Annotated in this window: 54 protein-coding genes and 1 tRNA gene (2 of these 55 only partly in view); 31 read left to right on the plus strand and 24 right to left on the minus strand. The window is 72.8% G+C overall.

Features of this window, described 5'->3' with window-relative positions:
- From LQ940_RS01590 to LQ940_RS01610, 5 genes are all read right to left on the minus strand, one after another.
- On the minus strand, positions 1-195 hold the beginning of the coding sequence (locus LQ940_RS01590; protein ID WP_231240923.1) for an SGNH/GDSL hydrolase family protein. Its footprint begins 414 nt before the window's first position; only the first 195 of its 609 coding nucleotides appear in the window; its start codon is at positions 193-195; the stop codon falls past the left edge of the window.
- 50 nt (positions 196-245) lie between these two features.
- Positions 246-2,633 carry an ABC transporter permease gene (locus tag LQ940_RS01595; protein WP_231240922.1) on the minus strand — a complete coding sequence of 796 codons (2,388 nt, stop codon included), beginning with the start codon at positions 2,631-2,633 and terminating at the stop codon, positions 246-248.
- A gap of 5 nt (positions 2,634-2,638) precedes the next feature.
- The gene (locus LQ940_RS01600; protein WP_231240921.1) at positions 2,639-3,394 is read right to left on the minus strand and encodes an ABC transporter ATP-binding protein; all 756 of its coding nucleotides are present in this window, start codon (positions 3,392-3,394) and stop codon (positions 2,639-2,641) included.
- 89 nt (positions 3,395-3,483) lie between these two features.
- Positions 3,484-4,164: a response regulator gene (locus LQ940_RS01605; RefSeq protein ID WP_231240920.1), complete on the minus strand. Its 681-nt coding sequence runs from the start codon at positions 4,162-4,164 to the stop codon at positions 3,484-3,486.
- A complete protein-coding gene (locus LQ940_RS01610; RefSeq protein ID WP_231240919.1) occupies positions 4,161-5,324 on the minus strand; it encodes a sensor histidine kinase in 1,164 nt (387 codons plus the stop codon). Before LQ940_RS01610 ends, LQ940_RS01605 begins: the two co-directional genes overlap by 4 nt.
- A gap of 91 nt (positions 5,325-5,415) precedes the next feature.
- Here LQ940_RS01610 and LQ940_RS01615 point away from each other — a divergent pair, with 91 nt between their 5' ends.
- The 4 genes from LQ940_RS01615 to LQ940_RS01630 are packed head-to-tail and all read left to right on the plus strand — an operon-like array spanning position 5,416 to position 7,723.
- Positions 5,416-5,574 carry a DUF4177 domain-containing protein gene (locus LQ940_RS01615; protein ID WP_167736105.1) on the plus strand — a complete coding sequence of 53 codons (159 nt, stop codon included), beginning with the start codon at positions 5,416-5,418 and terminating at the stop codon, positions 5,572-5,574.
- Between the two features lie 3 nt (positions 5,575-5,577).
- Complete coding sequence (locus LQ940_RS01620; protein ID WP_231240918.1) at positions 5,578-6,036, plus strand: RidA family protein; 459 nt, start codon at positions 5,578-5,580, stop codon at positions 6,034-6,036.
- Between the two features lie 5 nt (positions 6,037-6,041).
- Positions 6,042-6,911 carry an NUDIX hydrolase gene (locus tag LQ940_RS01625; RefSeq protein WP_231240917.1) on the plus strand — a complete coding sequence of 290 codons (870 nt, stop codon included), beginning with the start codon at positions 6,042-6,044 and terminating at the stop codon, positions 6,909-6,911.
- Positions 6,908-7,723 carry an MBL fold metallo-hydrolase gene (locus tag LQ940_RS01630; RefSeq protein ID WP_231240916.1) on the plus strand — a complete coding sequence of 272 codons (816 nt, stop codon included), beginning with the start codon at positions 6,908-6,910 and terminating at the stop codon, positions 7,721-7,723. Before LQ940_RS01625 ends, LQ940_RS01630 begins: the two co-directional genes overlap by 4 nt.
- Here LQ940_RS01630 and LQ940_RS01635 read toward each other — a convergent pair.
- The 3 genes from LQ940_RS01635 to LQ940_RS01645 all read right to left on the minus strand — a co-directional run bounded on the left by LQ940_RS01635 (position 7,702) and on the right by LQ940_RS01645 (position 10,438).
- Complete coding sequence (locus LQ940_RS01635; protein ID WP_231240915.1) at positions 7,702-9,081, minus strand: hypothetical protein; 1,380 nt, start codon at positions 9,079-9,081, stop codon at positions 7,702-7,704. The two genes, LQ940_RS01630 and LQ940_RS01635, sit on opposite strands and share 22 nt — an antisense overlap.
- On the minus strand, positions 9,078-9,569 hold the full coding sequence (locus LQ940_RS01640; protein WP_231240914.1) for a SigE family RNA polymerase sigma factor: 492 nt from the start codon (positions 9,567-9,569) through the stop codon (positions 9,078-9,080). The genes LQ940_RS01635 and LQ940_RS01640 overlap by 4 nt, the downstream gene beginning before the upstream one ends.
- A 191-nt stretch (positions 9,570-9,760) precedes the next feature.
- A complete protein-coding gene (locus tag LQ940_RS01645; RefSeq protein ID WP_231240913.1) occupies positions 9,761-10,438 on the minus strand; it encodes a Crp/Fnr family transcriptional regulator in 678 nt (225 codons plus the stop codon).
- A 129-nt stretch (positions 10,439-10,567) separates the two neighbouring features.
- Between LQ940_RS01645 and nth the strand changes: the two genes are divergently transcribed.
- From nth to LQ940_RS01665, 4 genes are read left to right on the plus strand one after another with little or no spacing between them, the layout of a single operon-like run.
- On the plus strand, positions 10,568-11,272 hold the full coding sequence (gene nth / locus LQ940_RS01650) for an endonuclease III (RefSeq protein ID WP_231240912.1): 705 nt from the start codon (positions 10,568-10,570) through the stop codon (positions 11,270-11,272).
- Positions 11,269-11,778: a TlpA family protein disulfide reductase gene (locus tag LQ940_RS01655; protein ID WP_231240911.1), complete on the plus strand. Its 510-nt coding sequence runs from the start codon at positions 11,269-11,271 to the stop codon at positions 11,776-11,778. Before nth ends, LQ940_RS01655 begins: the two co-directional genes overlap by 4 nt.
- On the plus strand, positions 11,775-12,485 hold the full coding sequence (locus LQ940_RS01660; protein ID WP_231240910.1) for an NUDIX hydrolase: 711 nt from the start codon (positions 11,775-11,777) through the stop codon (positions 12,483-12,485). The genes LQ940_RS01655 and LQ940_RS01660 overlap by 4 nt, the downstream gene beginning before the upstream one ends.
- Complete coding sequence (locus LQ940_RS01665) at positions 12,482-13,654, plus strand: MarP family serine protease (protein ID WP_231240909.1); 1,173 nt, start codon at positions 12,482-12,484, stop codon at positions 13,652-13,654. The genes LQ940_RS01660 and LQ940_RS01665 overlap by 4 nt, the downstream gene beginning before the upstream one ends.
- Positions 13,655-13,744: 90 nt before the next feature.
- On the opposite strand, the gene LQ940_RS01670 is transcribed toward LQ940_RS01665, so the two are convergent.
- The 5 genes from LQ940_RS01670 to LQ940_RS01690 form a co-directional block, all read right to left on the minus strand.
- The gene (locus LQ940_RS01670; protein WP_231240908.1) at positions 13,745-14,158 is read right to left on the minus strand and encodes a phage holin family protein; all 414 of its coding nucleotides are present in this window, start codon (positions 14,156-14,158) and stop codon (positions 13,745-13,747) included.
- Between the two features lie 65 nt (positions 14,159-14,223).
- Positions 14,224-15,537, minus strand: a complete 1,314-nt coding sequence (gene nhaA / locus LQ940_RS01675) for a Na+/H+ antiporter NhaA (RefSeq protein WP_231240907.1) — start codon at positions 15,535-15,537, stop codon at positions 14,224-14,226.
- Positions 15,538-15,613: 76 nt separating this feature from the next.
- On the minus strand, positions 15,614-17,596 hold the full coding sequence (gene acs / locus LQ940_RS01680; protein ID WP_231240906.1) for an acetate--CoA ligase: 1,983 nt from the start codon (positions 17,594-17,596) through the stop codon (positions 15,614-15,616).
- A 148-nt stretch (positions 17,597-17,744) separates the two neighbouring features.
- Positions 17,745-19,379: a solute symporter family protein gene (locus LQ940_RS01685; RefSeq protein WP_231240905.1), complete on the minus strand. Its 1,635-nt coding sequence runs from the start codon at positions 19,377-19,379 to the stop codon at positions 17,745-17,747.
- A 1-nt stretch (position 19,380) separates the two neighbouring features.
- Positions 19,381-19,728 (minus strand): DUF485 domain-containing protein, encoded by a 348-nt coding sequence (locus tag LQ940_RS01690; RefSeq protein WP_231240904.1) that lies wholly within the window; start codon positions 19,726-19,728, stop codon positions 19,381-19,383.
- 370 nt (positions 19,729-20,098) lie between these two features.
- Between LQ940_RS01690 and LQ940_RS01695 the strand changes: the two genes are divergently transcribed.
- Positions 20,099-20,764, plus strand: coding sequence for a sirohydrochlorin chelatase (locus LQ940_RS01695; protein ID WP_231240903.1), 666 nt, complete (start codon positions 20,099-20,101; stop codon positions 20,762-20,764).
- Positions 20,765-20,872: 108 nt separating this feature from the next.
- Here the strand turns inward: LQ940_RS01695 and LQ940_RS01700 are convergent, their stop codons facing one another.
- From LQ940_RS01700 to LQ940_RS01720, 5 genes are read right to left on the minus strand one after another with little or no spacing between them, the layout of a single operon-like run.
- Complete coding sequence (locus LQ940_RS01700) at positions 20,873-22,390, minus strand: sodium/solute symporter (protein WP_231240902.1); 1,518 nt, start codon at positions 22,388-22,390, stop codon at positions 20,873-20,875.
- Positions 22,391-22,397: 7 nt separating this feature from the next.
- Positions 22,398-22,769 (minus strand): hypothetical protein, encoded by a 372-nt coding sequence (locus tag LQ940_RS01705; RefSeq protein WP_231240901.1) that lies wholly within the window; start codon positions 22,767-22,769, stop codon positions 22,398-22,400.
- 24 nt (positions 22,770-22,793) lie between these two features.
- Positions 22,794-23,540 carry a LytR/AlgR family response regulator transcription factor gene (locus LQ940_RS01710; RefSeq protein WP_231240900.1) on the minus strand — a complete coding sequence of 249 codons (747 nt, stop codon included), beginning with the start codon at positions 23,538-23,540 and terminating at the stop codon, positions 22,794-22,796.
- Positions 23,537-24,649: a sensor histidine kinase gene (locus LQ940_RS01715; RefSeq protein WP_231240899.1), complete on the minus strand. Its 1,113-nt coding sequence runs from the start codon at positions 24,647-24,649 to the stop codon at positions 23,537-23,539. Before LQ940_RS01715 ends, LQ940_RS01710 begins: the two co-directional genes overlap by 4 nt.
- Positions 24,650-24,679: 30 nt before the next feature.
- The gene (locus tag LQ940_RS01720; protein ID WP_231240898.1) at positions 24,680-25,543 is read right to left on the minus strand and encodes a class I SAM-dependent methyltransferase; all 864 of its coding nucleotides are present in this window, start codon (positions 25,541-25,543) and stop codon (positions 24,680-24,682) included.
- 34 nt (positions 25,544-25,577) lie between these two features.
- Here LQ940_RS01720 and LQ940_RS01725 point away from each other — a divergent pair, with 34 nt between their 5' ends.
- Positions 25,578-26,306: an oxidoreductase gene (locus LQ940_RS01725; protein ID WP_231240897.1), complete on the plus strand. Its 729-nt coding sequence runs from the start codon at positions 25,578-25,580 to the stop codon at positions 26,304-26,306.
- 282 nt (positions 26,307-26,588) lie between these two features.
- Here the strand turns inward: LQ940_RS01725 and LQ940_RS01730 are convergent, their stop codons facing one another.
- On the minus strand, positions 26,589-27,383 hold the full coding sequence (locus LQ940_RS01730; RefSeq protein WP_231240896.1) for an HAD family hydrolase: 795 nt from the start codon (positions 27,381-27,383) through the stop codon (positions 26,589-26,591).
- A gap of 123 nt (positions 27,384-27,506) precedes the next feature.
- Between LQ940_RS01730 and ssd the strand changes: the two genes are divergently transcribed.
- The 7 genes from ssd (at position 27,507) to LQ940_RS01765 (ending at position 32,246) form a co-directional block, all read left to right on the plus strand.
- On the plus strand, positions 27,507-28,550 hold the full coding sequence (gene ssd, locus LQ940_RS01735; RefSeq protein WP_231240895.1) for a septum site-determining protein Ssd: 1,044 nt from the start codon (positions 27,507-27,509) through the stop codon (positions 28,548-28,550).
- The gene (locus tag LQ940_RS01740; RefSeq protein ID WP_231240894.1) at positions 28,547-29,707 is read left to right on the plus strand and encodes a TadA family conjugal transfer-associated ATPase; all 1,161 of its coding nucleotides are present in this window, start codon (positions 28,547-28,549) and stop codon (positions 29,705-29,707) included. Before ssd ends, LQ940_RS01740 begins: the two co-directional genes overlap by 4 nt.
- Positions 29,704-30,495 carry a type II secretion system F family protein gene (locus LQ940_RS01745; protein WP_231240893.1) on the plus strand — a complete coding sequence of 264 codons (792 nt, stop codon included), beginning with the start codon at positions 29,704-29,706 and terminating at the stop codon, positions 30,493-30,495. Before LQ940_RS01740 ends, LQ940_RS01745 begins: the two co-directional genes overlap by 4 nt.
- Complete coding sequence (locus LQ940_RS01750) at positions 30,492-31,208, plus strand: type II secretion system F family protein (RefSeq protein ID WP_231240892.1); 717 nt, start codon at positions 30,492-30,494, stop codon at positions 31,206-31,208. The genes LQ940_RS01745 and LQ940_RS01750 overlap by 4 nt, the downstream gene beginning before the upstream one ends.
- Before the next feature lie 140 nt (positions 31,209-31,348).
- On the plus strand, positions 31,349-31,534 hold the full coding sequence (locus LQ940_RS01755) for a DUF4244 domain-containing protein (RefSeq protein WP_231240891.1): 186 nt from the start codon (positions 31,349-31,351) through the stop codon (positions 31,532-31,534).
- The gene (locus LQ940_RS01760; protein WP_231240890.1) at positions 31,531-31,896 is read left to right on the plus strand and encodes a TadE family protein; all 366 of its coding nucleotides are present in this window, start codon (positions 31,531-31,533) and stop codon (positions 31,894-31,896) included. Before LQ940_RS01755 ends, LQ940_RS01760 begins: the two co-directional genes overlap by 4 nt.
- Positions 31,893-32,246, plus strand: a complete 354-nt coding sequence (locus LQ940_RS01765) for an Rv3654c family TadE-like protein (RefSeq protein ID WP_231240889.1) — start codon at positions 31,893-31,895, stop codon at positions 32,244-32,246. Before LQ940_RS01760 ends, LQ940_RS01765 begins: the two co-directional genes overlap by 4 nt.
- Here the strand turns inward: LQ940_RS01765 and LQ940_RS01770 are convergent.
- Complete coding sequence (locus LQ940_RS01770) at positions 32,195-32,704, minus strand: MarR family winged helix-turn-helix transcriptional regulator (protein WP_231240888.1); 510 nt, start codon at positions 32,702-32,704, stop codon at positions 32,195-32,197. The two genes, LQ940_RS01765 and LQ940_RS01770, sit on opposite strands and share 52 nt — an antisense overlap.
- An 81-nt stretch (positions 32,705-32,785) precedes the next feature.
- On the opposite strand from LQ940_RS01770, the gene LQ940_RS01775 reads away from it, so the two are divergent.
- Positions 32,786-33,721: an NADP-dependent oxidoreductase gene (locus tag LQ940_RS01775; protein WP_231240887.1), complete on the plus strand. Its 936-nt coding sequence runs from the start codon at positions 32,786-32,788 to the stop codon at positions 33,719-33,721.
- Positions 33,722-33,748: 27 nt separating this feature from the next.
- Here LQ940_RS01775 and LQ940_RS01780 read toward each other — a convergent pair whose 3' ends face one another.
- On the minus strand, positions 33,749-34,069 hold the full coding sequence (locus LQ940_RS01780; RefSeq protein WP_231240886.1) for a hypothetical protein: 321 nt from the start codon (positions 34,067-34,069) through the stop codon (positions 33,749-33,751).
- Positions 34,070-34,078: 9 nt separating this feature from the next.
- Positions 34,079-36,415 carry a DEAD/DEAH box helicase gene (locus LQ940_RS01785; protein ID WP_231240885.1) on the minus strand — a complete coding sequence of 779 codons (2,337 nt, stop codon included), beginning with the start codon at positions 36,413-36,415 and terminating at the stop codon, positions 34,079-34,081.
- 204 nt (positions 36,416-36,619) lie between these two features.
- Here LQ940_RS01785 and LQ940_RS01790 point away from each other — a divergent pair, with 204 nt between their 5' ends.
- From LQ940_RS01790 to LQ940_RS01800, 3 genes are all read left to right on the plus strand, one after another.
- The gene (locus tag LQ940_RS01790) at positions 36,620-36,952 is read left to right on the plus strand and encodes an anti-sigma factor antagonist (protein WP_231240884.1); all 333 of its coding nucleotides are present in this window, start codon (positions 36,620-36,622) and stop codon (positions 36,950-36,952) included.
- Positions 36,953-37,081: 129 nt separating this feature from the next.
- Positions 37,082-39,454, plus strand: coding sequence for a sodium-translocating pyrophosphatase (locus tag LQ940_RS01795; RefSeq protein WP_231240883.1), 2,373 nt, complete (start codon positions 37,082-37,084; stop codon positions 39,452-39,454).
- Positions 39,455-39,553: 99 nt separating this feature from the next.
- Complete coding sequence (locus LQ940_RS01800) at positions 39,554-41,029, plus strand: N5-glutamine methyltransferase family protein (protein ID WP_231240882.1); 1,476 nt, start codon at positions 39,554-39,556, stop codon at positions 41,027-41,029.
- Positions 41,030-41,121: 92 nt separating this feature from the next.
- On the opposite strand, the gene LQ940_RS01805 is transcribed toward LQ940_RS01800, so the two are convergent.
- Entirely contained in the window at positions 41,122-44,049 is a 2,928-nt protein-coding gene (locus LQ940_RS01805) for a carboxypeptidase regulatory-like domain-containing protein (protein ID WP_231240881.1), read from the minus strand.
- A gap of 232 nt (positions 44,050-44,281) precedes the next feature.
- Between LQ940_RS01805 and topA the strand changes: the two genes are divergently transcribed.
- From topA to LQ940_RS01830, 5 genes are all read left to right on the plus strand, one after another.
- A complete protein-coding gene (topA, locus tag LQ940_RS01810) occupies positions 44,282-47,005 on the plus strand; it encodes a type I DNA topoisomerase (protein WP_231240880.1) in 2,724 nt (907 codons plus the stop codon).
- A gap of 58 nt (positions 47,006-47,063) precedes the next feature.
- Entirely contained in the window at positions 47,064-47,723 is a 660-nt protein-coding gene (gene tmk, locus LQ940_RS01815; RefSeq protein ID WP_231240879.1) for a dTMP kinase, read from the plus strand.
- A complete protein-coding gene (locus LQ940_RS01820; RefSeq protein ID WP_231240878.1) occupies positions 47,720-48,877 on the plus strand; it encodes a DNA polymerase III subunit delta' in 1,158 nt (385 codons plus the stop codon). The genes tmk and LQ940_RS01820 overlap by 4 nt, the downstream gene beginning before the upstream one ends.
- Positions 48,874-50,439 carry an alpha/beta hydrolase gene (locus LQ940_RS01825; protein ID WP_231240877.1) on the plus strand — a complete coding sequence of 522 codons (1,566 nt, stop codon included), beginning with the start codon at positions 48,874-48,876 and terminating at the stop codon, positions 50,437-50,439. Before LQ940_RS01820 ends, LQ940_RS01825 begins: the two co-directional genes overlap by 4 nt.
- A gap of 80 nt (positions 50,440-50,519) precedes the next feature.
- A tRNA-Thr gene (locus LQ940_RS01830) sits at positions 50,520-50,592 on the plus strand.
- Between the two features lie 134 nt (positions 50,593-50,726).
- On the opposite strand, the gene LQ940_RS01835 is transcribed toward LQ940_RS01830, so the two are convergent.
- The gene (locus LQ940_RS01835; protein WP_231240876.1) at positions 50,727-51,614 is read right to left on the minus strand and encodes a helix-turn-helix transcriptional regulator; all 888 of its coding nucleotides are present in this window, start codon (positions 51,612-51,614) and stop codon (positions 50,727-50,729) included.
- Positions 51,615-51,785: 171 nt separating this feature from the next.
- On the opposite strand from LQ940_RS01835, the gene LQ940_RS01840 reads away from it, so the two are divergent.
- The 5 genes from LQ940_RS01840 to LQ940_RS01860 all read left to right on the plus strand — a co-directional run.
- On the plus strand, positions 51,786-52,805 hold the full coding sequence (locus LQ940_RS01840; protein WP_231240875.1) for a zinc-dependent alcohol dehydrogenase family protein: 1,020 nt from the start codon (positions 51,786-51,788) through the stop codon (positions 52,803-52,805).
- A 5-nt stretch (positions 52,806-52,810) separates the two neighbouring features.
- On the plus strand, positions 52,811-53,344 hold the full coding sequence (locus LQ940_RS01845; RefSeq protein WP_231240874.1) for a cyclophilin-like fold protein: 534 nt from the start codon (positions 52,811-52,813) through the stop codon (positions 53,342-53,344).
- A complete protein-coding gene (locus LQ940_RS01850; RefSeq protein ID WP_231240873.1) occupies positions 53,341-53,934 on the plus strand; it encodes a sugar O-acetyltransferase in 594 nt (197 codons plus the stop codon). The genes LQ940_RS01845 and LQ940_RS01850 overlap by 4 nt, the downstream gene beginning before the upstream one ends.
- Positions 53,935-54,223: 289 nt before the next feature.
- A complete protein-coding gene (locus LQ940_RS01855) occupies positions 54,224-55,792 on the plus strand; it encodes a sugar ABC transporter ATP-binding protein (protein WP_231240872.1) in 1,569 nt (522 codons plus the stop codon).
- On the plus strand, positions 55,789-56,326 hold the start of the coding sequence (locus tag LQ940_RS01860; protein ID WP_231240871.1) for an ABC transporter permease. Its footprint extends 644 nt past the window's final position; the window shows 538 of its 1,182 coding nt (coding positions 1-538); it begins with the start codon at positions 55,789-55,791; the stop codon falls past the right edge of the window. Before LQ940_RS01855 ends, LQ940_RS01860 begins: the two co-directional genes overlap by 4 nt.

Raw genomic sequence — 56,326 nt, forward strand, 5'->3', positions numbered from 1 at the left:
CCAACGCAGGCAGGACTCCACCTGGGGGCCGAGCCCGGTGCTGCGCGCGCCGGGCACGGCGAAGACCCGGAAGGGCGCGTCGAACCCGTGTCGCGCGAGTCCCTCGACCAGCCGAGGCGCCAGGCGGTCCTGCTCGCGGGAGGCGCCCTGGCCCCAGGCGATCGAGTCCCCGAGGACGGCGAGCTTGAGGGTCATGGGTCCCATTGTCGAGCGCAGGGACAAGTCGGCCCGGGGCATGGACCACGTCAGTCCATGCCGAGCCCCGCGGCCGGGGCGACGCGCGCCGCGCGCCGTGCGGGCAGCACGCAGGCGAGCAGCCCGGCCGCGCCGGCGACCAGGACGACCAGCGCGAGCTGGCCCCAAGGGAGCACGAACGGCGCCTCGTCGACCGCCGAGCTGACCAGCGCCTCGACGGCGACCCACGCGAAGACCACCCCGATCGCCGTGCCGAGCACCGTGGCGACGACCGAGAGCAGGACGGCTTCGGCGGCCAGCATCCGGCGCAGCTGAACCCGGGTCAGGCCCAGGGCCCGCAGCAGGGCGTTCTCGCGGCCGCGCTCGAGCACCGAGAGGCCGAGCGTGTTGCCGATCCCGATCAGCGCGATGAGCACCGCGATGCCAAGCAGGGCGACGACGGCGGCAGTGAGGATGTCGAGCTGCAGGTCCATGTAGGCGCGGCTGGCCAGGCCGTTGCCCACCTCGGCGTCGAGGGGGGCAGCCAGAGCCGTCAGGTCGCCGGCGAGGTCCTCGGCGTCCGCCTTGTCGGCGGCACGCACCCAGATCGCACGGGTGGCGGCGGAGTCGGTGAGCGCCTCGAGGGTGGAGGCGGCCACCACCGCCGAGCCGCCCCAGCCCTCGCCGGCGATGACGCGGAGCGTCCGGGTCCGGTCCCCGACGCTCACCGCCACCCGCGCCTGCTCGGGCGCGACGTCGTCGGGCAGCAGGATCTCGTCCGGGCCGGGGGAGAGCAGATCCGCGTGCGCCACGCGCTCCACGCCGGCGGGGGGCGCGAGCACCGTCAGCTCGCCGACTCCGCGCGAGACCCGCGCCGTCGTGCCGTCAACGGCGAGGGCCGTGGCCACCCCATCGGTGCCCATGACCTGCCCGACCAGGCCGGCAGGCAGCGCCTCAGCGGTGGCCGTGAGGGTCAGGTCGAGCGGGTGCTGGGCGGCCATCTCCTCGTCGACCGCGCTGCGCGAGGTCGCGAGGCCGGTCAGCACGGCGGTCGTGAGCGTCACGCCGATGAGGAGCGACGCCGTGGTGGCCGCCGTCCGGCGGGGGTTGCGTACGGCGTTGCCCGTGGCGAGGCGCCCGGCCGCGCCCAGGGTGCGGCCCACCGGCCGGCCGGCCAGCCGGATCAGCGCCGGCACCAGCACCGGGGCGAGCAGCAGCACGCCGGTGAAGGAGGTCGCCCCGCCGGCGACCATGGCGCCCGCGGACGAGCCGGTCACCGCCAGGCTCAGCAGCCCGGCGCCCGCCAGCACGAGGCCGCCGCCGGCCGCGAGCCGGACCCGGCCCGCGGCGCTGCGGGCATCGACCGCCTGCTCGGGGCGTAGCGCGGCCAGCGGGCTGAGCGCGACCACGCGCCGGGTCGGCAGCCACGACGCCACGAGCGTCACGGCCACCCCCACGACGAAGGCACCCACCAGCCACCTCCAGGACAGGGACACCTCGCCGAGGGCGGCGTTCGGCTCCAGCGAGCGCGCCAGCGCGACCAGGCCGTGCCCGATCGTCGCGCCGGCGGCGATCCCGGCGAGCGAGGCGGTGACGCCGAGCAGCAGCGCCTCCACCCGCACCGAGCCGACCACCTGGCGCCGGGTGGCGCCGACGCAGCGCAGCAGCGCGAAGTCCCGGCTGCGCTGCGCGAAGAGGATGGTGAACGTGTTGGCGATGACGAGGACCGAGACGAACAGTGCGATCGCGGCGAAGATCAGCAGGAGGTAGGCGAGGACGTCGACGCCCGAGTTGAGCTCGGTGGAGCGCTCGTCCACGAAGTCCCCCACCGGCTGCACGGTCGCGTCTCCCAGCCCGCTCGGGTCCGGGGTGCCGGCGTAGGCGACGCTGTCGACGTTAAGGCTGCGTGCCCACGGCTCGAGGTCGGCCCAGGTGAGGTAGAGCGACGCCCGGACACTCGCCGACGGGCTGTCGACGAGGCCCACCACGGTGACCTCCGTCGCCAGCGGGCCCGAGCCGACCCGCAGGCGGTCGCCCACGGCGACTTCGTGTGACTTGGCGGCGTTGGCGTCGGCGACGGCCTGCCCCCGCCCGGTCGGCAACCGGCCGGTCACGACCTCCTGCCAGCGCAGCGAGTCGTCGTCGGCGACGGCGCCGACGTCCACCTGGCCGCCGAGCAGACGGCTGCCCTCGGCGACGGGCAGGATCGTCCAGCCCAGCACGGCGGCCCGGTCGCCGCCGGCGCGCGCCCGCGTGAGCAGCGACGCCGCCTCCTCGCCGCTGAGGTCGGAGACGACGGCGTCGGCGCCCTCGTAGGGCAGCTCGATCCCGGCGACGAGCCCGCTGCGGGTTGCTGAGGCGAGGGCGTCGGTGACGACGACGAACGCCACCCCGGTCAGCACGGCCAGCACCGCGGCGACGTAGCGGCGGGTGTGGGTGCGCAGGGATGCGATCAGCACGCTCCTCATCGGGCGACCGCCCCGGGACGCAGCACGGACACGAGCTCGTCGGCGCTCGGGTCCACCAGATGCGCGCGGATGGCGCCGTCGGCGATCACGACGACGTCATCGGCGTACGCCGCGGCGTCCAGCTCGTGGGTCACCATCACGACGGTCTGACCCAGCTCGCGCACCGAGCGGCGCAGGAAGCCCAGGACCTCGGCGGAGGCCTCGCTGTCGAGGTTGCCGGTCGGCTCGTCGGCGAAGACCAGGTCGGGCCGGGCCACCAGCGCCCGTGCGATCGCCACGCGCTGCTGCTGGCCGCCCGACAGCGCGTCAGGACGGTGATGGAGCCGGTCGGAGAGGCCCAGCGTGCGCGCGAGCAGGTCGTAGCGGGCGCGCGCATCGGCGTCGACGTGGCGCCCGGAGAGCTCCAGGGGGAGCAGGATGTTCTGTCCGGCGGTGAGCATGGGCAGCAGGTTGAACGACTGGAACACGAAGCCGAGGTGCTCGCGCCGGAAGAGGGTGAGTGCGGTGTCGTCGAGCGACTCCAGCGCGGTGCCGGCCACGGTGACGGTGCCGGAGGTGGGCACGTCGAGGCCCGCCAGGCAGTGCATGAGGGTCGACTTCCCCGAGCCGGAGGGCCCCATGATCGCGGTGAAGCGCCCAGCGGGCAGGTCCAGGTCGACGCCGCGCAGCGCGTGCACGGCGGCGGCGTCGCGGCCGTAGGTGCGGGTGAGGCCGCGGGCGGTGGCCGCGACCGGTGCAGAGGTGTGGGTCATGGCGAGGAGTCTTCGCCGATCGGGGCAGGGTCTCGTCCGGCGACGGGATGGAGCCGCGCTACGACGGTGGGTGGAGACCGGTCGCCGGCCTACGTCCCCGGGATGACCAGCGCGGCGTCGTAGGCGAGCACGACCAGCTGGACCCGGTCGCGGCGGCCGGTCTTGGCCAGCAGCCGGCTCACGTGGGTCTTGACGGTGGCCTCGGCGACGACGAGCTCGCCGGCGATCTCGGTGTTGGACAGGCCGCGTCCGACCAGCACCAGCACCTCCCGCTCACGCTCGGTCAGAGCGTCCAGTGCGGCCGGGCCCGGCGCCGCCGCGGCACCCGGGTCGGGCAGCGATCCGGCGAAGTGCTCGAGCAGCCGACGGGTCGTGCTCGGGGCGACCACCGCATCGCCGGCGTGGACCGAGCGGATGGCGTTGAGCAGGTCCGGCGGAGTGGCGTCCTTGAGCAGGAAGGCGGACGCACCGGCCTTGATCGCGGCGAAGGCGTACTCGTCCAGGTCGAACGTCGTCAGCACGATCACCCGCGGGGCGCCCGGCGCACCCGCGATCCGGCGGGTGGCCTCGACGCCGTCCATCCGCGGCATCCGCACGTCCATGAGCACCACGTCGGCCGCCGTGACCGCGAGCCGCTCAACGGCCTCGCCCCCGTCGCCGGCTTCGCCGACGACCTGCAGGTCGGGCTGGCTCTCGACGAGCATCCGGAAGCCCGCGCGCACCATCTGCTGGTCGTCGACGAGGAACACCCGGATCGGCGAGTCGGTCACAGGGGGAGCCTCGCAGCCACCCGGAAGCCGCCGCCCGGCCGGGGGCCGGCCGTGAACGTGCCGCCGTGCACGGTCACGCGCTCCCGCATGCCGACCAGCCCGTTGCCGCGGTGGTCGTCGGCGGTCCCCGCGCCGCGGCCGTCGTCCTCGACCTCGACGACCAGCTCGGGTCCGGCGGTGACGCTCACCCGGACGTGCGGTGAGGGGCCGGCGTGCCTGCGGACGTTGCTGAGCGACTCCTGCACGACCCGGTAGGCCGTGAGGGCGACGCCCTCGGGGACTCGGGTCGTCTCCTCGGGCAGGGCCGCCTCGACCTCGGCGCCGCCGGCTCGCGCGTCCTCGACGAGGCAGGCCAGCTCGGCCAGCCCGGGCTGCGGACGCCAGCCCGTCTCCTCGCCGGCGCGCAGCAGGCCGAGCAGCCGCCGCATCTCGGTCAGCGACTCCCGGCCGGTGGTGGCGATGGTCTCCAGCGCCCGGGTCGCGACCCCGGGGTCGCGGGCCGCGGCGTACCGGGCGCCGTCGGCCTGCACGACGATCACCGACAGCCCGTGGGCGACGACGTCGTGCATCTCGCGAGCGATCCGGGACCGCTCGGCGGAGGCGGCGAGCTCCGCGCGTTGGTCGGCCTCGCGCGCGATCCGCTCACCGCGCTCGACCAGCGCCTCGACGTACGCGTGCCGGATGCGCCCGAGCGTGCCGAGCGCCCAGGCCGTCGCCACGACGGCGGACAGCGCCACCGTGTAGGTGACGACGCTGGGGGCGGTCAGCGGCGCGTCGATGCCCCTCAGCCAGTCGATCGTGGCCACGACGGAGGCGCACACCCCGACGCCCAGCGCGGCAGCGGCCGGCAGCGGGGAGGAGAAGCGCGCGACCGAGTACGTCGCGATGGGGAACGCGACCTGGCTCCAGAGCGGGAGGTCGATGAGCAGGGCCTGGGCGGCGCTGGCCAGCGCCACGACGGAGAACACGGCGACCGCGTGATGGCGGCGCCAGTAGAGCGGCACCAGCTGCCCCAGGGCGAGGACCGCGGAGAGGCTCCCGTCGTCGCCGTAGAACGGGTAGACCGTCACCGGCAGGAGCAGCCCGGTGGCCAGCAGCACGTCGAAGAGGCGCTGCCCGCGTGCGTCGAGGCGCCACGGGCGCGGTTGGTGCGGTTCCACGTCCGCCACCGTAGACGGACGTCGAGGGCGGCGCGTCAGCCCGCGGGATGACCCCGCGGCGCCCGCCTCGTCCCCGAGTAGGGTGCGAGCCATGACCAAGTGGGAGTACCTGACCGCGCCGATCCTCACGCATGCGGCCAAGCAGATCCTGGACAACTTCGGGGCCGACGGATGGGAGCTGGTGCAGGTCGCGCCGGGCATGAACCCGGAGAACCTCGTCGGCTACTTCAAGCGCCCCCTGGAGGGCTGAGCCGTGGCCACCCCCGAGGAGCGGCTCTCGGAGCTCGGGCTCGTCGTGCCCGAAGTCGCGAAGCCCGTGGCGGCCTACGTGCCCGCCGTACGCAGCGGCCAGCACGTCTACACCTCCGGCCAGCTGCCGATGCGCTACGGGGAGCTGATGCTCACAGGCAAGGTCGGCGGGGAGGTGTCGGCCGAGGAGGCCTACGGCTGCGCGCGGCAGTGCGCGCTCAACGCGCTCGCGGCGATCAAGGCCGAGATCGGCGAGCTCGCCGCGGTGAAGCGGATCGTCAAGGTCGTCGTGTTCGTCGCGTCGACGCGCGACTTCACCGGTCAGCCGGGCGTCGCCAACGGGGTCTCGGAGCTGCTCGGCGAGGTCTTCGGGGACGCCGGTGTCCACGCCCGCTCGGCCGTGGGCGTCTCCGTCCTGCCCCTCGACTCCCCGGTCGAGGTCGAGCTGCTCGTCGAGGTCTGACACCCGTGCGGATCCCGCTGCCGCCGGTGCCCCTGCCGGGCCACCTGGTCGACGCCGCCCGTGAGTTCGACAGCGGCGCCCGTCAGCCCGTCGAGCCGCGCAACGCCGCGACGGTGGTGCTGATGCGCCCGTCGGCGGACGGGCCGGCGGTCTACCTGCTGCGCCGCCAGGTCTCCATGGAGTTCGCCGGCGGCATGTGCGTCTTCCCGGGGGGCGGTGTGGACCCGAGGGACTTCGACGCGACCGTCGCCTGGGCGGGGCCGTCGGCGGCCGAGTGGGCCGCCCGGCTGGGCACCGACGAGGAGACGGCGCGAGCCCTGGTGTGCGCCGCCGTACGGGAGACGTTCGAGGAGTCCGGCGTCCTGCTGGCCGGTACGTCGGAGAGCAACGTCGTCGCCGACACCACCGGCGATGAGTGGGAGGCCGACCGCCACGCCTTGGAGTCGCGCGAGCTGGCGATGACCGACTTCCTGACCCGCCGCGGGCTGGTGCTGCGCACCGACCTGCTCGGGGCGTGGGACGCCTGGCTCACGCCCGTCTTCGAGCCGAAGCGCTATCGCACCTGGTTCTTCGTGGCGTCGCTGCCGGAGGGACAGCTGACCCGCGACGTGTCGACGGAGTCGTCGTCGGTGCACTGGGTGCCGGCACGCACCGCGGCCGACGAGGCCGACCGCGGAGAGCTGGCGATGCTGCCGCCGACGTACCTCACCTGTCTCGAGATCGGCGGTCTCGACGGACCGGACGCGGTGCTCGCCGAGGCGCGGGGGCGCAGCACCCTCGAGGTGTTCATGCCGACGGTCGAGCCGCTCGGGGACGGGTTCACGCTGTCCATGCCGGACCGGATGCGACCGCTGGTGGCGGAGCGCCGGCGATGAGCGCCGCCTGGTCCGGTGGTGCCTTCGGCGAGCGCGGCCGGTGCCTGCTGGCGCCCAACCCCGGGATGATGACCCTCGACGGCACCAACACGTGGGTGCTGCGCGAGCCCGGCGGCCGGCGCTCGGTCGTGGTCGACCCGGGCCCGTCGGTCCCCGAGCACCTCGACGCGATCGCCGAGGCCGCCGGCGAGGTGGGCGTCGTGCTGCTGACCCATCACCACCACGACCACTCCGAAGCCGCGAAGGAGTTCGCGGAGCGGATGGGCTGCGGCGTACGCGCGCTGGACCCGGAGTACCGCCTGGGCTCCGAGGGCCTCGGCGACGGCGACGTGGTCGTGGTCGACGGTCTTGAGATCCGCGTGGTCGAGACGCCGGGGCACACGGCCGACTCGCTGTCGTTCCTGGTGCCGGCGGAGGGCGCCGTGCTCACCGGCGACACCGTGCTCGGGCGAGGCACGACGGTCGTCGCCCACCCCGACGGTCAGCTCGGGGCCTACCTCGACTCGCTCGACCGGCTGCACGCGCTCGCCGCCGCCCACGAGGTCGCCTCGATCTGGCCCGGCCACGGGCCGGTGATCGCCGACGCACTCGGGGCCTTGGACTTCTACGTCGCGCACCGCAAGGAGCGTCTCGCGCAGGTGGAGTCGGCGTTCGAGCAGCTGCGCGAGGCCCCGCACCCGGAGGGCATCGCCGAGGACGAGGTGCCGCGGCGCGTCGTCGAGATCGTCTACCAGGACGTCGACCCGGTGCTCTGGGGCGCTGCCGAGCTGTCCGTGCGGGCCCAGCTGGCCTACCTGGCCGAGCGGCGCTGACGCAGCAGCACGACGGTAGCGAGCACGACCAGGCCCAGGATCGCCCCGCCGCCGACGAGGACCCACCGGGTGGTGGTCCAGGGCCAGTCGGGCGCGGGGCGCTCGAGCGTCGGGCGCTCGAGCGTGACCAGGTCCGTGGCCAGGCTGAGGGCTGGAACGCCGGCCTCCACCGTGCCGACCACGTCGTACGACGCGTCGTCGCCGACTCCGAGCAGGACCAGGTCGGTGCCGCTCGTCGGGTCGTCGGCCAGGTCGCCGCCGTCCCCGGCCCGGGCGAGGAGGTGCGTCTCGTCGACCCATCGCAGCGGCGCGAGGTCGCCCCCGGCTACCTCCGAGGGCACCGACCCCCGGGCCGGGCTCCTTCCGTGGCGGAACCAGACATAGCCCTCGGCGTCGACCCGGACCCGTAGGTCCAGCACGTCGTCGCCGCGCAGCTCGGCGTGCTGGGTGAAGGTCGCCCCCACCCGCAGCGGCACCCGGGACGGCTCGACGGCACCCGGCGCCAGGTCGAGCAGGTGGCTGTCGCCGACCACGACCACGCGGCCGTCGTCGCCGATCGCCCAGGAGAGGAGCGCGTTGCCACGCGGCACCTGGACCGCTTGCGACCGCGTGGACCCGGGCGCGACCCGGCCGCCCGCCTCGGTGCTGCCGCCCAGGGAGGCCGGGGTCCAGGAGGCCAGCCGGGCTCCTCGCCACACCAGCCACTCGCCCGAGGGGGACCAGCCGATCCAGGTGACCAGCACGCCCTCGCCGCCGCCGAGCGGCACCTCGCGCAGGTCTCCGGTCTCGAGGTCCAGGATCCGGATGCCGCTCGGGACCCGCCGGCTGGCGGCCTCCGGTCCGAGCGTCGCCCAGGCGTAGGCGAGCCTCCGGCCGTCCGGGGAGAGGGCGAGGCCGAGGTCGGCGGCCGCTGTGCTCATGAAGGCGTCGTTCCCCACGAAGCCGGGCAGGTCGAGCAGGTGGTAGTCGCCGTCGTCGGCGCCGATGAGGACGGGCAGCCCCTCGTCCATGACGTAGGCCGCGGCCGCCCGGCCGACGGCGACGTCGGTCTCCACCAGGTCGCTCGTCCACGACTCGTCCTCGCCCCCGCGCTCCGCCAGCCGGGCGGGCACCGCGTAGATCCGGTCGGGCACGGCGGCGACCGCCTCACCCGAGGCCACGGGGGTGGCGTCTCGCTGCGGCAGCCAGGAGACGAGTCCGGCGACCAGGGCAACGGCCGCTGCGCCGGCGGCCAGGACCAGCATCCGGTCGCGCATCCGCGCGCGCGCCGCGCGCGACCAGGTCTCGCGCGGCACCTCGGCGACGGGCGCGTCGTCGCCGATCCGCGCCAGCTCCTCGCGCAGCCGGTCGATGCTCATGACGCCTCCCCGATCAGCTCGGCCAGCTCCGGCGCCAGCGACCGCAGCCGCGCGAGCGCCTGGCGGGTGATCGACTTGACCGTGCCGCTGCCGATCCCGAGGACCCGCCCGGTCTGCACCTCGGTGAGGTCCTCGAAGTAGCGCAGCACCAGCACGGTGCGCTGGCGGGTCGTGAGCCGGGCGAGCGCCTGCTCGAGGCTGAGCCGCAGGTCCTGGTCGCGCGCCGGGGCCGGGGCGTCGTACCCGCCCAGGGCGGTCTCCTTGAGCCGGCGCTGGCGCCACCAGGAGACGTTCTGGGTGTAGAGGATGCGCCGGACGTAGGGCTCCGGGTCACCCTCGATCCGGTGCCACGCCTTGGCGGCCTTGAAGAGCGCTGTCTGCACGAGGTCCTCCGCGAGATGGGCGTCCCCGGTGAGGAGGTACGCCGTACGCGACAGGGCAGGGGTGCGCGCGACGACGAACGAGTCGAAGTCGTGCTCTCTGCTCACCTCTGCCCCCTTCCACCCCTGACGACGCGTCGTGGGCCGGGCTCGGGGGTCGGTGGGGCCCGAGTTTTTTCGCAGTGGCGCCGATCGAGTCGTCCCAGCGACACCACGGGCGTCACGAAAGTGGCGCCTTCCGTACGAAGTTTCGTGCGGGAGCCGTGAGTTTCACCGGGCACCCGGTGAAACTCGCCGCCTCAGCGAGCGCGCCGGGCGAGCCGCTCGACGTCCATGATGACGACCGAGCGGGGCTCGAGGCGCAGCCAACCACGAGCGGCGAAGTCGGCGAGCGCCTTGTTGACGGTCTCGCGGGAGGCGCCGACCAGCTGGGCGAGCTCCTCCTGGGTGAGGTCGTGGTGGACGTGCACGCCGTCGTCGGCGGTGCGCCCGAAGCGGTCGGCGAGGTCGAGCAGCGCCTTCGCGACCCGGCCGGGGACGTCGGAGAAGACCAGGTCGGCGACGACGTCGTTGGCCTTGCGCAGGCGGCCGGCGAGCTGGGTGAGCAGGCCGCGGGCGACGACCGGGCGGCCCTCGAGCCAGCGCAGGAGGTCCTCGTGGGACAGCGAGGCGAACGTCGCGTCGGTGACGGCCGTGACCGTGGCCGAGCGCGGGCCGGGGTCGAAGAGCGAGAGCTCGCCGAACATCTGGCCCGGACCCAGGATCGCGAGCAGGTTCTCCCGGCCGTCGGAGGAGGAGCGTCCGAGCTTCACCTTGCCGTCGAGCACGATGTAGAGCTTGTCGCCGGAGTCTCCCTCATGGAAGAGCACGTCGCCGCGGCGCAGCCGCGCCTCGGACATGGAGGCCCGCAGCGCCGTCGCGGCCTCATCGTCGAGCGCGCTGAACAGCGGGGCTTGACGGAGTACGTCGTTGTCCACGGATCCTCCTGTTGTCGTGTCAGGCGTGATCCTATCCGTGGGCGATCTCACAGAGAAACCGAACCCGTCGCCCGTCCGCTGGTCATCGTCATTTCTGGGCTCGTCCGAGGCGCGCCGTAGGCTGTGCGCGTGCCAGCGCCCGAGACCCACACCGGCCTGGTCCGGCGCGCTCGTCGCATCAACCGCGTGCTGGCCGAGACCTACCCCGACGCCCGCTGCGAGCTGGACTTCGACAACGCCTTCGAGCTCCTGGTCGTGACCGTCCTAAGCGCGCAGACCACCGACCGCCGGGTCAACGCCGTCCGGCCGACTCTCTTCGCCGCCTACCCCGATCCGGTCACGATGGCCGCGGCGCCGCGCGAGCACCTCGAGCAGATCCTCGGCCCGCTCGGCTTCTTCCGCGCCAAGACCGAGTCGCTGCTCAAGCTGAGCGCGGTCCTCGTCGAGCGCTACGACGGGCAGGTGCCGGGGCGGCTCGAGGACCTGGTCACGCTCCCGGGTGTGGGCCGCAAGACCGCCAACGTGGTGCTCGGCAACGCCTTCGGCGTCCCCGGGATCACCGTGGACACCCACTTCGGGCGCCTGGTCCGCCGCTTCGACTGGACCGAGGAGACCGACCCGGTCAAGGTCGAGCACGCGATCGGCGCGCTGTTCCCCAAGTCCGACTGGACGATGCTCAGCCACCACCTGATCTGGCACGGCCGCCGCGTCTGCCACGCCAAGAAGCCGGCGTGCGGCGCCTGCCCCGTGGCCCGCCTGTGCCCGTCGTACGGCGAAGGGCCAACCGACCCGGTGGCCGCGGCGCTGCTGGTGAAGACCCAGGGGCCCGCATGAAGCGGCTCGCGGTCGCGCTGACCCTGGCGTTGGCCCTCACCGGCTGCACCAAGGAGGGCGCCGAGAAGGAGCTGTCGCGCGACGTCCTGCCCGACGTGACCTTGGGCGAGCTCCAGGGCGACGGTCAGGTGGACGTGGCCTCGCTGCGCGGCCCGCTCGTGGTGCCGCTGTTCGCCAACTACTGCGGACCCTGCCGCAAGGAGCTGCCGCTGTTCGAGCGCCTCTCCCAGGAGCACGGCGACGAGGTCCGGGTGCTCGGTCTCAACTGGTCGGACCCCCAGACGGACAAGGCGGTCGAGCTGGTCGAGGACACCGGTGTGACCTTCGACGTGCTCGCCGACCCCCAGGGCGAGACCGGTGAGCCGCCCAACCCGCGCATCGGGTACCTGCCGACCCTGTGGATGGTCGACGCCGACGGCAAGGTGACCTACCGCGAGGCCGAGCAGATCGAGAGCTACGACGAGCTGCTCGACCTCGTCGAGGAGCACCTGGACGTGGACCTGTGAGCACCGAGCTTCCCGACTGGCTGCGGCCGGTCGCCGAGGGTGCGCGCACGATCACGGTCCACGAGCTGACCCGGTTCATGCCGCCGGAGGACTCCGAGCCCCGCCGCGGCGCGGTCCTGATGCTGTTCGGTGAGGGCCCGGCGGGGCCCGACCTGCTGCTGACCGAGCGGGCCCACCACATGCGCTCGCACCCCGGCCAGGTGTCGTTCCCGGGCGGAACGATCGACCCGGGGGAGACGCCCCGCGAGGCCGCGCTGCGCGAGGCCCAGGAGGAGACCGGCCTCGACCCCGCCGGCGTTCACATCTTCGCCGAGCTCCCCGAGCTGTGGCTGCCCCCCAGCAATTTCGCCGTCACCCCCCTGCTGGCGTGGTGGCGCGAGCCCAGCCCCGTGTCGGTGGTCTCCCCCGACGAGGTCCACGCGATCTACCGCGTGCCCCTGCGCGAGCTGGTCCAGCCGGACCACCGGATCGCGGTGCGCCACCCCAGCGGCTTCGTGGGCCCCGCCTTCCTCATCGGCGACGACAAGGACGTCATCCTGTGGGGGTTCACGGCCGGGATCATCTCCCGGCTCTTCGAGTTCCTGGGCTGGAACGTCCCGACCGAGGACAAGCCGCCGGAGCACGAGCTCCCGTCCTACATGCTGTGGGAGCCCGAGACCAACGGCCCCCGCGTCCAGCCCAACACCCGCTTCCAGGACCGCACGTGAACGCGCTCGACTGGCTGCTGGTGCTGCTGATCCTGGCCTACGCGCTCTCGGGCTACTGGCAGGGCTTCGTCACCGGCGCGTTCGCGACCACGGGGCTGCTGCTGGGCGGCCTGCTCGGGATCTGGCTGGCGCCGGTCCTGCTCGGCGACGTCGACCCGGCGCTGATGGTGTCCCTGGGGGCGCTGTTCATCGTCATCCTGTGCGCGTCGCTGGGACAGGCATCCTTCCAGTACGCCGGCGCGAAGGTGCGCGACCGGATCACCTGGCAGCCGATCCGTGCGCTCGACGCCGTGGGCGGCGCCGCGCTGAGCGCGCTCGCCGTGCTCCTGGTGGCCTGGGCGCTGGGCGTGGCCGTCTCCGGGTCGCGCATCGGCTCGGTCACGCCGCTGGTGCGCAGCTCCTCGGTGCTCTCGGCGGTCGACCGGGCGCTGCCGCACGCGGCATCGGGGGTGCTGCAGTCCTTCAACGACGTGGTCGGCACCAGCTTCTTCCCCGACTACCTCGAGCCGTTCGCCCCGGAGCGCATCGTCGAGGTGGGCCCGGGCCCGAGGCGACTGCTCAACGATCCGGACGTGCTCGCCGCGGAGGACAGCGTGCTCAAGGTGCTCGGCACCAACAGCTGCGGTCGCGGCGTCGAGGGCAGCGGCTTCGTCTACGCCCCCGACAGGCTGATGACCAACGCCCACGTCGTGGCCGGCGTCGAGGACCCCGAGATCGTCGTCGGCGACTCCTCGGTCGACGCCGACGTCGTGGAGTACAACGCCGACCTCGACATCGCGGTCCTCGCGTTCGAGTCCGACCAGATCCCGGTGCTGCGCTTCGCGCAGTCCAAGCCCGGTGACGGCGTCGCGATCCTGGGCTACCCGCAGGACGGGCCGTACGACGTCCAGCCCGGCCGCATCCGCGACGACCAGAAGCTGCGCTCACCCAACATCTACGGCGACGGCACGGTCATCCGCGAGGTCTTCTCGTTGCGCGGCCTGGTGCGCCCGGGCAACTCCGGCGGACCGATCGTCACCTCGAAGGGCGATGTGGCAGGCGTGGTGTTCGCCGCCTCCGTGACCGACAAGGACACCGGCTACGCCCTCACCGCCGCCCAGGTCGCCGAGAGCGCCGCGGTCGGTCGGACCAACACCGAGACCGAGTCGACCGGCGACTGCGCCGGCTGACAGCACGGGACACTGCCGAGACGACGCTGACCCGTCAGAAAGTTTCTGACGGGTCAGCGGTGGGGTCGTGCAGTTGGTGACGGGTCGGTGCTACTTCTGGCCCTTGAGGGCGCGGGGGATCTCCTTGCCCTGGGCGATCGCCCTCTCCGGCGCCCGGACCTTCTTGACCTTGCCCACGCCGACGAAGACCAGCAGCCCGGCGAGGACGACGTAGAACGCGAAGACGATCAGGAACGCCCAGTGCAGGTCCAGGCCGGAGCCGTTCCAGTGGATCAGGTAGGCGATCGCGACCGAGAGCATGATGATCGCGAGGACGGCGAGGAAGCCGGCTGCGGCGAAGAGGCCGATGCCGATGCCACCGGCCTTGACGCTCACCTTGAGCTCGGACTTGGCGAGCTGGATCTCCTTCGACACCAGCGATGAGATGTCTCGGCTGGCGTCGACGACGAGGCGTCCGATGGTGGGATCGCCGTCGGCGGGTGCCTTGACCGGTTCAGGTGACATGCAGCGTTCCTCTGGTCTCGAAGTGTGAGCCCGACCCTACCGAACCCCGCCCCGCGCGCACCGCGTCAGGAGGGGTGGGGCTCCTGGCCGTGCTCGCCGAACACGTCGGGGACGCCGTCGTGGTCGTCGTCGCGGGTCTCGATCTCGGCGATGCGCCGGTAGGCGCGGTTGCGCAGCCGCAGCACGACGGAGGCCAGCAGCGCGGCCGTCAGCGAGCCGACCAGGACCCCGACCTTGACGTGGTCCTCGCGCGCGCTGCCGTGGCCGAACGCCAGCTCGCCGATCAGCAGGCTCACCGTGAAGCCGATCCCCGCGAGCATCGCCAGTCCCAGGACGTCGACCCAGCGGAGATCCTCGTCGAGGTCGGCGTGGGTGAACGTCGACAGCATCCAGGTGGCGCCCATGATCCCCACGGTCTTGCCCACGACGAGGCCGCACACGATCCCGAGCGCGACCGGGTCGCGCAGCGAGTCGGCCAGGCCGTCCAGCCCGCCGACGCTCACCCCGGCCGCGAAGAAGGCGAACAGGGGCACGGCCACCCCCGCCGACAGCGGCCGGATCAGGTGCTCGAAGTGCTCGGCGAGCCCGGGGCCGTCCTCGTCGGGGTTGCGGCGCAGCACCGGCACGGTGAAGCCGAGCAGCACGCCGGCGACAGTGGCGTGGATGCCGGACTCGTGGACCAGCACCCAGGCGAGGAGGGCGAGCGGGACCAGCAGCCACCCCGAGCGCACCCGCCTCTGGACCAGCACCGCGAACAGGCCGATCGGCACCACCGCCAGCGCCAGGAACAGCAGGTTCAGGTCGCTGGTGTAGAAGATCGCGATGATCGAGATGGCCAGCAGGTCGTCCACGACCGCCAACGTCAGCAGGAAGGTTCGCAGACCGCTGGGCAGGTGCGTGCTGATCACCGCCAGCACGGCCACCGCGAAGGCGATGTCGGTCGCGGTGGGGATCGCCCACCCGCTGAGCCCGCCGTCGTCGCCGAGGTTCCACAGCACGAAGATCAGTGCCGGCGCCGCCATGCCGCCCACCGCGGCGGCGATCGGTACGGCGGCGCGCCGCGGGTCGCGCAGGTCGCCGGCCACGAACTCGCGCTTGAGCTCCAGGCCGACCACGAAGAAGAAGATCGCCAACAGCCCGTCGGCCGCCCAGGCGCCGACCGTCAGGTCGAGATGCAGCGACGAGGGGCCCAGGCGGGTGTCGCGCAGCGACTCGTAGACGTCGGCCCACGGGGTGTTGGCCCACACGATCGCCGCAGCCGCCGCCACGATGAGCAGCAGCCCGCCCGTGGTCTCGGCGCGCAGGATCTGCGCCGTACGGGAGTGCTCGAGGAAGGACCCCCGCGCGAACAGGCGCGGGCGCTGCGGTGACTGGGCCATGGGCGTGCTCCTGGGGTCGACGAAACTGTTGCCGACCAGACTTCCCGGCGCTCCTCGACCAGCCTACGCGGTGCGATCAGCCCTCGTCGCCGGAGCCCGAGCCCTCCTTCTGCGAGATCAGGTCCATGACCGTGGAGTCGGCGAGGGTGGTGACGTCACCGACCTCGCGGTGCTCCGCGACATCCTTGAGCAGGCGCCGCATGATCTTGCCCGAGCGGGTCTTGGGCAGCTCGGGGACGACCATGATCTGGCGCGGCTTGGCGATGGCGCCGATCTCCTTCTGCACGTGGCGGCGCAGCTCCTCCACGATGTCCTCGCCGCCGTCGCCGGCGGAGTCGCGCAGGATGACGAACGCGCAGACCGCCTGGCCCGTCGTCTCGTCGGCGGCGCCGACCACGGCGGCCTCGGCCACCTTGGGGTGGGACACCAGGGCCGACTCGATCTCGGTGGTGGACAGGCGGTGGCCCGAGACGTTCATGACGTCGTCGACGCGCCCGAGCAGCCAGATGTCGCCGTCGTCGTCCTTCTTCGCGCCGTCGCCGGCGAAGTAGAAGCCCTGCTTGCGGAAGCGGGACCAGTAGGTCTCCTTGAAGCGCTCGTCGTCGCCCCACAGCGTGCGCAGCATGGCCGGCCACGGCTCCTTGACGACGAGATAGCCGCCGGAGCCGTCGGGCACCGACTCCCCGGCGTCGTTGACCACGTCGACGGAGATGCCCGGCAGCGGGGTCATCGCCGAGCCCGGCTTGCCCGCGGTGACGCCGGGCAGGGGGGAGATCATGATCTGGCCGGTCTCGGTCTGCCACCAGGTGTCGACGATCGGGCAGCGCTCGCCGCCGATGACCTCGCGGTACCAAATGTAGGCCTCGGGGTTGATCGACTCACCCACCGAGCCCAGCAGGCGCAGCGACGACAGGTCGAAGCCGTCGGGGATCTCGCGGCCCTGCTTCATGAAGGTCCGGATGGCCGTGGGCGCGGTGTAGAAGATCGTGACGCCGTACTGCTGGATGATCTCCCACCAGCGGCCCTTGTGCGGGGAGTCGGGCGTGCCCTCGTACATCACCTGGGTCGCGCCGTTGGCGAGCGGCCCGTAGACCATGTAGGAGTGGCCGGTCACCCAGCCGACGTCGGCGGTGCACCAGTAGACGTCGGTCTCGGGCTTGAGGTCGAACACCGCGTGGTGTGTGTACGACGTCCCGGTGAGGTAGCCGCCGGTCGTGTGCAGGATGCCCTTGGGCTTGCCGGTCGTGCCGGAGGTGTACATGACGTAGAGCGGGTGCTCGGCGTCGAAGGGCTGGGCCTCGTGCTCGGACGAGGCGGAGTCCACGGCGTCGTGCCACCACACGTCGACCTGGTCGTCCCAGTCGACCTCCTGCCCGGTGCGCCGTACGACGAGCACGTGCTCGACGTCGAAGCCCTCGCCGGAGGCCTTCTTGCGCGCCTCGTCGACGGCCGGCTTGAGGGCGGACGCCGAGCCGCGGCGGTAGCCGCCGTCGGCGGTGATCACGACCTTGGCGCCGCAGTCGACCAGGCGCGAGGAGAGTGCGTCGGAGGAGAAGCCGCCGAAGACGACGGTGTGGGGCGCCCCGATCCGGGCGCAGGCGAGCATCGCGACCACGGTCTCGGGCAGCATCGGCATGTAGATCGCGACCCGGTCGCCGGTCTCGACGCCCAGCGCCAGCAGCGCGTTGGCGGCCTTCGACACCTCCGCCTGCAGGTCGGCGTAGGTGATCGTGCGCGTGTCGTCGGCCGGCTCGCCGACCCAGTGCAGGGCGACCCGGTCGCCGTTGCCGGCCTCGACGTGCCGGTCGACGCAGTTGTGCGCGACGTTGAGGGTGCCGCCGGTGAACCACTTGGCGAACGGCGGGTTGTCCCAGTCGAGGACGCGGTCCCACTTCTGGCTCCAGTCGAGGCGCTCGGCGGCCTCGGCCCAGAAGGCCTCGGGGTCAGCGGTGGCCCGCTCGTACGCCTCCGCGCTGACGTTGGCCGTCTCCGCGAGCTCCGCGGGGGGCTCGAAGGAGCGGTCCTCATGCGACAGGTTCGACAGGGTCTCTTCGCTCACTTCTCACTCCTGGGGACAGACGCTGATGGGTGGCACACGCCACACTAGGACGCTTCGGCGACCGCCGCGACGCGGGGCCACGGAAGGCGCCGGTGCCGGATGGTTCCCCCCAAAGGTCACCCGGCACCGGCCGATCGTGCGGAGAAGGTCAGTGCACGATCATCTTCTCCGAGCCGGCGCCGGTCAGCGCGCGGACCTCGAGCTCGGTGTAGCGGTCCTCGGCGGTGGGCTCCTTCGAGGTGATGGTCCCGAGGTAGCCGAACAGGAACCCGAGCGGGATCGAGACGATGCCGGGGTTCTCGAGCGGGAACCAGGAGATGTCGATGCTGGTGGGCAGCAGCGACAGGTTCTTGCCCGTCGGGTCCAGCCCCTTGCCCGACACGACCGGCGAGAAGATCACCAGCCCGATCGAGGAGATGAGGCCGCCGTAGATGCTCCACAGTGCCCCGCGGGTGTTGAACCGTCGCCAGAACATGTTGTAGATGATCGTGGGCAGGTTCGCCGAGGCCGCGACCGCGAAGGCGAGGGCCACCAGGAAGGCGATGTTGAGGCTCTGCGCCGGGATCGCCAGGAGGATGGCCACGAGCCCGATGCCGGCGGCCGCGTAGCGGGTCACCTTGATCTCCTCCTCCTCGCTGGCCTCGCCCTTCTTGATGACGCTGTTGTAGATGTCGTGCGCCACCGAGGCGGACGAGGTCAGCGTCAGCCCGGCCACGACGGCGAGGATGGTCGCGAACGCCACGGCCGCGATGAGCGCCAGCAGGATGGCGCCGCCGGTCGAGCCGGCACCGCCTCCTACGGCCTCGGCCAGCAGGGGTGCCGCCAGGTTGCCGGACGCGTCGAGCTCGCCGGACTCGCGCAGGCCGGGGATGTCCAGCAGCGCCGCGGCGCCGAAGCCGAGGACCAGCGTGAACAGGTAGAAGGTGCCGATCAGACCGATCGCCCACAGTACCGACTTGCGCGCGTCACGCGAGGTCGGGACGGTGTAGAAGCGGATCAGGATGTGCGGGAGTCCCGCGGTGCCGAGCACGAGGGCGATGCCGAGGCTGATGAAGTCGATCTTGCTGGTCGCCGTGGCGCCGTACTTCAGCCCCGGCTCCAGGAACGCCTGGCCCGCGCCGGAGTTGGACGCGGCGGTGCCGAGCAGCTCGGAGAGGTTGAAGTCGAACTTCGCCAGCACCAGCACGACGATGAGCGCGGAGCCCGTCATCAGCAGGACCGCCTTGACGATCTGCACCCAGGTCGTGCCCTTCATGCCGCCCACGGTGACGTAGAAGATCATCAGGGCGCCGACGCCGAAGATCACGATGTTCTTGACGGCCTGGTCGTCGACGCCGAGCAGGAGCGCCACCAGGGCGCCCGCGCCGACCATCTGAGCCAGCAGGTAGAAGATCGAGACGACGACCGTCGAGGTCGCGGCCGCCATGCGCACCGGGCGCTGGCGCATCCGGAACGCCAGCTGGTCGGCCATCGTGTAGCGCCCCGAGTTGCGCAGCATCTCGGCCACGAGCAGCAGGGCCACGAGCCAGGCCACGAGGAAGCCGATCGAGTAGAGGAACCCGTCGTAGCCGCTCAGCGCGATGGCGCCGGAGATGCCGAGGAACGAGGCCGCCGACATGTAGTCGCCGCCGATGGCCAACCCGTTCTGGACCGGCGAGAACGAGCGGCCGCCGGCGTAGAAGTCGTTGGTGCCGGAGGTCTGCCGGCTGGCCCAGAAGGTGATGCCGACGGTCAGCGCGACCACGGCGAGGAAGAGGATCGTGGTGAGTACCTGGTCGTCCATGTCAGCGTCCTGCCTCGTAGCGCTCGTTGAGCTGTCGGGCCAGTGGGTCGAGCTTCGACTCGGAGTAGCGGCTGTAGAGCCAGGCGAGCAGGAACGTCGTCACGAACTGGAGCAGACCGAAGACGAGGGCGACGTTGATGTTGCCCACGACCTGCTGGTTCATGAAGCCGGTGGCGTAGTTCGACATCAGGATGTAGAGCAGGTACCAGGACAGGAACGCGAGCGTCGCCGGGAACACGAAGCCCCGGTAGAGGCGCCGGAGCTCGGTGAACTCCGGGGCGGCCGCGAGCTCGTCGTAGACCGGCGCGTGCCGTTCGGGTTGCGAGTGCGGGTTGACGTCTGACGTCACGAGCGGACCCCTTTCCAGCAGGATGTGATGCGCGTCACCGTAGGAGCGGGCGGCGCTGGGCGTGAGGGGTGCCGACGCCGGCTGCGGTCAATGGGCGCCGTCCTGCGCCCAGCGGTCGGTCCGGCGCGACGAACGGTTCGGCGTGATCTGCGTGGAGCTACGATCCGTACTCACGGACGTCGGCGCCGGCCCGTTCCCGGGCAGCGGGTCCCGCGGCACGACGTCGGGTGGGCCATGACGGCATGGTGCTGGTGGGAGGCAGAGATCGACCCTCGAGATGACGCCCCGGCGACGGGCCTCCCCCTGACCGGCTACCGGATCGGGGTGACCGGGCCGTGGTGAAGCGCGGCTGCCGGCCGGCGGTGACCACGTGAGGCTTGTGACCGTCGCCCACGGCACTCGGTCCGCGGCCGGCAACGAGGTGGCACGGACGCTGACCGCCCGGGCCGGCCGGGCGCTGGGCGTCGAGGCGGTGTGCTCCTACGTCGAGCTGAGCGAGCCCCTCTTCGAGGACGTCGTGGCGTCCTCGCCGCCGTCTGAGACGACGATGGTCGTGCCCCTGCTGCTGTCCACCGGCTTCCACGTCCGCCAGGACCTGCCCCGCATGGCCCGCGGCGCCGTAGGGCCGGTCCTCCTCGGGCGACCGCTCGGCCCGCACCACCTGCTCGCCGAGGTGCAGCACGCGCGGCTGGTCGCGGCCGGCGCGGCGCCCGGGGCGCGCGTCGTGATGGTGGCCGCCGGCTCCGCCGACCCGCTTGCCACCGGTGACCTGACTCGGGCCGCGGAGCTGCTCGCGCGCCGGTGGGGTGCGCCGGTCGAGGTCGCCACCTTGTCGGCTCTCGGCCGCCGGCCGGCCGAGGTGGTCCGCCCCGGTGACGCCGTCTCGCCGTACCTGCTCTCCCCGGGGTTCTTCGCCGACCGCGCGCGTCGCGAGTCGCTGGACGCCGGGGCGGTGTGCGTCGCCGACGTGATCGGCCCCGACCCCCTCGTCGCCGACCTCGTCGTCCAGCGCGCGCGTGCGCTCGGGGCGGTGTAGCAGCGGGAGCAGGGATTTCAGCATCTGCTGATACCCCTGCCGTTCTGGGGCGAAATAACGGCCCAGAACGGCAGGTCTATCAGCAGATGCTGATAACCCTGCCCCCGCTCACCCCCGATCCAGCTCCAGCGCCTCAGGCGTATGCAGACGCACCATGAACCGCCGGGTGTGGACGGGGACGCGAGAGGAGGTGGCGAGGGAGACCGACACCATCACCGCGAAGGCGAGGGGCACGCTCCAGGCGGCGGGCTGCTCCAGCAGCACCCACGGCCAGCCCTCCGCGGAGCCGTCGAGCAGGGTCCAGAGCACCCCGGACCCCGAGCCGACGCCACCGGCGAACAGGCCGGCGACCGCGCCGACGTCAGTGAGGCGGCGCCACCAGATGCCGAGCAGGAGCAGCGGGCAGAACGTCGAGGCCGCGACCGCGAAGGCCAGGCCGACGGCCCGAGCGACGCCGACGTTGGGCAGCGCGAGCGCGACGACCAGGGGCACCGCCACCGCGATGACCGCGCCGACGCGGAACGCCGCGACGCCGGAGAGCCGGCGGGCGCGCAGCAGCCGTGGCGTCAGGTCCTGGCTGAGCACGCCGGCCACGGCGATCACCAGCCCCGACGAGGTCGAGAGGAACGCCGCGAAGGCGCCGGCCGTCACCAGGCCGGCAAGCAGCTCGCCGCCGATCCCCGGCACCATCAGCCGCGGCAGCTCGAGCACGAGCACGTCGGAGCGGCCGGCGGCGGCGAGCTCGGTGGCGTAGACCCGGCCGAGCGCGCCGTAGACGGGCGGCAGCAGGTAGAAGACGCCCAGCAGCGCGAGCACCACCAGCGTCGTACGGCGGGCGGCGCGGCCGTCGGGGTTGGTGTAGAAGCGCACCACCACGTGCGGCAGCCCCATGGTGCCCAGGAACGTCGCGACGATGAGCGAGTAGGTGAGGTACAGGCCGTCGGTGCCGCCGCCCGCGAGCGGGACCGACCAGCCGGCGTCGGGGGCCATGCGGCTCCCGGGCGCGCCCTGGCCGGCCCACACGATCAGCAGCACGGCCGCCGGCAGCAGCAGGGCGGTGAGCTTGAGCCAGTACTGGAACGCCTGGACGAAGGTGATGCTGCGCATCCCGCCGGAGGTGACGTTGGCGAGGACGACCAGCCCCACGGTCGCCGGTCCCAGCCACGTGGGGGCGCCGACGGCGGCGCGCAGGGTGAGGCCAGCGCCGTGGAACTGCGGCAGCAGGTACAGCCACCCGATCGCCACCACCATCACCGAGCAGGTGGCGCGGACACCGCGCGAGCCCAGTCGCGCCTCGGCGAAGTCCGGCAGCGTGTAGGCGCCGCTGCGGCGCAGGGGCGCGGCGACGAGGACGAGGAGCAGCAGGTAGCCGGCGGTCCAGCCGATCGGGTACCAGAGCATGTCCGCACCGAAGGTCAGCACCAGCCCCGCGACCCCGAGGAAGGAGGCGGCCGAGAGGTACTCGCCGCCGATGGCCGAGGCGTTGAGCGCCGGCCGCACCGAGCGCGAGGCGACGAAGAAGTCGCTCGTGGTCCGTGAGAACCGCAGCCCCCACGTGCCGATCAGCACGGTCGCGAGGGTCACCACGACCACGGCGATCAGGCCGGTCACGCTCTCCGTGCTCATGGCGGACTCACCCGTCGGCCTCGCTCATGAGGTCGGCGAAGTCGCGCTCGTTGCGCTCGGCCCGGCGCACGTAGGACCAGCCGAGCACGACCAGCAGCGGGTAGACCAGACCGCCGAGCAGCAGCCAGGCCAGCGGCATCCCCGCGATGTGTACGTCGGACAGGCGCGGCGCCAGGTGGAACGCCAGCGGCAGGCTGCCCACCGTGAGGACCAGCAGGGCGATCGTGCGCATCGCGAGGCGCAGCTGCTCGCGCAGCAGCGAGCCGAGGTAGACCCGGCCCAGCTGGGTCTCGTCGTCGATGTCCCCGGTGCGAGCCCGGGGCAGGTGCCGCCGCGGCGGGCCGCTCACCCGTACCCGCTCGGGGCGCCCCTCGCTCACGACTGGGCCCTCACGACTGGGCCCTCACGACTGGCGCCGCAGCAGCAGGTCGCGCAGCTCGCGGGTGTGGCGGCGGCTCACGCCCAGCTGGACGGCGCCGGGGGTGCCCGGCGGGCCGTCGACCACCACCGAGCAGCGCCCGGCGTCCATGCGCACCTCGCGCACGTGCGACAGCGCGACCAGCAGCGAGCGGTGGATCCGCACGAAGCCGGCCGGGCGCCACTCCTCCTCGAGCGTGGAGAGCGGGGTGCGGATCAGGTGCGACCCGTCGGGGGTGTGCAGCCGCGCGTAGTCGCCCTGTGCCTCCACGTGGGTCACGTCGGCCCGGTCGAGGAAGCGGGTCACCCCGCCGCGCTCGACCGGGATCTGGGAGTCCGGTCCGAGGGCGGGAGTTCGCTCGCTGCCGGCGACCACCCGCCGTACGGCCTCGGCGAGGCGGTCGGCGCGCACCGGCTTGAGCACGTAGTCGACCGCGCGCAGCTCGAAGGCGTCGACCGCGTGGGCCTCGTGGGCGGTGACGAAGACGATCGGCGGCGGGGTGCGGAAGCGGGACAGCACCTGCGCGAGCTCGAGCCCGGTCAGCCCGGGCATCTGGATGTCGAGGAAGACGACGTCGACGTCGGACTCGTGCAGCGTGCGCAGCCCCTCCGCGGCGGAGTCCCGGGTGAGCACCTCCCCGATGCGGTCGTCGTGGGAGAGCAGGTAGGCCAGCTCGTCGAGGGCGGGCCGCTCGTCGTCGATGACGAGCACCCGCAGCCGCGGCGCCGTCATGCCCGCACCCCCGGCGCGAACTTCGGCACCCGCACGATCACCTTGGTGCCGGCGCCGGGCGCGGTCTCGACGACGAGGCCGTAGTCGTCGCCGAAGGTGTTGCGCAGCCGGCTGTCGACGTTGCCCAGCCCGACCGAGTCCAGGGCGGCGTCGCCCGCGAGCGCCCTGCGCACCTTGTCGGGATCCTCGCCCAGTCCGTCGTCCTCCACCTCGATCACGCACTCCTGCCCGCGGTCCAGCGCGACGATCCGCACGTGCCCTCCGCCCTCGACGTTGGCGAGCCCGTGGCGCACGGCGTTCTCGACGAGGGGCTGGATGCACAGGAACGGTACGGCGACCGGCAGCACCTCGGGCGCGATGCTCAGCGTGACCCGCAGGCGCTCACCGAAGCGGGCCTGCTCCAGCAGCAGGTAGCGCTCGACCGAGCGCAGCTCCTCGGCCAGGGTCGTGTACTCCCCGTGGCTGCGGAAGGAGTAGCGCGTGAAGTCGGCGAACTCCAGCAGCAGGTCGCGCGCCCGGTCGGGGTCGGTGCGCACGAAGCTGGCGATCGCGCCGAGCGAGTTGTAGATGAAGTGCGGGCTGATCTGGGCGCGCAGCGCCCGCACCTCGGCCTCCATGGCGCGGGTCCGCGACGCGTCGAGCTCGGCGAGCTCCAGCTGGCCCGAGACCCACTGGGCGACCTCGTCGGCGGCGCGCGCGAGCCCGGCGGTGGGGTAGGGCGCGAAGGCCTGCAGGGTGCCGACGATGCGCTCCTCGACGACCAGCGGGCTGACGACCGCCGTACGCACCGGGCAGCCGGGCTGCTCGCAGTGCAGGTCCGAGCGGTCGAAGACCCGGGTCGCTCCCCGGTCGAGCGTCGCCGCCACCAGGTCGGCCGCCTGCTCGGTGTGGTGCTGGCCGGTCCCGTCCCACGCGAGCGCGGACGCGGTGTCGCTCAGGGCCAGGGCCGGGGTGCCCAGCAGCGAGCGCAGGTGCCGGATCGAGCGCTCCGCCGAGTCCGTGGTCAGCCCCTCGCGCAGCGCCGGGGCCGCCAGCGACGCCCGGTGCAGCGTCCGGAAGGTCGCGCGGTCGGCCTCGGTGCCGAGATGGGTACGCCGCCACGCCAACATGTGCCCATGCTGCACCCTGCGGCGCCGTTGTCAGCGGAAGTCGATGAGGAGCATCCCGCTGTCGTCGTCGGTGGGCGGCGGGACCGGGCCGTCGGCGGGCTCGCGGTCGGGGGAGTGCGCGCCGGAGCTCGAGCGCTCCACGGTGAGCGGATCAGGCTCGGGTCGGTGCACCACGGTGGCGCGCAGGCAGCGGGTGAGATAGGCCAGCTGCATCCCGTCCATGCCGCGGCCGTAGTCGTCGTAGAGCGCGAGCACGTCGGCGACCTTGGCCTCGCGGGCCTCCTCGTCGAGCGTGATCACGTAGGAGCGCGAGCGGACGAGGTCCTGGATCGACTCCCGGTCGACGTTCTGCCAGTGCTTGAACGTCTCCTCCTCGGCCTGCTGGAAGTGCTTGGACGCCGCCAGGACGGCCGTCGGGTCGTGCTCCTGCCCCGCCGGGCCGAGGGCCCGGCCGAGCTTGCGGACCCAGGGGATGCGCTCGTCGCGGGTGTTCCAGACCAGGGCGAGGGCGCCCCCGGGCTTGAGCACCCGGGCGATCTCCGGCAGGGCGCGCTCGTGGTCGAACCAGTGGAACGCCTGCCCGGCCACGACCACGTCGTACGCCGAGTCCGAGGCGGGGATGTCCTCCGCGCCGGTGAGGGAGGTGCGCACGTCGGGGAGCCGGGCCTTGAGCACGTCGAGCATCGCGACGTCCGGCTCGGTCGCGTGGACGTCGTGGCCGAGGGCGACGAGCTGCTCGGTGAGCTTGCCGGTCCCGGCGCCCAGCTCGAGCACGGTGAGCGGCTCCGCGCCGGCCGCCCAGGCGGCGGCGGCACGGGGGTAGGAGGGGCGGCCGCGGTCGTAGACGTCGGCGACGCTCCCGAAGGAGCGGGCGGGAGGCAGGTGGTCGGTCATCGGGGTCGAGGCTACCCGTGGATAGCCTTCCCCCGTGGCTCCCGATCCCCTTGCGTGGCTGATGTCGCTGGAAGGCGTCCCCTCCGCGTACGCCGCCGTGCGCGACGGCATCGACGTGATGCTGCGCGACCGCGGCCTGCGGCGCACCTCGCCCGAGACGACCGCCGAGTCGCTGCTGCGCGGCGCCCACGCCAGCGCGGTGCTCGAGGGGTCCTCCTCCACGCTCGCCGAGGTGCGCGAGGGGGCCGGTGACGAGATCGCGCGCGCCGTCGTGCGGATGTCGACCGAGCTGCTGGGCCTGTCGCCGCTGCTGGACCGCACACCGGCCCAGGCGTTCGCCCGGCTGCACTCCCTGGTCTCGGCGGGCTCGCTGCCCGACGAGGAGCGCGGCCGGCCCCGCGACGCCGAGTCGGCCGCCCGGCTGCGCGACATCGGCTCGCTGCTCACCCGGCCGACCGAGGCGCCGGCCCTCCTGGTGGCCGCGCTGGTCCACGGCGAGCTCGTCACCGCGGCCCCCTTCGCCTCCCACAACGGCGTCGTCGCCCGCGCTGCCGAGCGACTCGTGCTGGTCGCGCGCGGCGTCGACGAGAAGTCGCTGGTCGTCCCCGAGGCCGGGCACCTGGCGCTGCGAGCGGCGTACGAGTCCAACCTGGTGGGGTACGCCGAGGGCGGCGCGGCCGGCATGCACGCGTGGGTGCTCTACGCCGCCGAGGCCTACGCCGCCGGCGCCGAGGCGAGCCCGCTGCGGCGGGCGGCCGACTGAGCATGCAGGTGGCGCCCGAGTCTCGAGGGACTCGAACGCCACCGCTGACACGCGAGCACCGGCTACCAAGCGTGCATCGTCAAATTGCGGCTCCGGGTTGAACCCGGTGACAGCGCCCTCAAAGAAGGGAGATCGCCGCGTGGGTACCTGGCTCGCGTGCTGCTCTTGAGTTGTCTCCCTCTGTTCTACGCCCCTGTCGCACCGGGTACAACCGGTACAAGGGTTGACATTCGCGCGCCCGGCGAGACGCCTGCGTAGCCCTTCGTTCAGCGGTGACGGGGGTCAGGCCCCGAGGCGGCGCCGGCGTGCCGTCGCCCACCACAGACCACCGGCGGTGACCGCGCCGCCGAGCGCGAGGACCGCCAGCGTCGGCTTCGCGGGAGGCAGGCGCAGCCGGCTCCGCAGCGCCACGGGACGGGTGAACACCAGCACCGGCCACCCGTTGGCCTCCGCGACCCGGCGCAGCTCGCGGTCGGGGTTGACGGCGTAGGGGAAGCCGACCGCCTCGAGCATGGGGACGTCGGTCACCGAGTCGCTGTAGCCGTAGCACTCGGCCAGGTCGTAGCCCACCTCGTCGGCGAGGCGGCGGATCGCGACGGCCTTCTCCTCGGCGTAGGCGTAGTAGTCGATCTCGCCGCTGTAGCGGCCGTCGACGATCTCGAGCTGCGAGGCGATCACCCGGTCCGCGCCGAGCATCTCGCCGATCGGCTCCACCAGCTCGCTGCCGGAGGCCGACACGATGACGATGTCGCGCCCGGCCGCCCGGTGCTCCTCGATCAGCGACACGGCCTCGTCGTAGACGAGCGGGTCGACGATGTGGTGCAGCGTCTCGGCGACGATCTCGCGCACCGTCGCGACGTCCCATCCGGCGCACAGCTGCGACATGAACTGCCGCATCTTCTCCATCTGGTCGTGATCGGCGCCGCCGACCATGTAGACGAACTGTGCGTAGGTCGAGCGGAGCACGGCGCGTCGCGAGATCAGCCCTCCGGCCTGGAACGGCTTGGAGAAGGCGAAGGTGCTCGACTTGGCGATGATCGTCTTGTCGAGGTCGAAGAAGGCCGCGGTGTGCGCCATGCGTCCATCGTAGGTGGCAAGACGGGCCACCTCTCGTGCACAGGCCCGGGTGGCGGAACGCGTCGTCCACAGATCACCGCTGGCCCGGGTCGGGAAGGGGACGGTCGCGGGGACGCTGCCGCCATGACCCCACCGCTGTTCGTGACCAGTGACGAGACCCTGCTCGACGAGCTGCTGCGCCTGGCCGCGGCAGCCGGGACGACCCCCGAGGTGGCCGAGGCCGGCACCGCCCTGCGCTCCTGGACGGCCGCCCCGCTGGTCCTGGTGGGCGCGGACGCGGCCGAGGAGACGGCGCGGCTCGGTCCCCACCGCCGCGCCGGAGTGCACGTGGTGTCCTGGGGGCCGGTGCCGCACGAGCTCTTCCGCACGGCGCTGGCGCTCGGTGCCGAGAGCGTCACCGAGCTCCCGCGCTCCGACACCTGGCTCACCGAGACCCTCACCGACCTCGGGGACGACGCACCGGCGCGCAGCCTGGTCGTGGGTGTCGTCGGTGGCTCCGGCGGAGCCGGTGCCACCACGTTCGCGTGCGCCCTGGGACAGGTGGCCGCCCGCACCGGCCATGCGGTGGTGGTCGACTGCGATCCGCTCGGCCCCGGGGTCGACCGGGTGCTCGGGCTGGAGTCGCATGACGGCTTCCGCTGGGACGCGCTGTGCCAGACCACCGGGCGACTCAGCGGTCGAGCCCTGCGCGAGGCGCTGCCCCGGCGGGGACGGCTGGGCGTGGTGTCGTGGTACTCCGGCGCGGCCGGGTCCCTGCAGGCGTTCGCGGTGCGGGAGGCGCTGTCGGCCGCGCGGCGCGGCCACGACGTGGTCGTCGTCGACCTGCCGAGGTCCACCTCGCCGCTGGTGGAGGAGGTGGTGGCGCGCTGCGACCTGGTGGTCGTGGTGGTGCAGCCGACCGTCGCGGGGGTCGCCTCGACCGTCCGCCTGGTCCCCCGGCTCGGCACCGGCCCGCAGCTGCGCCTGGTCGTGCGTGGGCCGGGGCTCGACCCCCGTGCCGTGGCTCGGGCGACCGGGGTCCCCGTGCTCGCCGAGATGTCCGACCAGCGCGGGCTGGCCGAGGCGATCGACCTCGGGCTGGGACCGGTGCGCTCGCCGCGCGGGCGGCTCGGCCGGGCCGCCACCGACGTGCTCGCGCAGGTCTCGGTGATGGGCCGGGCCGCATGAGCGTGGACCCGGCCGCGCTCGACCTCGTCCGCGACCGGCTCGCCCGCGATCCCGGCGAGCTCTCCCCGCACCGGGTGGCCGACGCGCTGCGCGCCGCGGGGCGCCCGGTCGGCGACGCCACCGTGCTGGCCGTCTACGAGACCCTGCGCCGCGACGTGGTCGGCGCCGGCCCGCTCGAGCCGCTGCTGCGCCTCCCGGGCGTGACCGACGTCCTCGTCAACGGGGCCGGACGGGTCCTCCTCGACCGCGGCCGCGGCCTGGAGACGACCGACGTGCGGTTCCCGGACGAGGAGTCCGTACGCCGCCTGGCGCAGCGCCTCGCCGGCGCCGGCGGGCGACGCCTGGACGACGCCACGCCCTTCGTGGACCTGCGCCTGGGCGACGGCACCCGCTTCCACGCCGTGCTGGCGCCGGTGGCGCGCCCGGGCACCGTGATCTCGCTGCGGGTGCCGCGCCGACAGGTGTTCAGCGTCGAGGACCTGATGGCGTCGGGGCTCCTCACCGACCGGTCGGCGGGGCTGGTGCGGGCGGTGGTGGCGGCGCGGCTGGCCTTCCTCGTGAGCGGCGGCACGGGCACCGGCAAGACCACCCTGCTGGCGGCCATGCTGTCGACGGTCGCGCCGTCGGAGCGGCTGGTCCTCGTGGAGGACTCCTCCGAGCTGCGGCCCGACCACCCCCACGTCGTGGGGCTGGAGGCGCGCCCGGCCAACGTGGAGGGCGCGGGGCGGATCGACCTCAGGACGCTCGTGCGCCAGGCCTTGCGGATGCGGCCGGACCGCCTGGTGGTCGGGGAGGTTCGCGGCGCGGAGGTGGTCGACCTGCTCGCCGCGATGAACACCGGCCATGAGGGCGGCTGCGGGACGATCCACGCCAACTCCGCCGGTGACGTCCCCTCACGCGTCGAGGCGCTCGCGCTCGCGGCCGGGCTGGGCCGGGCGGCCACCCACAGCCAGCTCGCGTCCGCCGTCGACGTGGTCCTCCACCTCGTGCGCGGGCGCGACGGCCGCCGTCGCCTCGCCCAGGTGGCCGTCCTGAGGCGCCACGCCGACGGGCTGGTCGCGACGGAGACGGCCGTGGAGGTGGACGCCGACGGCGCCGCGCGCCCCGGGCCGGCCGGCGCGAGGCTGGCTGCCCTCCTCGACGCCCGGGCGGCATGACCCCGGTCGCCGTCTCGATCGCCGCCCTGGTCGCCGCTGGGGCGGCGGCCGTCGCCGTCGTCCTGCTGGTCCCCCCGGGCCCGGGTGCGCCGGGGCAGGAGCCGGCGCGGCGGCACCCGGGCGTCCGGTGGTGGGTGCTGGCAGCGATCGCGGTGGCGCTGCTCTCCGGGCGCCTGCTCATCCTCGCGATCCTGGCGGCGATGGTGGTCGCCGCCGCCATGGCGCTGCTACGGGCGCGGCGCGAACGCCTGGCGGCGCGCGCCACCTCGCGCCGAGTCCTGGAGCTCTGCGAGAGCCTCTCCGCGGATCTGGGCGCGGGCCAGCCGCCGGGCGCGGTCCTGGTCCGGGCCGCGGCGGAGTGGCCGGCGCTCGCCCCGGTCGCCGAGGCGCACCGGATCGGCTCCGACGTGCCGGCGGCCTGGCGCGAGCTGGCCCGCATGCCCGGGGCCGAGGACCTCCGGGTGATCGCGGCGGCGTGGCAGCTGGCCCACCGCGCCGGCGCCGGGCTCGCGGACGCGGTCGACCGGGTCTCGCGCGGCCTGCGTGCGGCTCAGTCGACCCGGCGCATCGTCGACGGCGAGCTGGCCTCCGCCCGGGCCACCGCGCGGCTGGTGGCCGGGCTGCCCCTGCTGGCGCTGGCCATGGGCTCCGGGGCCGGCGGCGATCCGTGGGGGTTCCTGCTCGGGCAGCCCGCCGGCCTGGCGTGCCTCGCAGGCGGTCTGGCGCTCGGCCTGGCCGGGCTGTGGTGGATCGAGGCGATCGCGCGCGGCGTGGAGCGGGCGGCATGACCTGGGTGGCGGTCCTCGCGGCCGCGCTCGCGGCCGTGCTGCTGGTCCCCGTACGGGCCCGGCCGCTGAGCGGCGCCCCGCCTCCCGAGCCGGCCGCCGCCGCGGCGACGGGCGGTCTGCTGCGGTGGCGACCGCTCCTGGCGCTGCTGGCCGGCGCGGGCGCGGGGATCTTCCTCGGCGGCACAGCTGGACTGGTCGTCGGTCCACCGGCCGCCGCGGCGGCCTGGGTGGTGCTCGGCCGCAGCGAGCCGACCGCCGTACGTCGACGGCGGGAGCGCGTCGCACGCGACCTCCCCCACGTGGTGACCCTGCTCGCGGCCGCGCTGCGGTCCGGGGCGAGCCCCGCCCAGGCGCTCCGGCTGGTCTGCCGAGCCCTGCCGGGGCCCGCCACCGAGCGGCTGCACCGCACGGCGACGCATCTGGATCTCGGCGCCGACCCGACGGTGGTCTGGGCCGAGGTGGCGGGCGAGCCCGGGCTGGCCCCGCTCGGCCGGGCCCTGGCGCGCTCGCAGGCCACCGGCGCGTCCGTCGTCGCCGCTATGGACCGCCTCTCCGAGGAGCTGGCGCGCGACGCCCGCGGGGCTGTGGAGGACCGCGCCCGCGCGGTCGGCGTCAAGGCCGCGCTGCCACTCGGGCTGTGTCTGCTGCCGTCGTTCCTGCTGCTCGGGATCGTCCCCCTCGTGGCCGGGCTGCTCGCGACGGTGACCCGGTGACCGGCCGCCGCCCGTCCACAGGTCCGCTCTCACACAGCGGTCGTGCACAGGTCGGGCCGCGGCCCGGGCGAGATGTCGGCCTCCTCGCCGAGGCTCCTGCTCACCCGGCCGCAGCCCGCGGCCACGACCAGGAGGACCAGATGACCCACCGCACCCTCGCCCGCCAACGCACCGACGACGGCATCACCACCGCGGAGTACGCGGTCGGCACCGCGGCCGGGGCCGGCCTCGCGGGCCTGCTCTACAAGCTGCTCACAGGCGGCTTCGGCGACCGGCTGCTCAAGACGCTGTTCGATCACGTGCTCGGGCTGCTGGGCATCGGATGACCCGGCGCACCGAGCGGGGCGCGGTCACCGCCGAGGCGGCCCTGACCCTGCCGATCCTGGTGGCGGTCACCGTCGGGCTGGTGTGGCTGCTCGCGGTCGGTGCCGCCCAGGTCCGTGCCGTCGACGCCGCGCGTGAGACGGCGCGGTCGGCCGCCCGTGGCGACACCGACGCCGAGGCGGTCGCCGCCGGCGAGCGGGTCGCGGTGCCGGGCAGCACGGTCAGCCTCAGCCGCCGAGACGGCAGCGTCGTCGCGGTGGCCTCAGGCCGGGTCGAGGGGCCTGGTGGGCTGTTCGGGTTCCTGCCCGGAGCACGGGTGCGCGCCGAGGCCGTGGCCCTCGACGAGGAGGAGGCCGCGCCGTGAGCGCCCGACCCGACGAGCGCGGTGCGGCCACCGTGTTCGCCGTATCCTGTCTCGCGCTGCTGCTCCTGCTGGGCGCCGCACTGGGGGTGGTGACCGCGCTGGTCGCCGCGCACCGCGCAGCGCAGGGAGCAGCTGATCTGGCGGCGTTGGCCGGCGCCGAGACCCTGGGGCGCGGCCGCGACCCGTGCACCGCCGCCGCCGCCACGGCGGCAAGCAACGGCGGCGCGCTAGCGGCGTGCGAGGTCGACGACCGCGACGTGGTCGTGGAGGTGCGGGTCGAGGGGCCCCACTGGCTCGGTCAGTCCGCCGACCCGGTCGCCCGGGCGCGAGCCGGTCCGGCGGCGCGCTGAGCCGAGCGCGGCGGACGAGCGCGCATGTGGGTGCGGACCTTGTCCAGAAGCCGGGTGAGCTCCGCACGGTCGGCGGCCGTCAGGGGATCGAGGAGGATGTCTCGCACGACCTCCATGTGGCCGGGCAGCACGGCCGACAGGCGGCGTCGGCCGGCGTCGCTCAGCGCGAGGACCTTGCTGCGCTCGTCATCGACGGCCTGAGCGCGGGTGAGCAGTCCCGCGCGCTCGAGCATGTGGGCCTGGTAGGTGAGGCCGCTGCGGCTGAGCACCAGCCGGTCGGCCAACGCGGTCATGGTCTGGGTCCCGTCGAGCGCCTCCTCCAGGACGGCCAGGATCTGGAACTGCACGAAGCTGAGATCGCCGTCCTCCCGCAGCTGGTGCTCGACGCCGTGCTGGACGAGCGAGGACACCTCCAGCAGCGCGAAGTAGGCCGCGAACTCGGGGGGCGGGGTGGGCATGCCCGCAGAGTATCGCTTCGAATTCGCAATAAAACGACGGTCGCGGGTGTTTCGAATTCAAACCATCTACAGGAGGTCGTCATGCACGCCATCCGCTTCACCACCTACGGAGGACCCGAGGTCCTCGAGCTCGCCGAGCTGGCTGCGCCGACTCCGGGCCCCGGGCAGGTGCTCATCCAGGTCGCCGCCACGACGTTCAACCCCGTCGACGCCACCATCCGGGCGGGCTACCTGCGCGATCAGTTTCCGCTCGAGCTGCCGCATGTCCCGGGCATCGACGTCAGCGGCACCGTCACGGAGGTCGGCCGAGGCGTCGACCAGGCACTCGTCGGCACGGAGGTGGTGGCCTTCCTCCCGATGAACAGGCCCGGGGCGGCCGCCGACTACGCCGTGGCCCCTGCCGAGCTGGTCGCCACTGCTCCTCGCACGGTAGGGCTGGCCGACGCGGCGGCACTGCCGTCGGCCGGTCTCACGGCCTGGCAGGCCCTGGTCGAGCACGCCGACGTGCAGCCCGGTCAACGGGTGCTCGTCAACGGCGCCGGGGGAGGGGTCGGCGGCTTCGCCGTCGCCCTCGCCACTCACCTCGGGGCACAGGTCGCCGCGACCGCCAGCCCCCGCAGCGCCGACGCGGTGCGCAGCGCCGGGGCCCATGAGGTCATCGACTACACCACCACCTCGGTTGCCGAGGCCCTGGCAGGCGAGGTCGACGTGGTCCTCAACCTGGTCCGCAACGCCCCCGAGGAGCTCGCGGCGCTACGTCAGCGGATCTCCCCCGGAGGTGTCCTCGTGTCCACGACCACCCTCGCGGAGCCCGACCCTGGCCGGGACGTGCGCGCGGTCGCCGTGTTCGTGCGCAGCGACGCGGCGCAGCTGGCCCACCTGACCTCGCTCCTCGACAAGGGCGTGCTTCGGCTGGACATCGGCGCGCGGTACCCGCTCGCCGACCTCGCCCGGGCGCACGCCGACGGTGAGGCCGGCCGACTGCGCGGTCGAACGGTGGTCGCGGTCGCGGGCTGACACGCGACAACCGGACGACCGGGGTGCTCAGATGCGCGGGCGGTCCCGGTCGTCCTCGTCGAGGTCGCGGCGACGCTCGGCCTCCGCCCGGTCCAGCTTGTCGGACAGCTCGTTGAGCTTGTTGGTCTCACGGCGCTTGGCCAGCTGCCGCCTGGCGGCGAACTTGGTGACCGAGATCCCGAAGAGGATCGCGACGCCGGCCCCTACCCCGAGGAGGAACAGCAGCAGCGCGCTCACCTCCGTGCCGAGCAGCTCGAGCTGGCCGGCGGCGGTCACCTCGGCGGTGAAGATGGCGGCGACGATGAGCAGCGCGCCGCCCGCGACCAGCAGGAGTCCCAGGATCAACATGGGGGGAGGCTACTCGTCGCGAGAGCCGTCGAGCAGCACCTCCAGCAGGCGGGCCGCTCCCACCTTGTCGAGGGGGCTGTTCTGGTTGCCGCACTTGGGTGACTGGATGCACGACGGACAGCCCTCGGCGCACGCGCAGGACTCGATCGCCTCGCGGGTGGCCCCCAGCCAGGCACGGGCGGCCTCGAAGCCGCGCTCGGAGAAGCCGGCGCCGCCGGGATGGCCGTCGTAGACGAAGACCGTCAGCTGGCCGGTGTCGCCGTGCAGGGCGGTGGAGACCCCGCCGATGTCCCAGCGGTCGCAGGTCGCGAAGAGGGGGAGCAGCCCGATGGAGCAGTGCTCCGCCGCGTGCGCCGCGCCGGGCAGGTCCGCGGTCGTGAGCCCGGCGTCGGTGAGCAGGTCGTCCGGGACCGTCCACCAGACCGCCGTGGTGCGCAGCGCCCGCTCCGGTAGGTCGAGCAGCTCCTCGCCGATCACCTCGCCGCTGGGCTGGCGGCGCTTGAGGTAGGAGACGACCTGGTGGGAGACGTCCACCTCGCCGAGCGAGAGCCGTGCCCGCCCCCAGGCCTGGTGTCGCCGTTCCTCGACGATGGTGATGTCGGTGATCTCTCGCGCCGACGTGGAGTAGCCGGGGTCGGCCCGGGACATGACCGCGACGTGCTCCTCGAGGTCCAGCGTCTCCACCAGCCAGGTCTCGCCGCGATGCACGTAGACGGCGCCCTCGTGGGCCGTGCTGTGCACCCGCCCGCCGTCGACGGTGCCGACGACGCGGCCGGTCTCGGCCTCGACGAGCTGCACCGGTGCGCCCCCCACCGATCGGATGTCGGTCAGGTCAGCAGCGCGTCGTCGGTCGGTCCAGAACCACCCGCGGGGCCGACGGCGCAGCAGCCCCGCCTGCACGAGACCCTCCACGACGTCGCGCGCGGTGTCGCCGAAGAGCGGCAGGTCGGCGTCGGTGAGGGGGATCTCCTGGGCTGCGGCACACAGGTGCGGGCCCAGCACGTAGGGGTTGTCGGGGTCGAAGACGCTGGCCTCGACCGGGCGCCCGAACAGCGCCTCCGGGTGGTGCACGAGGTAGGTGTCGAGAGGGTCGTCGCGCGCCACGAGGATGCCGAGGGCGTCCTGCGCTCCGCGGCCGGCCCGGCCCACCTGCTGCCACATGGCCGCGCGGGTGCCCGGGAAGCCCGCCATCAGCACCGCGTCCAGCCCGGCGATGTCGATGCCCAGCTCCAGCGCATTGGTGGCGGCCAGGCCGAGCAGGTCGCCGGCGCGCAGCGACCGCTCGATCGCCCGCCGCTCCTCGGGCAGGTAGCCGCCGCGATAGGCCGCGACCCGCCCCGGCAGCGAGGGGTCGACCTCGGCCAGCAGCTCGGCGGCGGTGAGGGCCACCTGCTCGGCGCCGCGCCGCGATCGCACGAAGGCGAGGGTGCGGACCTCCTCGGAGACCAGGTCGGCCAGCAGGTCGGCGCACTCCGAGGAGGCGGCCCGCCGGACCGGGGCGCCGTGCTCGCCGGCGTAGGAGGTGAACGGCGGCTCCCACAGGGCGAGCGACACCTCGCCCCGGGGAGAGGCGTCGTCGGTGACGGCGCGGACGGGCAGCCCGGTCAGCCGGCCCGCGGCGGTGGCGGGCTCCGCGACGGTGGCCGACGCCAGGACGAACGTCGGGTGGGCGCCGTAGTGGGCGCAGATGCGACGCAGCCGGCGCAGCACCTGGCTGACGTGGGCCCCGAAGACGCCGCGGTAGTGATGGCACTCGTCGACCACGACGTAGCGCAGCTGCCCGAGGAACGCCGACCACCTCGCGTGGCCCGGCAACAGCGATCGGTGCAGCATGTCGGGGTTGGTGAGGACGTACTCGCCATGGTCGCGGGCCCAGTCGCGCTGGTCGCGGCCGCTGTCACCGTCGTGGGTCGTCACCCGGACATCGAGCCCCAGCGAGGTGATGCTGGCGAGCTGGTCCTGGGCGAGCGCCTTGGTGGGCGCGAGGTAGAGCACCGTCGCCCCCCGCTGGCCGCGGCTCCCGCGCGAGCGGCGTACGGCGCTCAGTGCAGGCAGCTGGTAGGCCAGCGACTTGCCGGAGGCCGTGCCGGTGGAGAGCACGACGTGCTCGCCGGCGTGGGCGGCGTCGGCGGCCTCCAGCTGATGGCGCCACGGGCGGGACACGCCCGTGGCCACGAACGCGTCGCGCACGTCGCTCGCAACCCATCCCGGCCACTCCGCCTCGATGGCGGGACGCGCCGGGACGGTCTCCAGGTGGGTCAGTCGCCCCTCGCGACCCGGGCCCGCGGCCAGCCTTCGCAGGCGCTCGGATCCGCTGTGCGCGCGTGCTGAGGCGGTCGAGGTCACCGGTCCAGTGTGGCAAAGGCCGCCGACATCGTGGCGCGACGGCCGCCCGGGCGACGGCCCTGAGAGCCGGTTTGAGACAGAGGCACGCACGGACCTGTTGCTTCTTTGTGCAGGCGAGCGGTCGGCATGGTTTGATATTCCTGGCCGGGTGTCGGGCAGGCTGCCCGCGTACGGCGACGAATTCAGTGCCTGGTGGGAGAGAACGTGGATCTGACCCTTGAGACGCGCGAGGTCGGTGGGCGCACCATCGTGGCCGTCGGCGGCGAGATCGACGTCTACACCGCCCCCAAGCTGCGTGACCGCATCACCGAGCTGGTGGCCGACGGCGTCTACGACCTCGTGATCGACATGGAGGCTGTGGAGTTCCTCGACTCCACCGGTCTCGGCGTCCTGGTCGGCGGCCTGAAGAAGGTCCGTGCCCACGACGGCTCGCTGCAGCTGGTCTGCAACCAGGACCGGCTGCTCAAGATCTTCCGGATCACCGGTCTCGCCAAGGTCTTCGTCATCCACGAGTCGGCCGAGGCCGCGCTCGCCTGAGCCGACACGCCCGAGTGGCGTGGCTCACACCTTCTGTCCTTCCTGCACACGCGCGTGCGTAGACTCCGCACGTTCCGTGACCTGAGCCACACCGTCGGCTCGTACTGATCTCTTCGCAGGAGGAAGCACATGGCCGGGATTCATCCCGCTGTCGTGGACGTCTCCGGCGGCAACCTCGTCCTGGTGCTCGTCGTCGCCCTGATCGCGCTCGGCGCGCTGGCGATGGCGTTCATGTTCCGCCAGGAGGTCCTTGCTGCCGACGATGGCACCGACAACATGAAGAACATCGCCCAGGCCATCCAGGAAGGCGCCAACGCCTACCTGACCCGGCAGTTCCGGACGCTGGCGATCTTCGCCGCCATCGCGTTCTTCGCGCTGCTGGCGCTGCCCGCCGACGATATCGGCGTGCGCATCGGGCGCTCGATCTTCTTCCTCGCGGGCGCCGGCTTCTCCTCGGCGGTCGGCTACCTCGGCATGAACCTCGCGGTGCGCGCCAACGTGCGCGTCGCCGCCGCGGCCAATAAGCCCGGCGGTCGCGAGCCGGCCATGACCATCGGCCTGCGCACCGGCGCCATGGTCGGCATGCTCACCGTCGGCCTCGGCCTGCTCGGTGCCAGCGTCGTGGTCGTGATCTTCAAGGACGAGGCGCCCCACGTGCTGGAGGGCTTCGGCTTCGGCGCCGCGCTGCTCGCCATGTTCATGCGCGTCGGCGGCGGCATCTTCACCAAGGCCGCTGACGTCGGCGCCGACCTGGTCGGCAAGGTCGAGCAGAACATCCCCGAGGACGACCCGCGCAACGCCGCCACCATCGCCGACAACGTCGGCGACAACGTGGGTGACTGCGCCGGCATGGCAGCCGACCTCTTCGAGTCGTACGCCGTCACGCTGGTCGCCGCGCTGATCCTCGGCTCGCAGGCGTTCGGGGACAAGGGCCTGGTCTACCCGCTCCTGATCCCCGCCATCGGCGCGCTCACCGCGGTCGCCGGCGTCTACCTCACCCGGCCCAAGGTCGGGGAGAGCGGTCTGACCACGATCAACAAGGCGTTCTACATGTCCGCCGGCATCTCCGCCGTGGCCTGCGTGATCCTGTCCTTCGTCTACCTGCCCACCAGCTTCGAGGACTTCGAAGGCGTCGGCATCAACACCCTGGACCTGATCTCCGGCGTGCCGGAGGGCAACCCGGCGCTGATCGCCTCCGTGGCCGTCGTCATCGGGATCGTGATGGCCGCCGGCATCCTGGCGCTCACCGGCTACTTCACCGGGACCGAGTACAAGCCAGTCAAGGACGTCGGCAGGACCTCGCTCACCGGCGCCGCCACGGTGATCCTCTCCGGTCTCTCGGTCGGCTTCGAGTCGGCCGTCTACACGACGCTGGTCATCGGCGCCGCCGTGTTCGGCGCGTTCCTGCTCGGCGGTGCGTCCCTGACGGTGTCGCTGTTCGCGGTCGCGCTCGCCGGCTGCGGCCTGCTGACCACCGTGGGCGTCATCGTCGCCATGGACACCTTCGGGCCGGTCTCCGACAACGCCCAGGGCGTCGCGGAGATGTCCGGGGACGTCAGCCCGGAGGGCGCGCAGATCCTCACCGACCTCGACGCGGTCGGCAACACGACCAAGGCCGTGACCAAGGGCATCGCGATCGCGACCGCCGTACTCGCGGCGACCGCGCTGTTCGGCTCCTACGCCACCTCGGCGATCGATGCGCTCGAGGACGCCGGCGCGCTCGCCGACGAGGGCGCGCTCGCCGAGCTGGCCGGCTTCTTCGTGTTCGACCCCTCGGTGCTCGTCGGGGTGCTCCTCGGCTCCGCGGTCGTGTTCCTGTTCTCCGGCCTGGCGATCAACGCCGTCGCCCGCGCCGCGGGCGCGGTGGTCTACGAGGTGCGCCGCCAGTTCCGCGAGATCCCCGGGATCATGGAGGGCACCGGCCGGCCGGAGTACGGCAAGGTCGTCGACATCGTCACCAAGGACTCCCTGCGCGAGCTCACGACACCCGGCATCCTCGCGGTGCTGGCGCCGATCGCCGTGGGCTTCGGCCTGGGCGTGACGGCCCTGGCCGGGTTCCTCGCCGGTGCCATCGGGACGGGCACGCTGATGGCGGTCTTCCTCGCCAACGCGGGCGGCGCCTGGGACAACGCCAAGAAGCTGGTCGAGGACGGCCACCACGGCGGTAAGGGGTCGGAGGCCCACGCGGCCACCGTCATCGGCGACACCGTGGGCGACCCGTTCAAGGACACCGCCGGCCCGGCCATCAACCCGCTCATCAAGGTGATGAACCTGGTCTCCCTGCTGATCGTCAGCGCCGTCGTCTCCCTGAGCGTCGGCGAGGACGAGAACGACGTCGCCCGGATCCTGATCGCCCTCGTGGCGACCGCGATCATCGTCGGCGCCGTCTATGTCTCCAAGCAGCGAGAGTCCACGATCGGCGACGGCTCCGGCACCCCGCCGGCACCGCTTCCGCCCCAGCCCACCATCACGGACCCGACCCGACCCACCCCCACCGTGTAGCGGCCCGTCCCCCCGCTGACCCGTCAGAAACTTTCTGACGGGTCAGCGGCATTTGTGGTGAGTTTCTGACGGGTCAGCGGGGGGTGGGAGGATGCCGGGATGCCCGAGCCCCTCGACTTCACCGGCCCGCTGCGCGACTCCCTGGAGCAGGCGGGGTTCACCTACGACGGGGTGCGCGAGCTGCTCGGGAGCGAGGCGCACGACGCGCTGATGCGCAATGAGACCACCCCCGGCCGGCGGCGTACCGCGGGTGCCAGTGCGGTCGAGACGCTGGTGCGGCTGTTCCTGCTGCAGGTGCCGGTGGCGCGCGAGGCGGCCGAGCGGGCGCTGCCCGGCCAGGTCGACCGGCTGGCCGCCGAGGGGCTCCTCGAGCAGAGCGTCGGCGAGGTCGCGGCGCGCCTCGACATCCGCCCGTACGCCGCCGACGACACCGACCTGTGGGTCCTCAGCGACCTGACCCCGGGACTGGACGGCGGGCCGCAGCGGGTGGGCGCCGACCACGTGCTCGGCATCAGCGGCGCCTCGTCCTCGCTGGCCCAGCTGACCCTGCGCGAGCCGGTCGGCCGCGCCCTCGACCTCGGCACCGGGTGCGGCGTGCAGGCGCTGCACCTGGCCGCCCACAGCGACCGGGTGGTCGCCACCGACGTGAACGCCCGCGCGTTGCGGCTGACCCGCCTCAACGCCGCGCTCAACGGCGTGGCCGACCGGGTCGAGGTGCGCGACGGGTCGTACTTCGAGCCGGTCGCCGGTGAGCGGTTCGACCTGATCGCCACCAACCCGCCGTTCGTGATCTCGCCGGGCACGGGGGAGCGGCTGGTCTACCGCGACTCCGGCCTGCCCGGCGACCGGGTCGTCGAGGACATCGTCCGCGCCGCGCCCGCTCACCTCACCGAGGGCGGCTGGTGCCAGGTGCTCGCCAACTGGGTGATCTCCCGCGAGCGGCCCTGGGACGAGCGGCTCGGGGGCTGGCTGGCCGGCGACTGCGACGCGCTCGTCGTGCAGCGCGAGGTCGTCGACCCGGCGACGTACGTCGAGCTGTGGCTCAAGGACGCCGGTCTGCACGGCACGCCCGGCTACCTCGAGCGCTACGACACCTGGCTCTCCTGGTTCGACGAGCAGGGCGTCGAGGCGATCGGCTTCGGCTGGGTCAACCTCCGGGCCTCGGGCGGCGGCCCGGGGGAGAGCCAGGTGGTGAGCGAGCTGCTCGACTGGCCCTACGAGGTCGAGCAGCCGATCGCCCCCGCGATTCGGGCCTGGGGCGCGGCCGCGCACGCCCGGGTCGATGCGGACAGCCGCCTGGTGACGCGCGAGGACGTGCGCCAGGAGACCGTGGGGCCGGCCGGTGCCGAGGACCCGGAGGTGATCGTGCTGCGCCAGCAGCGAGGCCTGCGCCGCGCCCGCCAGGTCGACACCGTGGAGGCGGCCCTCGTCGGTGCCTGCGACGGCGAGCTGACCCTGGGCCAGATCCTCGACGCGGTCGCCCAGCTCACCGACGCCGACGCCGGGCAGGTCCGCGCGACGTACCTCCCGGTCGCCGGCGAGCTCGTCCGAGAGGGCTTCCTCGAGCTGGCCTGAGACGTCTGCCGGCTCCGGAAGCAGTCACGCCATCGCGGATCGGGTGATCCGCGATGGCGTGAGGCACTGCTCGGTGGCCCGTCAGGCTCGGGTCACACCTTGATCTTCAGCACCTTCTTGCCGGGCTTGACGGCGCCCGGGCCGACGTACTTGATCGTCAGCTTGTGCTTGCCCTTCTTGAGCTTGAGCTTGAGGACGCCCTTGCCCTTGCTCTTGGCGGTGAGCTTGAAGGTGCCGACCTTCTTCTTGCCGTCGAACACGGTGATCCTGCCGGTGGCCTTGGGCACGCCGGACACCTTGACGGTGACCGTGAGCTTGCCCTTCTTGAACTTCCCGGAGACCGCCGAGGGCGCCTTCTTGATCGCCGCGGTCGGCTTGCTCGCGTAGACCGCAGGCGCCATGACGCCGTCGGGGTCGTCGATCTGGATCCGGTAGCTGAGCCTCTTGCCCACAGCCGAGGCCGGCACCTTGAACTTCTCGCCGTAGTTGCCCAGGGTGAAGGAGTCGGCCGGCTTGCCGTTGAGGAACCACTCGATGAAGGCGTTGTCCTTGCCGAAGTCCGGGCTCCACGTGCCGAACGTCGTGGTCAGCACCTGGCCGTAGACCGGCTTGCCGGTCAGCTTGGGCGCCTTCAGCATCCTCGGCGCCGGCAGCAGCAGCTGCACGTCGTCGACGACGTTGCCGGCCAGCTCCAGGCCCGGGGCGCTGAGCCGGCCGTCGAGGCCGACCGTCAGGGTCACCGGCGTCCCCGGGGCGTCGAGGTTGGCCAGCGGCGTCGGCTGGTAGCCCGCCTTGGTGAAGGCGAGCCGGTAGCTGCCGGGCAGGAGCATCAGCTTGTAGACGCCGGCGTCACCCAGGGGCGAGCCCGCGTCGGGGTCGGGCCCGGTGGCGCCCGTGACCTTGTGGCCCGCGGGTGTCGGGCTCACCGGGGTGGCGGTCACCGTGACGCCGCTGAGCGGGGTGTAGTCGGGGTCGTAGACGGTGCCCTTCACCGGGTGCGGCACGCTGGCCGAGGCGACGGACAGGGTCACCGAAGCGAGACCCGAGACCGGCGTGTCGTTGGCGGAGAAGGTGCCGTCGTTGGCGACCTTCACCAGGGCCGGGGTCGTCCCGCCGTAGAAGGCACTGGTGTACGTCGTCCCGTCGTTGAGGTCGTCGACGTACTGGATCCGGTAGGTGTCGACCGGCAGGTTCAAGGTGAACGCGCCGTTGGGGCCGGACTTGGCGGTCCTGGTGGTGGCTCCGCTCATCGGGGTCGCGATCACCGTGATCTGGTCCAGCCCGGCGCCACCCTCCTTGAGGACCGTGCCGGTCAGCGCCGAGGTCGCGGTGCCCACCAGGGTGATCGAGCCGAGGTCGTTGCCCTCGACCTCGGTGTCGGTGACGGTGACCAGGCCGTTGAGCGCCACCGTCACTGTCGCGGTGCGCTCGCCGTCGCCGACGTAGGCGCCGGCGGCGAAGCCGCGAGCGGCGGCGACGTTGATCGTGTAGGACCCGGCCTTGAGCGCCAGCCGGAAGCGGCCGTGGTCGCCCAGATCGCCGTCGGCGCCGGTGTCGGCCGTGGCGGCGACGGTGGAGGTGCCGGCCCGCGTGGCGGTCACGGTCAGGCGGTCGATGCCGTCGCCGTTGACGTCGACGACCTCGCCCACCACCGGGTGCGGGGTCTCAGGCGACGACGGCGGCATGACGATGTCGGGCAGCGGCGCGGGCTGCCCGCCGACGCTCACGGCCCCACCCCGTGCCACGGTGACCGTCGCCGGCACGGCGTTACCGCCGAGCCAGGTGGTGTCGTAGGAGGTGGCGTCGCCGTTGGCGTCCGTGGCGCGCACGGTGTAGGTCCCCGCTCGCAGCGAGAGGGAGTACCCGCCGGCCGAGTTCGTGAGGGCGGTCGGCGCCACGGCCACGCCGTCCGCGTCGAGGGCGGTCACGGTGATGGCGTTCAGCGGAGCCCCGCCGGTGGCGGTGACCCGCCCGCCGACCGGGTACGCCTGGGTGGCCAGCTCGACGTCGTTGAGCCGGTTGGAGGTCAGGGCGTCGGCCGGGGTGACCGACAGGGTGCCGTTGTTGGAGACGCTGATGGTCGCGGTGACGTCGTCGGAGGTGTACTTCTGGGTCACGAAGCCGGGCGCGGAGAACTCGACCTCGTAGGTGCCGGGCAGCACGCTCACGCTGTAGGCGCCGGCCGCGTCGCCGGAGCCGGAGGTCGTGCCGGTGTGGACGCCCGAGGTGACTCCGGCGCCGGTGACCGTGACGGTGGCCTCGTTGACGCCTTCGTCGAAGGCGTCCACCAGGCGGCCGGCGATGGGGAACCTGGTGCCCTCGGCCACGGTCGTCAGGGCGATCGCGCCCGTGGGGGCGTCGGCGCCGTCGACGACCACGGGGGCGTCGTCACCGAACCAGCGCGGGGAGTAGGAGGGGTGCGCCAGGTACAGCTGGTAGCGGCCCTTGGGCACCGAGAACGAGAAGGCGCCGGCGCTGTTGGTGGTGGTGGTGCCGAGTGCTTCGCTCTCGTCACCGGCGGCGAACAGCGACACCGAGACGCCGGACAACGGGGCGCCGCCCGCGGCGGCGACCGCGGTGCCGCTCAGGGTGCGGGTCTCCACCGAGGCCAGCGTCACGGTGTCCAGCTCGTTGTTCTCGTACGGCTCGTCGTCGCCGGAGGCGGTGATGTCGCCCTGGGCGTTCACCACCAGGACCTCCGCCGGGTCGCCGCCGTAGAACGTCGAGACGAAGCCGCTCTTGCTGAAGCCGAGCGTGTAGCTGCCCGCCCTGGGCAGCGTGAGCGCGTAGCCGCCGTCCGCGGCGGTGTCGACGGGGGTGCCCACCGCGACATTGCCCTCAAAGGCCGTGACGGTGACGCCCGAGAGCGGGGCGTCGAGGGCGTCGGTGACGACGCCCTGCGCCTGGAAGGCGACCGCGTGCGCCGGTGCTGCGATCAGCAGCTGGCCGAGTGGGAGCACCAGCAGCATCGCGAGGAGCGCGACGAGCGGGCGGGATAGATGGCGTGCGACGGACGACATGTGTGTTCCTCTGGAGGACGGTCAACGGTGGTGGACGACTGTGCACCCGCCCGATACCAGGGCCGCACGGCCCAGATACTCGCGCACAGACCGGGGTCCCGGAGGCGCTTTCGCAGATTCCGCCTCCGGGCGGCCGAACGGGGCTGAGTCGGGTCGACGCGCTACCGTGACTGGCCGTGGGCCCCTCCCCGGCCCGACACGGCACGAGGCAACGCACGAAGAAAGAGCAGCAGTGGCACACAAGTTGGTGATCGTCGAGTCCCCGGCGAAGGCCCGCACCATCGGCGGGTACCTCGGCGACGGCTACGTCGTCGAGTCGTCGATCGGGCACATCCGAGACCTCCCCAACAACGCCGCCGACACCCCGGCCAAGATCAAGGACAAGCCTTGGGGCCGCCTGGCCGTCGACGTCGAGGACGGCTTCACCCCCTACTACGTGGTGCCGCGCGACAAGAAGGCGCACATCTCCAAGCTCAAGAGCCTGCTCAAGGACGCCGACGAGCTCTACCTCGCCACCGATGAGGACCGCGAGGGCGAGGCGATCGCCTGGCATCTGCTCGACGAGCTGAAGCCCAAGGGCATCCCGGTGCACCGCATGGTCTTCCACGAGATCACCAAGGCCGCGATCCTGGCGGCCGTCGAGAACCCTCGTGAGATCAACGACGACCTGGTCGAGGCCCAGGAGGCCCGCCGCATCCTGGACCGCCTCTACGGCTACGAGGTCTCCCCGGTCCTGTGGAAGAAGGTCATGTCCGGCCTCTCCGCCGGTCGGGTGCAGTCGGTCGCCACCCGCCTGGTCGTCGACCGCGAGCGCGAGCGGATGAAGTTCCGCATGGCGTCCTACTGGGACCTCGAGGGCACCTTCGACGCCGGCGCCAAGCACGAGCAGCGGATGTTCCCGGCCAAGCTGCACTCCCTCGACGGCACCCGCGTCGCCCGCGGGTCCGACTTCGGCCAGGACGGCCTGCTCAAGGACCCCAGCAAGGTCGTGCACGTCGACCGGGCGCGGGCCGAGGCCCTGGTCTCCGCGCTCGCCGACTCGACGTACGAGGTGCGCTCGGTCGAGTCCAAGCCCTACAAGCGCTCGCCGTACGCGCCCTTCCGCACCACCACGCTGCAGCAGGAGGCCAGCCGCAAGCTCGGCATGAGCGCCTCGGCCGCGATGTCCGTGGCCCAGCGGCTGTACGAGAACGGCTTCATCACCTACATGCGCACCGACTCCACGACCCTGTCGGACGGCGCCGTCAACGCCGCCCGGTCCCAGGTCCGCGAGCTGTACGGCGCCGACTACCTGCCCGACTCGCCGCGCACCTACGCCTCCAAGGTGAAGAACGCCCAGGAGGCGCACGAGGCGATCCGTCCGGCCGGCGAGACCTTCCGCACCCCGGCGCAGACCGGGCTCACCGGTGAGCAGTTCCGCCTCTACGAGCTGATCTGGATGCGCACGGTCGCCTCCCAGATGAAGGACGCCGTCGGCCAGTCGGTCTCCGTGCGCCTCGGCGGCACGGCCGCAACCGGCGAGGACGTCGTGTTCTCCGCGAGCGGCCGCGTGATCACCTTCCACGGCTTCCTCAAGGCCTACGTCGAGGGCACCGACGAGGGTGCGGCCAAGGACGACGCCGAGACCCGACTCCCGGCCCTGGCCGAGGGCGACTCCGTCTCGGCCGCCTCGGTGACGGCCTCGGGCCACGAGACCAAGCCGCCGGCGCGCTACACCGAGGCGACCCTGATCAAGGAGCTCGAGGAGCGCGAGATCGGCCGCCCGTCGACGTACGCCTCGATCATCGGCACCATCCTCAACCGCGGCTACGTCTACAAGAAGGGCACGGCGCTGGTCCCGGCCTGGCTGGCGTTCAGCGTCACCCGGCTGCTCGAGGAGCACTTCCCGCGCCAGGTGTCCTACGAGTTCACCGCCACCATGGAGACGGTCCTCGACGACATCGCCGGGGGCCGCAAGGACCGGGTCTCCGAGCTGGGCGAGTTCTACTACGGCTCCGACGACGTGAAGGGTCTGCACGCGCTCGTGCACGAGCTCGGCGACATCGACGCCCGGGAGCTGGCGACGTTCCCGATCGGCGACCCCGAGCTCGGGATCAACCTGCGCGTGGGCCGCTACGGGCCCTACCTCGAGGGTCCTGACGACGAGGGCAACCCCGCCGGCAAGCGGGCCAACGTGCCCGACGACCTGCCGCCCGACGAGCTCACGGTCGAGAAGGCCAAGGAGCTGTTCGCCAACCCGGCCGGCGAGGAGATCGAGCTCGGGACCCACCCCGAGACCGGCCTGCGGGTGGTCGCGAAGAACGGCCGCTACGGCCCCTACGTCACCGAGGAGCTGCCCGAGGACGCGAAGAAGAGCGACAAGCCGCGCACCGGCTCGCTGTTCAAGTCGATGTCGCTGGACACGATCTCGCTGGACGACGCGGTCAAGCTGCTGTCGCTGCCGCGCGTGGTCGGCACCGCCGAGGACGGCGAGGAGATCACCGCGCAGAACGGTCGCTACGGGCCGTACCTGAAGAAGGGCACCGACTCGCGCTCGCTGACCAGCGAGGAGCAGCTCTTCACGATCACGCTGGACGAGGCGCTGAAGATCTACGCCCAGCCCAAGCAGCGCGGCCGGGCGGCGGCGGCACCGCCGCTCAAGGAGCTCGGCAACGACCCGGTGTCGGGCCAGCCCGTGGTCGTGAAGTCGGGCCGCTTCGGCGAGTACGTCACCGACGGCGAGTACAACGCCACGCTGCGCAAGGACGACACGGTCGAGTCGATCACCATCGAGCGTGCCGCGGAGCTGCTCGCCGAGCGTCGCGAGCGCGGCCCGGCCAAGAAGACGGCCAAGAAGGGCGCGAAGAAGGCGCCGGCGAAGAAGGCCGCGACGAAGAAGGCCCCGGCGAAGAAGGCCGCGACGAAGAAGGCGGCCGCCAAGAAGACGGCCGCCAAGAAGGCGGCCAAGAAGGCCTGAGCCGCCAGCGAGCCGACCTGCGTTGGATTGCGTCGGCGGGGCCCCGTAGGTTCGGTGGGTGAGCTCGCCCGGCGTCTACACCCGCACCGGCCTGTTCGTCTGCTTCGAGGGCGGCGAGGGGTCCGGCAAGTCGACCCAGTCGCGCCGCCTCGCCGCGGAGCTCGAGGAGGCCGCCTACGACGTGGTGCTGACCTTCGAGCCGGGCGACACCGAGGTGGGCCGGGCGCTGCGCGGCATCGTGCTCAGCCCCGAGACCGGCGAGCTGTCGGACCGCACCGAGACGCTGATCTACGCCGCCGACAAGGCCGAGCACGTCGACACCGTGGTGCAGCCCGCGCTCGACCGGGGCGCCGTGGTCATCACCGACCGGTACGTCGACTCGGCGCTGGCCTACCAGGGCGCCGGCCGGCCGCTGCCGGTCACCGAGGTGGAGCGGGTCATGCGCTGGGCCACCCACGACCTGCGGCCGCACCTGACCGTCGTACTCGACCTCGAGCCGGAGGCCGGCCTGGGCCGCTTCGAGGAGCGCGACCGGATGGAGGCCGAGTCGCTGGAGTTCCACCAGCGGGTGCGCGAGGCCTTCCTGAGGATGGCCGGCGCCGACCCCGAGCACTACCTGGTCCTCGACGCCCGCGCCGGCGTCGACGAGATCGCCGACGCCGTGCGCGCGCGGGTGACGCCGCTGCTCGACCAGGCCGCCCGCCGGGAGCGGGCATGACCGCCACAGCCGTCTGGGACCGGCTCGTCGGCCAGCGGCACGCCGTCGAGGCGCTGAGCACGGCCGCGGGCGGTCACGGCATGAGCCATGCCTGGCTGTTCACCGGTCCCCCCGGCTCGGGGCGCTCCAACGCCGCCGTCGCGTTCGCCGCCGCGCTGCAGTGCGAGCAGGGCGGGTGCGGCACCTGCCACGAGTGCCACACGGTCCTGGCCGGCAGCCACGCCGACGTGTCGGTCGTGCGCACCCAGAAGCTCTCCATCGGGGTCGACGAGGTCCGCGACCTGGTCCGGCGCGCGGCCCTCGCCCCGGCCGGGCGCCGCTGGCAGATCATGATCGTCGAGGACGCCGACCGACTCACCGACCAGGCCTGCAACGCGCTGCTGAAGGCGATCGAGGAGCCCACCGACCGCACGCTGTGGATGCTCTGCGCGCCCACCGTGGAGGACGTGCTGCCCACCATCCGCTCGCGCTGCCGCCTGGTCACGCTGGCCACCCCGAGCACCGGCGAGGTCGCCTCCTTCTTGGTCCGCACCGAGGGCGTCGGCGAGGCGCTGGCGGCCTACGCCGCACGCGCCAGCCAGGGCCACATCGGCCGCGCCCGGGCGCTGGCGCGTGACGAGGCCACCCGCAACCGGCGCCGCGAGATCGTGTCGCTGCCCGCCCGGCTCACCTCGCTAGGCGCGTGCATGAACGCCGCCGCCAACCTCGCCGAGGTGGCCAAGGAGGAGGCCGACGCGATCACCGGCGACCTCGACGCCGCCGAGAAGGTCGACCTCGACACGACCTATGGCGTCGTGGAGCGCGGCCGGCGTCCCCGTGAGTACGCACCGGCCCTCTCCGCGCTCGAGAAGTCCCAGAAGACCCGCGCCAAGCGGCGCCAGCTCGACGTGGTCGACCGGGGCCTGATGGACCTGGTGTCGGTCTACCGCGACGCCATCGCCGTCGGCGTGGGCGCTGAGGGGCCCCTGGTCAACGAGGAGATCCGCGGCGACATCGAGCAGATCGCGGCCTCCTCGACCCCGGAGCTCAACCTGCGGCGGATCTCGTGGATCTTCGAGGCCCGCGAGCAGATGCTGGAGTTCAACGTGCCGGTGGCGCTCGCGCTGGAGTCCATGATGGTGGCGCTCAAGGTGCCGGAGAGGGGCAGGCCATGACCCGCACCGTGAGGATCGTCGTCGTCGCGCTGATCGTGCTGGCGCTGATCGGCTCCGGCTGGCTGGGGGTGATGTACCTCCTCCTGGGTGACGACTCCGACGGCGGCTCGGCCGACCCGTCGCCGACGGTCGTCACGACCTCACCGGCAGAGGGCGCCACCGACGCCCCGAGCCCCGGACTCGCGCCGTACTACTCCCAGCAGATCGACTGGGAGGCCTGCGGTAGCAACCAGTGCGGCACGCTCACGGTCCCCGTCGACTACCGCGACCCCGGCGGCGAGACGATCGAGCTGAACCTGCTCAAGGTGCCCGCCGGCGACCCCGAGGCCCGCGTCGGCTCGCTCGTGGTCAACCCCGGCGGGCCGGGTGCCCCCGGCACGTCGTACGCCGAGCAGGCGCGCCAGGTCTTCCGGGAGCCGCTGACGCAGGCCTTCGACGTCGTGGGCTTCGACCCGCGCGGCACCGGCCGCTCGGCACCCCTGGACTGCCTGCCCGACGACGAGCTGACCGAGTTCCTCGCGGTCGACCCGGCCCCCGACGACGCCGCCGAGGAGCAGGAGCTGGTCGACGACCTGGCGGACTTTTGGCAGGGCTGTGCAGAGCGCTCCGACACCCTCGTCGGCCACGTGACCACCGCCGAGACCGCGCGTGACATGGACGTCCTGCGCGCCGCGCTCGGCGAGGCGTCGCTGTACTACCTGGGAGCCTCCTACGGCACCAAGCTCGGCGCCACCTACGCCGAGCTCTTCCCCGACCGGGTCGGACGCTTCGTGCTCGACGGGGCCGTCGACGTCGGGCTCCCCTCCCGCGCCCAGAGCCTCGGCCAGGCCCGCGGCTTCGAGGTCGCGCTGCGCGCCTACGTCGAGGACTGCGTCGAGAAGGGCGACTGCGTGCTCGGCGACTCCGTCGAGGAGGGCCTGGACACGATCTCCGAGCTGATCGACGACATCGACGCCGAGCCGCTGCCCACCTCCGACGGGCGCGAGCTCACCGTGGGCAGCGCGTTCTACGGGATCGTGACGCCGCTCTACAACCGCGACTACTGGCGGCTCCTCGACCAGGGCCTCTCGACCGCCCTCGAGGGCGACGGCACCACGCTGATGCTGCTGGCCGACGCCTACGCCTCGCGCCAGGGCGGTCGCTACCTCGACAACAGCACCGAGGCCATCTATGCGATCAACTGCCTCGACGACCCCTACTACGTCGAGCCGGACGAGGTCGAGGCGCAGGTCCCCGCGTTCGAGAAGGTCTCGCCGACCTTCGGCCGGGTCTTCGCCTGGGGCCTGGTCAACTGCAAGGGCATCGAGGTCGCCTCCAGCGAGCCGCCCCTCGACATCCGCGGCGAGGGCGCGCCGCCGATCCTGGTGGTCGGCACCACCCGCGACCCCGCCACGCCGTACGAGTGGGCGGTCGCGCTCGCCGAGCGCCTCGAGTCGGGCGTCCTCCTCACCCGCGACGGAGACGGGCACACCGCCTACAACGCCGGCAACGAGTGCATCGACACCACGATCGAGGACTACCTGATCGACGACGTCGTGCCCGACGACGGCACGGAGTGCTGAGCTGCGGCGGTGCCGGTTTCGCGCCACCCGCGCGCGCTCCGTATACTTCCGCAGGCTGCCCGAGCACGACCGGGCGGCAGGCCGCCTTAGCTCAGTCGGTAGAGCGAGTCACTCGTAATGACTAGGTCGTCAGTTCGATTCTGACAGGCGGCTCCGATGCCCCGGGGACCCGAGACCTCGGGGCATTTCTGACCGGCGGAGACGCAGGCGTGAAGCGCTCTGTCGATCCGGTGGCCGACAGGCGGCCGGGCCCTTGTCGCTGTCCATCGAGCGACGGGTGGTCTGCATCAGCCTCCCTCTACGTGGTGCTCATCGGCACGTCGGGTGGGTGCTGCCCACGAGGCCAGCAGGCGGAGCCGTTCGGCGGAGGGCGAGCCGGGCTCGGCGGTGTGGACCATGAGCACGAGTCCCGGCTCGGCGGTGATGGCGAGCTCCTCGTAGGCGAGGGTCAGCTCCCCGACGACGGGGTGGTGGAACCGCTTGGTGCCGGCTCCGTGGGTGCGGACGTCGTGGTCGGCCCACAGTCGCCGGAACGTCTCGCTCTGGGTGGAGAGCTCACCGACGAGGTCCTGGAGCCCGCGGTCGTGCGGGTCGCGTCCGGCCTCGGTGCGAATGATCCCGACGCACATCTGCGCCAACAGATCCCAGTCGGGGTAGAAGTCGCGGGAGGCGGGGTCGAGGAACTGGAACCTGGCGAGGTTAGGCACCCGGCCACCGTCGCCGATCACGGGTGAGTAGAACGCGCGGCCCAGTGCGTTGGTGGCGAGCAGGTTCTGGCGTGGGTCGCGGACGAAGGCGACGCCGTCGGTGATCGAGTCCAGCGCCCACCGCAGGCTCGGCCGGGAGGCGGCCCTGCTGGGGGTACGGCGGCGCTGCCGTCCCGAGGTCGGGATGCCGTCGGCGGCACGCGCCAGGTCCAGGAGGTGGGCGCGCTCGGTCTCGTCGAGCTGCAGGGCGCGGGCCAGGGCGTCGAGGACGCCGGCGGAGGCACCGGCGATCTGGCCGCGCTCGAGGCGGGCGTAGTACTCGACGCTCAGACCGGCCAGTGAGGCGACCTCGCTGCGGCGCAGCCCGGGCACGCGGCGGCTGCCCGAGGTCGGGAGCCCCACCTGGTCCGGGGTGATCCGCGCGCGACGAGTGGTGAGGAACTCGCGCACTTCCTGACGGTTGTCCACGCCCTCGAGCCTAGGCCGCGCTCGGGTCGGATCGGCCCGCGAAGGATGCCCTGTCGGTACACCCATCGACAGTGACTTCCTGCCCGTCGCCCGGCCGGGTTGACTCGAGGTCGCGGCGCCGGGTCGGCGCCGCCAGCACCGAACGGACGTCATGAAGAGGAGCAGGCCGCGATGCGTCAGGTAGTCATGTACGGGCCCGGGGACGTCCGGGTCGAGGAGCGCGAGGACCCCAGGATCATCGAGCCGACCGATGCGATCATCCGTCTTTCGGCGACCTGCATCTGCGGCAGTGACCTGTGGCCCTACCGGGGCGCCGAGCCGGTCGACCACCAGGTGATGGGGCACGAGTACGTCGGCGTCGTGGAGGAGGTCGGCTCCGCGGTCCGCACCGTGAAGGTCGGCGACTTCGTCGTCGGCTCGTTCTGGGCCTCCGACAACACCTGCGAGATCTGCCGGGCCGGCTACCAGGCGTACTGCACGCACCGGGTGCTGATGGGCACCCTCGGCACGCAGTCCGAGCTGGCGCGCATCCCGCTCGCCGACGGGACTCTCGTCGCGACCCCGGGGATGCCGGGCCCGGACCTCATTCCGTCGTTGATGGCCGCCTCCGACGTGCTCGGCACCGGCTGGTTCGCCGCCGCCGCCGCCGAGGCCGGCCCGGGCAAGACGGTCGCGGTCGTCGGTGACGGCGCGGTGGGTCTGCTCGGCATCCTGGCCGCCCGGCAGCTCGGCGCCGAGCACATCATCGCGTTCAGCCGGCACGCCGACCGGCAAGCGCTGGCCCGCGAGTTCGGCGCGAGCGACGTCGTCGAGGAGCGTGGCGAGGCCGGTGTCGCGAAGGTCAAGGAGCTCACCGGTGGGCTTGGTGCCCACTCCGTCATCGAGGCGGTCGGCACCCAGGAGGCCATGATGCAGGCGATCCACTCCACCCGCCCTGGTGGGCACGTCGGGTTCGTCGGCGTCTCCCACGACGTCGCGATCCCCGGTGACGAGCTGTTCATGGCCGGTGTCCACATCCACGGCGGTCCGGCCCCGGTGCGGCAGTACCTGCCGGACCTGATCCAGCTCATCTGGGACCGCACCATCGAGCCGGGCAAGGTCTTCGACCTCACCCTGCCGCTCGACAGGGCCGCCGAGGGCTACCAGGCCATGGATCAGCGCACCGCCACCAAGGTCCTGCTGACCCTGTGAGCGTGATGTCCCTGCCGAGGGCGGTGCGGGCGACCGTGCTCGCTGCCGTCGTCGTGGTGGTCGGCGCCGGATGCGGCGACGGCGGGTCGAGCGGGGACGCGCCGCAGACCGCGGCGTCCGCGCCCGGCGCCCCGATGACGTCCCCGAGCACCGGCCGCAGCGACGCGGCCGAGGAGGAGAGCAGCATGAGGATCCAGATCACCATCGGCAAGCAGCGCTTCGACGCCACCCTCACCGAGAGCGCCGCCACCCGAGACCTGGTAGCGCAGCTGCCGGTGACGATCGAGATGGTCGACCACGGCGGCGTCGAGAAGACCGGACCGTTGCCCGCTCCGCTCGCGTTGGACGGCCAACCCGACGGCGCGGACCCCGACATCGGCGACGTCGGCTACTACGCCCCTGGCAGCGACTTGGTCCTCTACTACGGCGACCAGTCCTACTTCCCCGGGATCGTCGTCCTCGGACGCCTCGGCGGCGGTGCCGCGGAGCAGATCGCGAGCATCGAAGGCCCGGTCACCGCCACCATCGAGGTGCCATGACCGCGACGGAGCTCCGGGACTTCCTCGCCCACGTCAACAGCGGTGCGCTCATCGAAGGCGGCTCGGAGCACCACCGCTTCATGCACGGTGCTGCTCAGGAGGCGCTGCGGATCCTCGCCCAGATCAACACCGGCTACCGCACACCCGGGGAGGTGAGGGCACTGCTGACGGAACTCACCGGCAGGGCGGTCGACGAGTCGGTCACCGTCTTCCCGCCCTTCTACACCGAGTTCGGCAAGAACCTGGTCCTCGGCAAGGACGTCTTCATCAACCTCGGCTGCACCTTCCAAGACACCGGCGGCATCACCATCGGAGACGGCACCCTCATCGGCCACGGCAGCACCCTGACCACCCTGAACCACAGCATCGACCCCGACCGGCGAGCCGACATGACGCCGGCGCCGATCGTGATCGGAGGCAAGGTCTGGGTCGGAGCGGGGGTCACGGTCGTCCCGGGCGTCAACATCGGCGGCGGAGCAGTCGTCGGCGCCGGCGCCGTCGTCACCCGCGATGTCCCGGCCAATGCCATCGTCGCTGGCATCCCAGCCAAGCTCATACGCGAGACCGGCTTCGGTGCGTCTCGACATTGAGCAGAGACCTCCGCCTACGGGCGAAACTCCGAGCGAGCCAGCCGCCGCCCACACCCGGGCCCATCTCGGCAGACTCGCGGGCCCCGCGGCGAACCCGCGAGCGTAGCCGCCCTGAACCGGCAGGTCTGGCATGTGGCCGAGCTCAGGTGAACGGGGCCGGCGTCAGGCGCCGCACAGACATTTGCGCAATTGCTAGGCAGAACCTCTTGCCGATACGACAGAAGGCGCTCTACTTTGAGTACGCGCACACTCTGTGAGGGCCGTCACAGACGCGACGAGGGGCCTTACCTTGGCAGAGCTCGGTCAGACCGACGAAGCGCCGGCGCAGTCGCGGCTCCCGGCCGGCTCCGGCGCGCTGCTTCAGATGTCCGGGATCGTCAAGGAGTTCTCGTCGGTGCGCGCGCTCGGCGGTGTGGACTTCGAGGTGCGCGCGGGTGAGACGCACTGCCTGGTCGGCCAGAACGGCGCAGGCAAGTCGACGATGATCAAGATCCTCTCGGCGTCGTACCTGCCGGACGCGGGGACGATCACGTGGAAGGGAGAGCCGGCCCGGTTCGCCCACCCGTTGGCGGCGATCAAGGCCGGCATCGCGACGATCTACCAGGAGCTCGACCTGGTCCCGGGCCTGACGGTGGCGGAGAACATCTTCCTCGGCCACGAGATCTCCGCCGGGGGACTCTCCCGGCGAGGTGCGACGAACCAGCGGGCGCGGGAGATCCTCGCGCGGCTGGGTCACAGCGAGATCAGCCCGACCAGGCTGGTGGGCGAGCTGTCTCCCGCAGGGCAGCAGGTCGTGAGCATGGCGCGGGCGCTGTCGCACGAGGTCGACCTGCTCATCCTGGACGAGCCGTCGGCGGTGCTCGACCACGGCGAGGTGGAGAACCTCTTCCGCGTCATCCGCGGACTGACCGCGCAAGGCGTCTCGATCGTCTACATCTCCCACCGGCTGGAGGAGATCCGCCAGATCGGCGACCGGATCACCGTCTTGAAGGACGGCGTGACCGTGGCGACCGGTCTGCCGGCCAAGACCACCCCCACGGGGGACCTGATCAAGCTGATGACCGGCCGCTCCATCGAGTACGTCTTCCCGCAGCGCGACCAGGAGGCCGCGCCCGACGCGTCGCGCGACCCGGTCCTGGAGGTGCGCGACCTGGCGCTGGACGGGGTGTTCTCCGGGGTGGACCTGACGGTGCGGGCCGGCGAGATCGTCGGCCTGGCCGGACTGGTGGGCTCGGGCCGCACGGAGATCCTCGAGACCATCTACGGGGCGCGCCGAGCCACGTCCGGCACGGTGAGCGTGGACGGCAGGAAGCTGCGACGCGGCGCGGTCGACGCCGCGGTCCGGGCCGGGATCGGCCTGGCCCCGGAGGAGCGCAAGAGCCAGGGGCTGCTGCTGGACCAGGCCGTCTACGCCAACATCAGCGTGTCATCGCTGAAGTCCTTCCAACGCGCCGGGTTCGTCCAACGAGGGCGGGAGAAGGCCAAGGCCCGTGAGCTGGTCGAGTCCCTGGACGTGCGTCCCCGCAACATCTCGCGCCACGTGCGCACCATGTCGGGCGGCAACCAGCAGAAGGTCGTCCTGGCCCGGTGGCTGCTGCGCGGCTGTCGGGTGCTGCTGCTCGACGAGCCCACCCGCGGCGTCGACGTCGGCGCCCGCTCGGAGATCTACCGGCTGGTGCGCACGCTGGCCGACTCGGGGGTCGCCGTGGTCGTGGTGTCCAGCGAGGTCGAGGAGGTGCTCGGCCTGGCGGACCGGGTGCTGGTGGTCCGCGAAGGACGCGTCGTGCACGAAGCCGCCGCCGCCCACATCGATGAGTCCCAGGTCCTGGACCTGGTGATGGAAGGGACCCCCGCATGACCGACTCCGACACCGAGCGCCCGAGTGGGTCCACTGGCCCCACGGCGCACGACAAGCACGGCAAGCATGCCGGTGACACCGGTGCCTCGCACGCGGGGGACCCGGTCGACGCACTGCCGGTGACCGAGACGACGGCGTCCCACCAGACCATGGATCCCGGCGCCGGCAAGGACGCTCGCGGTCCCGGTGGGCGCAGCGTGACGATGGCCCGCCTGGCCGACACGGGGTTCTTCCGCGTCGTGGGCCTGGTGGTGGTGCTGCTGCTGATCGTCATCGTCGGCACGATCACCGCGGGCGACCGGTTCCTGGACGCGGACAACTTCCTGACCATCCTGCGCCTGTCGACCGCGGTCGGCGTGGTCTCCGTCGGGATGACCTTCGTGATCACCGGCGGCGGGATCGACCTGTCGGTGGGTGCGGTGCTCGCCCTCTCCTCGGTGTGGGCGACCACGGTCGCCACCCAGGAGCTGGCGGCCGACACCTTCTGGGGCGTGATGGTCCTGACCGCGCTCGGAGTGGGGGCCGGCGCCGGGC

The organism is Nocardioides sp. cx-173, from assembly GCF_021117365.1.
Classification (GTDB): domain Bacteria; phylum Actinomycetota; class Actinomycetes; order Propionibacteriales; family Nocardioidaceae; genus Nocardioides.

What these genes read in the sequence shown, in the direction of transcription:
- LQ940_RS01600 (WP_231240921.1), bottom strand. Translation starts at nt 3,394, where the DNA reads ATGACCCACACCTCTGCACCGGTCGCGGCCACCGCCCGCGGCCTCACC.
- LQ940_RS01615 (WP_167736105.1), top strand. Translation starts at nt 5,416, where the DNA reads ATGACCAAGTGGGAGTACCTGACCGCGCCGATCCTCACGCATGCGGCC.
- LQ940_RS01630 (WP_231240916.1), top strand. Translation starts at nt 6,908, where the DNA reads ATGAGCGCCGCCTGGTCCGGTGGTGCCTTCGGCGAGCGCGGCCGGTGC.
- LQ940_RS01635 (WP_231240915.1), bottom strand. Translation starts at nt 9,081, where the DNA reads ATGAGCATCGACCGGCTGCGCGAGGAGCTGGCGCGGATCGGCGACGAC.
- LQ940_RS01655 (WP_231240911.1), top strand. Translation starts at nt 11,269, where the DNA reads ATGAAGCGGCTCGCGGTCGCGCTGACCCTGGCGTTGGCCCTCACCGGC.
- LQ940_RS01670 (WP_231240908.1), bottom strand. Translation starts at nt 14,158, where the DNA reads ATGTCACCTGAACCGGTCAAGGCACCCGCCGACGGCGATCCCACCATC.
- nhaA (WP_231240907.1), bottom strand. Translation starts at nt 15,537, where the DNA reads ATGGCCCAGTCACCGCAGCGCCCGCGCCTGTTCGCGCGGGGGTCCTTC.
- LQ940_RS01685 (WP_231240905.1), bottom strand. Translation starts at nt 19,379, where the DNA reads ATGGACGACCAGGTACTCACCACGATCCTCTTCCTCGCCGTGGTCGCG.
- LQ940_RS01700 (WP_231240902.1), bottom strand. Translation starts at nt 22,390, where the DNA reads ATGAGCACGGAGAGCGTGACCGGCCTGATCGCCGTGGTCGTGGTGACC.
- LQ940_RS01710 (WP_231240900.1), bottom strand. Translation starts at nt 23,540, where the DNA reads ATGACGGCGCCGCGGCTGCGGGTGCTCGTCATCGACGACGAGCGGCCC.
- LQ940_RS01715 (WP_231240899.1), bottom strand. Translation starts at nt 24,649, where the DNA reads ATGTTGGCGTGGCGGCGTACCCATCTCGGCACCGAGGCCGACCGCGCG.
- LQ940_RS01720 (WP_231240898.1), bottom strand. Translation starts at nt 25,543, where the DNA reads ATGACCGACCACCTGCCTCCCGCCCGCTCCTTCGGGAGCGTCGCCGAC.
- LQ940_RS01730 (WP_231240896.1), bottom strand. Translation starts at nt 27,383, where the DNA reads ATGGCGCACACCGCGGCCTTCTTCGACCTCGACAAGACGATCATCGCC.
- ssd (WP_231240895.1), top strand. Translation starts at nt 27,507, where the DNA reads ATGACCCCACCGCTGTTCGTGACCAGTGACGAGACCCTGCTCGACGAG.
- LQ940_RS01740 (WP_231240894.1), top strand. Translation starts at nt 28,547, where the DNA reads ATGAGCGTGGACCCGGCCGCGCTCGACCTCGTCCGCGACCGGCTCGCC.
- LQ940_RS01745 (WP_231240893.1), top strand. Translation starts at nt 29,704, where the DNA reads ATGACCCCGGTCGCCGTCTCGATCGCCGCCCTGGTCGCCGCTGGGGCG.
- LQ940_RS01750 (WP_231240892.1), top strand. Translation starts at nt 30,492, where the DNA reads ATGACCTGGGTGGCGGTCCTCGCGGCCGCGCTCGCGGCCGTGCTGCTG.
- LQ940_RS01755 (WP_231240891.1), top strand. Translation starts at nt 31,349, where the DNA reads ATGACCCACCGCACCCTCGCCCGCCAACGCACCGACGACGGCATCACC.
- LQ940_RS01760 (WP_231240890.1), top strand. Translation starts at nt 31,531, where the DNA reads ATGACCCGGCGCACCGAGCGGGGCGCGGTCACCGCCGAGGCGGCCCTG.
- LQ940_RS01770 (WP_231240888.1), bottom strand. Translation starts at nt 32,704, where the DNA reads ATGCCCACCCCGCCCCCCGAGTTCGCGGCCTACTTCGCGCTGCTGGAG.
- LQ940_RS01775 (WP_231240887.1), top strand. Translation starts at nt 32,786, where the DNA reads ATGCACGCCATCCGCTTCACCACCTACGGAGGACCCGAGGTCCTCGAG.
- LQ940_RS01780 (WP_231240886.1), bottom strand. Translation starts at nt 34,069, where the DNA reads ATGTTGATCCTGGGACTCCTGCTGGTCGCGGGCGGCGCGCTGCTCATC.
- LQ940_RS01795 (WP_231240883.1), top strand. Translation starts at nt 37,082, where the DNA reads ATGGCCGGGATTCATCCCGCTGTCGTGGACGTCTCCGGCGGCAACCTC.
- LQ940_RS01800 (WP_231240882.1), top strand. Translation starts at nt 39,554, where the DNA reads ATGCCCGAGCCCCTCGACTTCACCGGCCCGCTGCGCGACTCCCTGGAG.
- LQ940_RS01805 (WP_231240881.1), bottom strand. Translation starts at nt 44,049, where the DNA reads ATGTCGTCCGTCGCACGCCATCTATCCCGCCCGCTCGTCGCGCTCCTC.
- LQ940_RS01820 (WP_231240878.1), top strand. Translation starts at nt 47,720, where the DNA reads ATGACCGCCACAGCCGTCTGGGACCGGCTCGTCGGCCAGCGGCACGCC.
- LQ940_RS01825 (WP_231240877.1), top strand. Translation starts at nt 48,874, where the DNA reads ATGACCCGCACCGTGAGGATCGTCGTCGTCGCGCTGATCGTGCTGGCG.
- LQ940_RS01840 (WP_231240875.1), top strand. Translation starts at nt 51,786, where the DNA reads ATGCGTCAGGTAGTCATGTACGGGCCCGGGGACGTCCGGGTCGAGGAG.
- LQ940_RS01845 (WP_231240874.1), top strand. Translation starts at nt 52,811, where the DNA reads ATGTCCCTGCCGAGGGCGGTGCGGGCGACCGTGCTCGCTGCCGTCGTC.
- LQ940_RS01850 (WP_231240873.1), top strand. Translation starts at nt 53,341, where the DNA reads ATGACCGCGACGGAGCTCCGGGACTTCCTCGCCCACGTCAACAGCGGT.